General features: G+C 73.0%; 51 protein-coding genes and 1 pseudogene (2 of these 52 only partly in view). 23 read left to right on the forward strand and 29 right to left on the reverse strand.

Translation table 11 applies throughout. The annotated features are described in order from the left end of the window. Positions 1 to 335, forward strand: the 3' portion of a protein-coding gene (gene pgm, locus BUS84_RS33730; RefSeq protein ID WP_074318399.1) for a phosphoglucomutase (alpha-D-glucose-1,6-bisphosphate-dependent). 1,309 nt of this gene lie to the left of the window's left edge; the window shows 335 of its 1,644 coding nt (coding positions 1,310–1,644); the start codon falls outside the window, past its left edge; it ends in the stop codon at positions 333 to 335. A 137-nt stretch (positions 336 to 472) separates the two neighbouring features. Here pgm and BUS84_RS33735 read toward each other — a convergent pair whose 3' ends face one another. Beyond that, the gene (locus BUS84_RS33735; RefSeq protein WP_425293513.1) at positions 473 to 1,381 is read right to left on the reverse strand and encodes an NAD(+)/NADH kinase; all 909 of its coding nucleotides are present in this window, start codon (positions 1,379 to 1,381) and stop codon (positions 473 to 475) included. A gap of 345 nt (positions 1,382 to 1,726) precedes the next feature. Between BUS84_RS33735 and BUS84_RS33740 the strand changes: the two genes are divergently transcribed. After that, entirely contained in the window at positions 1,727 to 2,674 is a 948-nt protein-coding gene (locus BUS84_RS33740; RefSeq protein WP_074318401.1) for a DUF389 domain-containing protein, read from the forward strand. Here the strand turns inward: BUS84_RS33740 and BUS84_RS33745 are convergent. The 3 genes from BUS84_RS33745 to BUS84_RS33755 form a co-directional block, all read right to left on the reverse strand. Then, complete coding sequence (locus tag BUS84_RS33745; RefSeq protein ID WP_074318402.1) at positions 2,604 to 3,071, reverse strand: hypothetical protein; 468 nt, start codon at positions 3,069 to 3,071, stop codon at positions 2,604 to 2,606. The genes BUS84_RS33740 and BUS84_RS33745 overlap by 71 nt on opposite strands. A 34-nt stretch (positions 3,072 to 3,105) precedes the next feature. Next, positions 3,106 to 3,741 (reverse strand): aminoglycoside phosphotransferase family protein, encoded by a 636-nt coding sequence (locus BUS84_RS33750; RefSeq protein ID WP_208869794.1) that lies wholly within the window; start codon positions 3,739 to 3,741, stop codon positions 3,106 to 3,108. Between the two features lie 1,158 nt (positions 3,742 to 4,899). Next, positions 4,900 to 7,356 carry a Tex family protein gene (locus BUS84_RS33755; RefSeq protein WP_244298811.1) on the reverse strand — a complete coding sequence of 819 codons (2,457 nt, stop codon included), beginning with the start codon at positions 7,354 to 7,356 and terminating at the stop codon, positions 4,900 to 4,902. 125 nt (positions 7,357 to 7,481) lie between these two features. On the opposite strand from BUS84_RS33755, the gene BUS84_RS33760 reads away from it, so the two are divergent. Further along, positions 7,482 to 8,993 carry a deoxyguanosinetriphosphate triphosphohydrolase family protein gene (locus BUS84_RS33760; RefSeq protein ID WP_074319313.1) on the forward strand — a complete coding sequence of 504 codons (1,512 nt, stop codon included), beginning with the start codon at positions 7,482 to 7,484 and terminating at the stop codon, positions 8,991 to 8,993. Here the strand turns inward: BUS84_RS33760 and BUS84_RS33765 are convergent. From BUS84_RS33765 to BUS84_RS33795, 7 genes are all read right to left on the reverse strand, one after another. After that, positions 8,990 to 10,135 carry an MBL fold metallo-hydrolase gene (locus BUS84_RS33765; RefSeq protein ID WP_074318404.1) on the reverse strand — a complete coding sequence of 382 codons (1,146 nt, stop codon included), beginning with the start codon at positions 10,133 to 10,135 and terminating at the stop codon, positions 8,990 to 8,992. The genes BUS84_RS33760 and BUS84_RS33765 overlap by 4 nt on opposite strands. 113 nt (positions 10,136 to 10,248) lie before the next feature. After that, the gene (locus BUS84_RS33770; protein ID WP_143728601.1) at positions 10,249 to 11,259 is read right to left on the reverse strand and encodes a serine hydrolase; all 1,011 of its coding nucleotides are present in this window, start codon (positions 11,257 to 11,259) and stop codon (positions 10,249 to 10,251) included. A gap of 85 nt (positions 11,260 to 11,344) precedes the next feature. Next, on the reverse strand, positions 11,345 to 12,274 hold the full coding sequence (locus tag BUS84_RS33775) for an SDR family NAD(P)-dependent oxidoreductase (RefSeq protein WP_074318405.1): 930 nt from the start codon (positions 12,272 to 12,274) through the stop codon (positions 11,345 to 11,347). After that, positions 12,271 to 13,455, reverse strand: coding sequence for a zinc-dependent alcohol dehydrogenase (locus BUS84_RS33780; RefSeq protein ID WP_074318406.1), 1,185 nt, complete (start codon positions 13,453 to 13,455; stop codon positions 12,271 to 12,273). The genes BUS84_RS33775 and BUS84_RS33780 overlap by 4 nt, the downstream gene beginning before the upstream one ends. A 738-nt stretch (positions 13,456 to 14,193) precedes the next feature. Then, on the reverse strand, positions 14,194 to 14,958 hold the full coding sequence (locus BUS84_RS33785; RefSeq protein WP_074318407.1) for a succinate dehydrogenase/fumarate reductase iron-sulfur subunit: 765 nt from the start codon (positions 14,956 to 14,958) through the stop codon (positions 14,194 to 14,196). Continuing rightward, positions 14,955 to 16,892 carry a fumarate reductase/succinate dehydrogenase flavoprotein subunit gene (locus tag BUS84_RS33790; protein ID WP_074318408.1) on the reverse strand — a complete coding sequence of 646 codons (1,938 nt, stop codon included), beginning with the start codon at positions 16,890 to 16,892 and terminating at the stop codon, positions 14,955 to 14,957. Before BUS84_RS33790 ends, BUS84_RS33785 begins: the two co-directional genes overlap by 4 nt. A gap of 1 nt (position 16,893) precedes the next feature. After that, on the reverse strand, positions 16,894 to 17,577 hold the full coding sequence (locus BUS84_RS33795) for a succinate dehydrogenase cytochrome b subunit (RefSeq protein ID WP_074318409.1): 684 nt from the start codon (positions 17,575 to 17,577) through the stop codon (positions 16,894 to 16,896). Positions 17,578 to 17,660: 83 nt separating this feature from the next. Between BUS84_RS33795 and BUS84_RS33800 the strand changes: the two genes are divergently transcribed. Beyond that, entirely contained in the window at positions 17,661 to 18,590 is a 930-nt protein-coding gene (locus BUS84_RS33800) for a LysR family transcriptional regulator (protein WP_074318410.1), read from the forward strand. 6 nt (positions 18,591 to 18,596) lie between these two features. Here the strand turns inward: BUS84_RS33800 and hrpA are convergent, their stop codons facing one another. Beyond that, the gene (gene hrpA / locus BUS84_RS33805; RefSeq protein ID WP_074318411.1) at positions 18,597 to 22,664 is read right to left on the reverse strand and encodes an ATP-dependent RNA helicase HrpA; all 4,068 of its coding nucleotides are present in this window, start codon (positions 22,662 to 22,664) and stop codon (positions 18,597 to 18,599) included. Between the two features lie 120 nt (positions 22,665 to 22,784). On the opposite strand from hrpA, the gene BUS84_RS33810 reads away from it, so the two are divergent. Beyond that, positions 22,785 to 23,240, forward strand: coding sequence for a cytidine/deoxycytidylate deaminase family protein (locus tag BUS84_RS33810; RefSeq protein WP_074318412.1), 456 nt, complete (start codon positions 22,785 to 22,787; stop codon positions 23,238 to 23,240). Between the two features lie 21 nt (positions 23,241 to 23,261). Here the strand turns inward: BUS84_RS33810 and BUS84_RS33815 are convergent, their stop codons facing one another. Further along, positions 23,262 to 23,621, reverse strand: a complete 360-nt coding sequence (locus tag BUS84_RS33815; protein WP_074318413.1) for a YciI family protein — start codon at positions 23,619 to 23,621, stop codon at positions 23,262 to 23,264. A 137-nt stretch (positions 23,622 to 23,758) separates the two neighbouring features. Between BUS84_RS33815 and BUS84_RS33820 the strand changes: the two genes are divergently transcribed. Genes BUS84_RS33820 through BUS84_RS33835 form a run of 4 tightly spaced genes read left to right on the forward strand, consistent with a single transcriptional unit; the run spans position 23,759 to position 27,742 of the window. Next, entirely contained in the window at positions 23,759 to 24,805 is a 1,047-nt protein-coding gene (locus tag BUS84_RS33820) for a FecCD family ABC transporter permease (RefSeq protein WP_074318414.1), read from the forward strand. Then, positions 24,802 to 25,908, forward strand: coding sequence for a FecCD family ABC transporter permease (locus tag BUS84_RS33825; protein WP_244298812.1), 1,107 nt, complete (start codon positions 24,802 to 24,804; stop codon positions 25,906 to 25,908). Before BUS84_RS33820 ends, BUS84_RS33825 begins: the two co-directional genes overlap by 4 nt. A gap of 20 nt (positions 25,909 to 25,928) precedes the next feature. Continuing rightward, positions 25,929 to 26,795 (forward strand): ABC transporter ATP-binding protein, encoded by an 867-nt coding sequence (locus BUS84_RS33830; protein ID WP_074318415.1) that lies wholly within the window; start codon positions 25,929 to 25,931, stop codon positions 26,793 to 26,795. Further along, a complete protein-coding gene (locus BUS84_RS33835; RefSeq protein ID WP_074318416.1) occupies positions 26,795 to 27,742 on the forward strand; it encodes an ABC transporter substrate-binding protein in 948 nt (315 codons plus the stop codon). The genes BUS84_RS33830 and BUS84_RS33835 overlap by 1 nt, the downstream gene beginning before the upstream one ends. 116 nt (positions 27,743 to 27,858) lie before the next feature. Here BUS84_RS33835 and BUS84_RS36875 read toward each other — a convergent pair whose 3' ends face one another. The 4 genes from BUS84_RS36875 to BUS84_RS33850 form a co-directional block, all read right to left on the reverse strand. Continuing rightward, positions 27,859 to 28,389: a hypothetical protein gene (locus BUS84_RS36875; protein WP_084757721.1), complete on the reverse strand. Its 531-nt coding sequence runs from the start codon at positions 28,387 to 28,389 to the stop codon at positions 27,859 to 27,861. After that, positions 28,368 to 28,751, reverse strand: a complete 384-nt coding sequence (locus BUS84_RS36880) for a hypothetical protein (protein ID WP_143728602.1) — start codon at positions 28,749 to 28,751, stop codon at positions 28,368 to 28,370. Before BUS84_RS36880 ends, BUS84_RS36875 begins: the two co-directional genes overlap by 22 nt. A gap of 171 nt (positions 28,752 to 28,922) precedes the next feature. Further along, on the reverse strand, positions 28,923 to 29,567 hold the full coding sequence (locus BUS84_RS33845; RefSeq protein ID WP_074318417.1) for a hypothetical protein: 645 nt from the start codon (positions 29,565 to 29,567) through the stop codon (positions 28,923 to 28,925). Positions 29,568 to 29,718: 151 nt separating this feature from the next. Continuing rightward, a complete protein-coding gene (locus BUS84_RS33850) occupies positions 29,719 to 30,297 on the reverse strand; it encodes a TetR/AcrR family transcriptional regulator (RefSeq protein WP_074318418.1) in 579 nt (192 codons plus the stop codon). Between the two features lie 114 nt (positions 30,298 to 30,411). On the opposite strand from BUS84_RS33850, the gene BUS84_RS33855 reads away from it, so the two are divergent. After that, complete coding sequence (locus BUS84_RS33855) at positions 30,412 to 31,131, forward strand: MBL fold metallo-hydrolase (RefSeq protein WP_074318419.1); 720 nt, start codon at positions 30,412 to 30,414, stop codon at positions 31,129 to 31,131. A 51-nt stretch (positions 31,132 to 31,182) separates the two neighbouring features. On the opposite strand, the gene BUS84_RS33860 is transcribed toward BUS84_RS33855, so the two are convergent. Both BUS84_RS33860 and trmB read right to left on the reverse strand, forming a co-directional pair. Then, the gene (locus BUS84_RS33860) at positions 31,183 to 33,696 is read right to left on the reverse strand and encodes a DEAD/DEAH box helicase (protein ID WP_074318420.1); all 2,514 of its coding nucleotides are present in this window, start codon (positions 33,694 to 33,696) and stop codon (positions 31,183 to 31,185) included. An 85-nt stretch (positions 33,697 to 33,781) separates the two neighbouring features. Continuing rightward, positions 33,782 to 34,489 carry a tRNA (guanosine(46)-N7)-methyltransferase TrmB gene (trmB, locus tag BUS84_RS33865; protein WP_074318421.1) on the reverse strand — a complete coding sequence of 236 codons (708 nt, stop codon included), beginning with the start codon at positions 34,487 to 34,489 and terminating at the stop codon, positions 33,782 to 33,784. A gap of 130 nt (positions 34,490 to 34,619) precedes the next feature. Here trmB and BUS84_RS33870 point away from each other — a divergent pair, with 130 nt between their 5' ends. Continuing rightward, on the forward strand, positions 34,620 to 35,237 hold the full coding sequence (locus tag BUS84_RS33870) for a hypothetical protein (RefSeq protein WP_074318422.1): 618 nt from the start codon (positions 34,620 to 34,622) through the stop codon (positions 35,235 to 35,237). Between the two features lie 7 nt (positions 35,238 to 35,244). Next, complete coding sequence (locus BUS84_RS33875; protein WP_084757905.1) at positions 35,245 to 35,955, forward strand: class F sortase; 711 nt, start codon at positions 35,245 to 35,247, stop codon at positions 35,953 to 35,955. Between the two features lie 240 nt (positions 35,956 to 36,195). Here the strand turns inward: BUS84_RS33875 and BUS84_RS33880 are convergent, their stop codons facing one another. Genes BUS84_RS33880 through BUS84_RS33890 form a run of 3 tightly spaced genes read right to left on the reverse strand, consistent with a single transcriptional unit; the run spans position 36,196 to position 38,296 of the window. Continuing rightward, entirely contained in the window at positions 36,196 to 36,513 is a 318-nt protein-coding gene (locus BUS84_RS33880) for an antibiotic biosynthesis monooxygenase family protein (protein ID WP_074318423.1), read from the reverse strand. A 27-nt stretch (positions 36,514 to 36,540) separates the two neighbouring features. Further along, positions 36,541 to 37,338, reverse strand: coding sequence for an exodeoxyribonuclease III (locus BUS84_RS33885; protein ID WP_074319317.1), 798 nt, complete (start codon positions 37,336 to 37,338; stop codon positions 36,541 to 36,543). Positions 37,339 to 37,375: 37 nt separating this feature from the next. Further along, a complete protein-coding gene (locus BUS84_RS33890) occupies positions 37,376 to 38,296 on the reverse strand; it encodes a proteasome assembly chaperone family protein (RefSeq protein WP_074318424.1) in 921 nt (306 codons plus the stop codon). A gap of 419 nt (positions 38,297 to 38,715) precedes the next feature. On the opposite strand from BUS84_RS33890, the gene BUS84_RS33895 reads away from it, so the two are divergent. The 3 genes from BUS84_RS33895 (at position 38,716) to BUS84_RS33900 (ending at position 40,634) form a co-directional block, all read left to right on the forward strand. Then, on the forward strand, positions 38,716 to 39,576 hold the full coding sequence (locus BUS84_RS33895) for a peptidase M23 (protein ID WP_074318425.1): 861 nt from the start codon (positions 38,716 to 38,718) through the stop codon (positions 39,574 to 39,576). 106 nt (positions 39,577 to 39,682) lie between these two features. Continuing rightward, a complete protein-coding gene (locus BUS84_RS38785) occupies positions 39,683 to 39,829 on the forward strand; it encodes a hypothetical protein (RefSeq protein ID WP_167627088.1) in 147 nt (48 codons plus the stop codon). 49 nt (positions 39,830 to 39,878) lie between these two features. Next, positions 39,879 to 40,634, forward strand: coding sequence for an EcsC family protein (locus tag BUS84_RS33900; RefSeq protein WP_074318426.1), 756 nt, complete (start codon positions 39,879 to 39,881; stop codon positions 40,632 to 40,634). A 31-nt stretch (positions 40,635 to 40,665) separates the two neighbouring features. Here BUS84_RS33900 and BUS84_RS33905 read toward each other — a convergent pair whose 3' ends face one another. Beyond that, a complete protein-coding gene (locus BUS84_RS33905) occupies positions 40,666 to 41,517 on the reverse strand; it encodes a GDSL-type esterase/lipase family protein (protein ID WP_074318427.1) in 852 nt (283 codons plus the stop codon). A gap of 119 nt (positions 41,518 to 41,636) precedes the next feature. Then, positions 41,637 to 42,236: an antibiotic biosynthesis monooxygenase gene (locus BUS84_RS33910; protein WP_074318428.1), complete on the reverse strand. Its 600-nt coding sequence runs from the start codon at positions 42,234 to 42,236 to the stop codon at positions 41,637 to 41,639. 258 nt (positions 42,237 to 42,494) lie between these two features. Here BUS84_RS33910 and BUS84_RS33915 point away from each other — a divergent pair, with 258 nt between their 5' ends. From BUS84_RS33915 to BUS84_RS33935, 5 genes are all read left to right on the forward strand, one after another. Next, complete coding sequence (locus tag BUS84_RS33915; RefSeq protein ID WP_074318429.1) at positions 42,495 to 42,758, forward strand: DUF6343 family protein; 264 nt, start codon at positions 42,495 to 42,497, stop codon at positions 42,756 to 42,758. Positions 42,759 to 42,770: 12 nt separating this feature from the next. Beyond that, complete coding sequence (locus BUS84_RS33920; protein WP_074318430.1) at positions 42,771 to 44,183, forward strand: NADP-dependent succinic semialdehyde dehydrogenase; 1,413 nt, start codon at positions 42,771 to 42,773, stop codon at positions 44,181 to 44,183. A 107-nt stretch (positions 44,184 to 44,290) separates the two neighbouring features. After that, positions 44,291 to 45,256, forward strand: a complete 966-nt coding sequence (locus BUS84_RS33925; RefSeq protein WP_074318431.1) for a TIGR03885 family FMN-dependent LLM class oxidoreductase — start codon at positions 44,291 to 44,293, stop codon at positions 45,254 to 45,256. A gap of 38 nt (positions 45,257 to 45,294) precedes the next feature. Then, entirely contained in the window at positions 45,295 to 46,869 is a 1,575-nt protein-coding gene (locus BUS84_RS33930) for a Na+/H+ antiporter (protein WP_074318432.1), read from the forward strand. Beyond that, positions 46,866 to 47,123, forward strand: a complete 258-nt coding sequence (locus BUS84_RS33935; protein ID WP_074318433.1) for a UBP-type zinc finger domain-containing protein — start codon at positions 46,866 to 46,868, stop codon at positions 47,121 to 47,123. The genes BUS84_RS33930 and BUS84_RS33935 overlap by 4 nt, the downstream gene beginning before the upstream one ends. On the opposite strand, the gene BUS84_RS33940 is transcribed toward BUS84_RS33935, so the two are convergent. Together BUS84_RS33940 and BUS84_RS41000 are read right to left on the reverse strand one after the other, a co-directional pair. Next, positions 47,099 to 48,379 (reverse strand): MFS transporter, encoded by a 1,281-nt coding sequence (locus BUS84_RS33940; protein WP_244298813.1) that lies wholly within the window; start codon positions 48,377 to 48,379, stop codon positions 47,099 to 47,101. The two genes, BUS84_RS33935 and BUS84_RS33940, sit on opposite strands and share 25 nt — an antisense overlap. Before the next feature lie 151 nt (positions 48,380 to 48,530). Beyond that, positions 48,531 to 50,392 (reverse strand): annotated as a pseudogene (locus BUS84_RS41000) (glycoside hydrolase family 9 protein). 270 nt (positions 50,393 to 50,662) lie between these two features. On the opposite strand from BUS84_RS41000, the gene BUS84_RS33950 reads away from it, so the two are divergent. Next, a complete protein-coding gene (locus BUS84_RS33950; protein WP_074318434.1) occupies positions 50,663 to 51,388 on the forward strand; it encodes a PP2C family protein-serine/threonine phosphatase in 726 nt (241 codons plus the stop codon). A gap of 6 nt (positions 51,389 to 51,394) precedes the next feature. On the opposite strand, the gene hrpB is transcribed toward BUS84_RS33950, so the two are convergent. Genes hrpB through BUS84_RS33965 form a run of 3 tightly spaced genes read right to left on the reverse strand, consistent with a single transcriptional unit; the run spans position 51,395 to position 55,063 of the window. After that, the gene (gene hrpB / locus BUS84_RS33955; protein ID WP_074319319.1) at positions 51,395 to 53,968 is read right to left on the reverse strand and encodes an ATP-dependent helicase HrpB; all 2,574 of its coding nucleotides are present in this window, start codon (positions 53,966 to 53,968) and stop codon (positions 51,395 to 51,397) included. Between the two features lie 28 nt (positions 53,969 to 53,996). Further along, positions 53,997 to 54,197 carry a DUF397 domain-containing protein gene (locus tag BUS84_RS33960; RefSeq protein WP_074318435.1) on the reverse strand — a complete coding sequence of 67 codons (201 nt, stop codon included), beginning with the start codon at positions 54,195 to 54,197 and terminating at the stop codon, positions 53,997 to 53,999. A gap of 41 nt (positions 54,198 to 54,238) precedes the next feature. Then, on the reverse strand, positions 54,239 to 55,063 hold the full coding sequence (locus tag BUS84_RS33965; protein WP_280175169.1) for a helix-turn-helix domain-containing protein: 825 nt from the start codon (positions 55,061 to 55,063) through the stop codon (positions 54,239 to 54,241). A gap of 182 nt (positions 55,064 to 55,245) precedes the next feature. Here BUS84_RS33965 and BUS84_RS33970 point away from each other — a divergent pair, with 182 nt between their 5' ends. Beyond that, positions 55,246 to 55,872, forward strand: a complete 627-nt coding sequence (locus BUS84_RS33970; protein WP_074318436.1) for a GOLPH3/VPS74 family protein — start codon at positions 55,246 to 55,248, stop codon at positions 55,870 to 55,872. A gap of 46 nt (positions 55,873 to 55,918) precedes the next feature. Further along, a protein-coding gene (locus BUS84_RS33975; protein ID WP_074318437.1) for an APC family permease crosses the window boundary here: on the forward strand, positions 55,919 to 56,390 show its start. It continues 1,052 nt past the right edge of the window; 472 of the gene's 1,524 nt are visible here — the first part of the coding sequence; its start codon is at positions 55,919 to 55,921; its stop codon lies beyond the right edge, outside the window.

Consider the following 56,390-nt stretch of genomic DNA (forward strand, 5'->3'; position numbering starts at 1 on the left):
TGGCGGAGCGGTTCGGCGCGCCCGCGTACGCCCGGATCGACGCCCCCGCCACCCGGGAACAGAAGGCCGTGCTCGGCAAGCTCTCCCCGGAGCAGGTCACCGCCACCGAACTGGCCGGCGAGCCGATCACCGCGACGCTGACCACCGCGCCCGGCAACGGTGCGGCGATCGGCGGCCTCAAGGTCAGCACGAAGTCCGGCTGGTTCGCCGCCCGGCCCTCCGGCACCGAGGACGTCTACAAGGTCTACGCCGAGTCGTTCCAGGGCCCGGACCACCTGGCGCGCATCCAGCAGGAGGCCAAGGCCTTGGTCGACGGGGTGCTCGGGCAGGCCTGAGCGCGCCCCGCAGCCCCCGGCCCCACCCCTCCGCAGTTGATCATGAAGTTGTTGCCGCGACACGCCGCGCCGGGCGGCAATAACTTCATGGTCAATTGCGGGCGGGCGACGGGGGAGCGGGCTGTGCCCGGGCCCGGTCAGCAGGGCGGCGGCAGCTCCCGCTGGCGCCGCCGCAACTCATCGGGGAGCAGCTCGCTGAGCTGCTCCGGCAGGAACGGCAGGTCGAGCAGGGTCATCTTCAACTGGTTGCGTTCCTGGTAGCGCAACGGGTCGAAGCGGACCACCAGGCCGGCGTCGCGGCGGTAGCTGATGTCCACGGTGCCCTCGGTCGCCGCGTCCCGGAACACCAACCCGTCCATCTCCACCACGACCGCAGACGAGTTGGGCTCCAGCTCCAGCCGGATCTTCTCGTCCGGTGAAAGCACCACCGACCGGGAGATGCCGGCCATCGGCGCCGACGGCGTCACCACCACCGCGTCCGCCGCCGGGGAGATCAGCGGGCCGCCCGCGGCGTAGCTGTACGCCGTGGAGCCGGTCGGCGTGCTGACCACCAGGGCGTCGCAGCGGTAGTAGCCGTACTGCTGGCCGTCCACCGCGAGAGTGGCGGTGACGAAGCCGGAGCCCGGCTGGCGGACCAGCGCGATGTCGTTGAACGCCACCACGTCGTCGCCGCACACGTCGCAGGCCAGGCAGGCGTGCGACTCGATGGTGAAGTCCTTCGACAGCAGTCGGCTCAACGCCTCCGGCAGCTCCGGCGGCTCGATCTCGACCAGGAAGCCGAGACGGCCCAGGTGCACGCCGAGCACCGGCTTCGGGTCGAGGACGGCGGAGCGCAGCGCGCCCAGCATTGTGCCGTCACCGCCGATGCTGATTAACGCGTCGGCGCGGACGGCCACCTCGTCCTCCGGGACGGGCTCGACGCTGGCCGGCACGCGGTGCTTGTCCTCCGCGCGCACCATCAGCGACTTGTGGTGGCGCGTCGCCCACCGTTCGATGATCCCGACCACCTCGGTGACATCCCGGGTGGGGTGCAGTACCAGACCCAGCCCCGACACCCGTACAGCTCACCACATCGGTGGCAACCGCGCCCGGCGTACACAGAAGGTGCTGCGGTCAGCGGTGGGGCCGGCCGGGGAGGCGGGTCAGCGAGCCGACCGTTCGGGGTAGCTCGTCTTCGGACAGCGCCTCGACGCCGGCACCCGGTGCCGGTCCTCCGTGTGCACGGCGATCCGACTGCGGTGCGGGCGGCACAGTCGGCGATGATCCCGACGGTTTGGGTGACGTCCGCGTGGGGTGCAGCACCAACCCGGTCCGTGTCATCACAGGTCGAGCGGTAGAGTCGCGACCGCCCGGTGGGGCGAAAATTCAACCCGGTCGGGTGAGGGAGGGCCGTGCTGCACCTGAGGGTGATCGCTCCGCCGGACCGGTCGCCGCAGGTCGTCGACCTGCTGTCGGCTGAGGCGGGGGTGACCCACCTGGCCGTGCTGCCCGGCGCGGCCCGGCAGCCGCAGGGCGATCTCATCCTCTGCGACGTGGTGCGGGAGAGCGCCGACCGGGTGCTCCAGGGGCTGCGGCGGATCGGCGTGGACACGAGCGGCGGCATCGCCGCTGACGACGTGGAGCTGACCATCTCGACCGCGGCCGACCGGGCCGCCCGCCGGGCGCCCGGCAGCGGCGCCGACGCGGTGGTCTGGGACGAGATCGCGGCGAAGACCGGCGAGCAGACCGAACTGTCCGGCACCTACCTCGCGCTGATCACCATCGCCACCATGATCGCCGGTATCGGTGTGCTGCTGGACCAGCCGATCCTCATCGTCGGGGCGATGGTGGTCGGTCCGGAGTTCGGTCCCCTCGCCGCACTCTGCGTCGCGCTGCTGCGCCGCCGGCTCCGAGTGATCGTCCGGTCGGTGCAGGCCCTCACAGTCGGCTTCCTGGCGGCCATGGTCGCGACCGCGCTGAGCACCTGGGCATTGAACGCCGCCGGTCTGGTCAGTCGGGAGATGCTGCTCGCGGACCGCCCGCTCACCGACTTCATCTGGCGGCCGGACGCGCTGTCCTGGGTGGTCGGCCTGCTCGCCGGTGTGGCCGGCATGCTCTCGCTGACGTCGAAGAAGTCGGGCAGCCTGGTCGGGGTGCTGATCTCGGTGACCACGGTGCCGGCCGCTGCGAACGTGGCGGTCGCCAGCGCCTACGGGGTGTGGGACGAGGCGGCCGGGTCGGCACTCCAGCTGGTGATCAACCTGTGCGCGATCGTCCTGGCCGGGCTGCTCACCCTCGTGGTGCAGCAGCTGTGGTGGTGGGGCCTGGCCCGTCGGTCCCGTCGTTCAGCAGCCGGCTGAGGAGGGTTCGCAACGGGATCGACTCGCCGTCGCGACCACCAGCCCCGACGATCAGCGGTGCCGGGCTGGGCTCCGGGTTGACGCCGAACAGCCGGGCCCGCAGGCCGCCCGGCACGGTCAGCAGGTGGAACCGGCCGGCCACGTCCACCGCCCGGGTCCCGGCCCGGTCGACGTACCAGCCGGTCAGCCGGGTCCGGTACCGCCCGCGCCCGTCGTAGCCCCGGGCGACCAGCCGGGTGGTGGGCAGCCCTCGCCGCGTCGCCTCGGCCACGAACCAGGCCACCAGCTCCGCCGCCTCGGCCTGCTCGGCGGCCCGCCGCCGCGCGTCCGCGTCGGCGTGCGCCCGCACCGCCTGCCGCTGGCGCTCGCGCCACTCCCGGCCGTCCCGCTCACTCACGACGCCGACGGTACGCCCGCGAGTGCGGCACGGCTCAGTCGAGTACGGCCCGCAGCGTGTGCCTCGCGATGTCGGCCATCACCGGGTTGGTCTCGACGTAGTACGGCAGCGCGTTGATCGCCTGCTCCAGGGCCCAGCCGCGCCCACGATCCCAGGTGGCGTCGTCCACGCCGAGCGCCCGCCGGTACGTCTCCCGCGATCCGGCGTCGAGCAGGTTCCACGCCGGCATCAGGTCCACCGCCGGATCACCCACGCCGACCGTGCCGAGGTCGATGACCGCGGCCAGCCGGCCGTCGCGGACCAGCAGGTTGCCGGGCATCAGGTCGGCGTGGATCCACATGTCACCGTCGTCGTGCCGGGGAGCCTCCCGGCACCGGTCCCACACGCCGGCGAGCCGGGCGGTGTCGGTGAGCTGACCGCTGTCGGCGAGGGCCGACCGCACGCCGGCGTCCTCGGCGGCCAGCGGCCCGCCCCGGCCGAACCCGGGCCACGCCCGACCGCCGGTGTCGATGCCGCGCAGAGCGGCGACGACGCCAGCCAGGTCGCGGGCGAAGACGTCCGGATCGTCAATCCGGTCGGGCCGGGCCGGCTCGCCGGGAATCCAGCGGTACGCCGTCCACGGCCCGGGATATCCCGCGCCCGCCTCGCCGAGGCCGAGCGGTTCGGGCACCGCGATCGGCAGGTGCGCGGCGAGCAGCCGGGTGCTCCTGCTCCCGCCGCAGCTCGGTGCGCGGCTCTGGGTCGGCGGTGGGTCGCAGCGGGAACCGTAGGACGATCTCCGGGCCGAGTCGGAAGAGGGCGTTCACCGTGCCGGACGACGGAAGCGGGCGGACCGGGAGGGCCCGCCACTCGGGAAACTGTTCGGCCACCAGCGCGGCGACCACATCCGCGGTGACGTCAACCTGGTCGGTGTGCATCCTCACTGCGAGATCATCACCCCGGACCCCACCGCCACGCGATCCGATTTCCCGCGCTCCCGCCCGGCGCCCCGACGCTCCCGCCCCAAACGCTCGCGCCCCCGCGCCTCCGCCCCCGGGGCTGGCCTCTTCCAGGCGATCGCGCTTGTGGCGGCCCTACCCTCAGCCGCCTGACCCCAGACGGCGGCCTAACCCCTCAAGTCCATGCGGCCTCATCTCCATGCGGCCTCTCCTCCATGTGGCCCCTCCACGCGGGCTCCTCTACGCGGGGCTCCTCTACGCGGGCTCCTCTACGCGGGCTCCTCCATGAGTGCTCACCCTCGGCCAGCCTCACCTCCACGCGGCCCACCCCCCACGTGACCTCGTCTCCGCGGCCGCCCACGCCCCGAAGTCCCTGTCAACCCGCCCCAGATCTGGAGCGCGCTGCAAGGGACCGCAGATCTTGGACAGTTTCCGTTCCCACCTGACGGAAACTGTCCAAGATCTGCACGGGGAAGGCCGTCGGCAGGGGTTGGTGATCTGGGCAAGGGTTGCTCCGACGGCGTGGGGATTGCTCCGGTGACCCCGCGGAAGCCTCGCCGACCGTTGCTCAGCCCCGGCTGGGGGCGAGCCGATGACCTACGGGTGCGTCGCCGGCGGCTGCTAGATCGGGTGGGGTCTGTGCCGATGACCCTGCGAGTGCGTTGCCGGCTGTTACTCAGTCCTGGTGGGGTCCGCTCCGACGACCTGCTAGTGCGTCGCCGGCCGTTGCTCCCCGGTGGGCATGCCCCAGAAGTGGGGCAGCTCGACAGCGTCCGGGTTAGGGAATGGATGGGTCGGTCACTGAGGCGGGCAGGGCGCCGGCCGCCCGGGATGGCCGCCGATCTGGCGGGCATCCCGGACGGTGTGGGCGCGTCGCGGCGCGCGGTCGGTCAGGCCAGGCCGGCGCGGCGCAGGGCCTCCGCCATCGCGTCGTTGGCCGGTGCCGCCGCGCCGTTACCCCGGCCCTGTCGCTGCTGCCCGCCGCGTTCGCTCTGCCCGCCACCCGCACCCTGACCGCCGCGTCCGCCCTGACCGCCGCGCTGGTCGGGGCCGCCGCGTCCGCTCTGTGAACCGCGCTGAGCCGGCCCGCCGCGTCCGTCCTGGCTGGCCCGGCCGCTGCGGGCACCCTGCTTGTCGCGGGTGCCGTCGGGTGCCGCGCCCGGCTCGTCCTCCAGGCGCAGGGTGAGCGAGATCCGCTTGCGGGGTACGTCCACGTCGAGCACCCGGACCTTGACCACGTCGCCGGACTTGACCACCTCGCGGGGGTCCTTCACGAAGGTTCGGGACATCGCCGAGACGTGCACCAGACCGTCCTGGTGCACCCCGACGTCCACGAACGCGCCGAACGCGGCCACGTTGGTGACCACGCCCTCCAGCACCATGCCCGGCGTAAGGTCACCGATCTTCTCCACACCCTCGACGAAGGTGGCGGTGCGGAACTCCGGCCGAGGGTCGCGGCCCGGCTTCTCCAGCTCGGCGAGGATGTCGGTGACGGTGGGCAGGCCGAACCGGTCGTCGACGAAGTCCGTCGCGCGCAGCCCGCGCAGGATCCCGCTCTTACCGATCACCGAGCGCAGGTCCTGGCCGGTTCTGGAGAGGATCCTCCGCACCACCGGGTACGCCTCGGGGTGCACGCTGGACGAGTCCAGCGGATCGTCACCGTCGGGGATGCGCAGGAAGCCGGCGCACTGCTCGAACGCCTTGGGCCCGAGCCGGGCCACCTTCTTCAGCTCGGTACGCGACCGGAACGGCCCGTTGGCGTCGCGGTGCAGCACGATGTTCTCGGCCAGCCCGGCGCCGATCCCGGAGACCCGGGTCAGCAGCGGCGCGGAGGCGGTGTTGACGTCCACCCCGACCGCGTTGACGCAGTCCTCCACCACCGCGTCCAGCGACCGGGACAGCTTCACCTCGGACAGGTCGTGCTGGTACTGCCCCACCCCGATCGACCGCGGATCGATCTTGACCAGCTCGGCGAGCGGGTCCTGGAGCCGGCGGGCGATGGACACCGCGCCGCGCAGCGAGACGTCCATCCCGGGCAGCTCCTGGGAGGCGTACGCGGAGGCCGAGTAGACCGACGCGCCGGCCTCGGAGACCACCACCTTCGTCAGGTTGAGCTGCGGGTGCCTCTTGATCAGGTCACCGGCCAGCTTGTCGGTCTCCCGGGAGGCGGTGCCGTTGCCGATCGCCACCAGCTCGACGCCGTGCGCGCCGGCCAGCCGGGCCAGCGTCTCGATCGACGCGTCCCACTGCCGGCGCGGCTCGTGCGGATAGATGGTGTCGGTGGCGACCACCTTGCCGGTGGCGTCCACCACGGCCACCTTGACCCCGGTACGCAGACCCGGGTCCAGCCCCATCGTGGGCCGGGTGCCGGCCGGCGCGGCGAGCAGCAGGTCCCGCAGGTTCATGGCGAAGACGCGTACCGCCTCCTCCTCGGCCGCCTGCCACAGCCGCATCCGCAGGTCCGCGCCGAGGTGAATGAGGATCCGGGTGCGCCATGCCCAGCGAACCGTGTCGGCCAGCCAACGGTCGGCCGGGCGGCCCACGTCGGACACGCCGAACCGGCCGGCGATCACCGCCTCGTACCGACTCGGGCCGGTCGGCGCGGCGTCCGCCGCGCCGGCCTCCTCCGGCTCCATGGTCAGGTCGAGCACGCCCTCCTTCTCGCCCCGGAACATGGCCAGGATCCGGTGCGAGGGCAGCTTCGGGTACGGCTCGGAGAAGTCGAAGTAGTCGGCGAACTTGGAACCGGCCGCTTCCTGACCCTCGCGTACCCGGGACACCAGCCGGCCCCGCGACCACATCTGCTCGCGCAGCGTGCCGATCAGGTCCGCGTCCTCGGCGAAGGTCTCGATCAGGATCGCCCGGGCGCCCTCCAGCGCGGCGGCGGCGTCGGCGACGCCCTTCTCCGGGTCGACGAACCCGGCGGCGGTGGCCCGCGGGTCCTGGGCGGGGTCGGCCAGCAGCGTCTCGGCCAGCGGCGCCAGCCCGGCCTCGCGGGCGATCTGCGCCCGGGTCCGCCGCTTCGGCTTGTACGGCAGGTAGATGTCCTCCAGCCGGGACTTCGAGTCGGCGGCCATGATCTGTGCCTCCAGGGCCTCGTCCAGCTTGCCCTGGCCGCGGATCGACTCCAGGACGGCGGCCCGCCGCTCGTCCAGCTCGCGCAGGTAGCGCAGCCGCTCCTCCAGGGTGCGCAACTGGGTGTCGTCGAGCAGGCCGGTGGCCTCCTTGCGGTAGCGGGCGATGAACGGCACGGTGGCGCCGCCGTCGAGCAGCTCCACGGCCGCCCGCACCTGACGCTCGGCCACGCCGAGCTCGCCGGCGATCCGCTGATGAACAGACTGGGTCACGATCTCGATCCGCCTTCGGAAGTGGGTACCGCCTGCATTGTGCCGGGCGGTGCCGGGCGTTGTCGCCGCGCCCGGCCGGGGCGACCCGGCGGCGGCTACTCCGCGCCTGCGCTAGCGTGGCGATCATGGAAACAGCTGCGGAGCCGCGCGCCCGGCGGCTCTTCGGCGGCAGCGCCCGGGCCCTCGGCGACCTCACGGCCAACCCGTTCCGCGCCGACCGGGACCGGATCGTCGGCTCGCCGTTCTTCGCCCGCCTCGGAGGCGTCACCCAGGTGATCAGCCCGGTCGGCTCCGGCCTGCTGGTGCACAACCGGCTCACCCACAGCCTGAAGGTCGCCCAGGTGGCCCGGGCGATCGCCGAGCGGCTGACGGCCGATGATCGGTGGCGTGACCTGCTGGACAAGCTCGGCGGCTGCGATCCCGACGTGGTGGAGGCCGCGGCGCTGGCCCACGACCTGGGCCACCCGCCGTTCGGGCACCTGGGGGAGCGGGTGCTGGACCGGCTGGCCCGGCAGCGCCTCGGCCTCAGCGACGGCTTCGAGGGCAACGCCCAGTCGTACCGGATCGTCACCAGCACCGAGATCCGGGGCGCGGCTACCACCGGGCTGGACCTGACCGCCGCGGTCCGCGCGGCGATGCTGAAGTACCCCTGGACCCGGCTGGACCACCCCGACCCGCACCCCCGCCTGCTGGACCCGCGGCCGCGGGGGGCCACCCCGCCGCCGGACGACCCGGAGAGCGGTTCATCGAAGTTCGGCGCCTACCGGACCGAGCTCGACGACCTGCGCCAGGCCCGGGAGCCGTTCGCCGGCCGCATCCCGGACTGGCAGCAGACCGTGGAGGCGTCCGTGATGGACACCGCCGACGACATCGCGTACGCCATCCATGACGTCGAGGACTTCTACCGGGTCGGGGTGCTCCAGCAGGGCGCGGTCTCCGCTGAGCTGATGGCCTGGCAGCGGGAGAGCGGGCACTTCCGGGCGATCACCGACGCGGCGCTGACCACCGCGGCCCGGCGGCCCGGTGCGGCGATCGAGCGGCTGCGCCGGCAACTGCACCGCAAGGACGCCTGGATCGCCGACGACGACGCGTTTGCCGCCGCCGTCGAGCACGTCCGGGAGGAGTTGGTCGACGGGCTGCTGGCGATGCCGTTCGACGGCTCGATCGAGGCCGAGCAGTACGTGGCCCGGTTCTCCGCCCGCTGGTCCACCCGCTTCGTCGAGGCGATCACGGTGACCGACCAGCCGTCGGTGCGCTCCGGGTACGTGCTGCTCGGCTGCGCCCAGTGGCACGAGGTGCAGGTGCTCAAGTTCGTCCACCACCGGTTCGTGCTGGCCCGCCCCGACCTCGCGCTGCACCAGCGCGGCCAGGCCAGCCTGCTGGGCACCCTGGTCGAGGCGCTCTGGGAGTGGCTGCTCGACCCGGAGGAGGAGTCCCGGCTGCCCCGGCGGCTGCACGACCTGGTCGAGCTGGCCGAGGCGGAGCTGCACCCGCGCACTCTGGACCGGATCGGGCGTGCCCGGGGGCGGGCCATCGTGGACTTCGTCGCGCAGCTCACCGACGGCCAGGCGGTGGCCATGCTGGACGCGCTCTCCGGCCGCTCCGGCGCGCTCTGGACCGACGCCTTCGTGCTCTAGGCGACGGCCTGCCACCAGCCGTCGACGGCGGGTGGGTCGTCGACCACCACGCGCTCGCCGGGGCGGGGGACGGCCAGCCGGACGTCGCGGGCCTTCGCCTCGGCCCAGAGCCGGTTCACCGGCTCGGACCAGTCGTGCAGGGCCAGGTTGAACGTCGCCCAGTGCACCGGGATGAACAGCCCGCCGCGCAGGTCGAGGTGAGCGTCGACCGCCTCCTCCGGGAACATGTGGATGCTCGGCCAGGCCCGGTCGTACGCGCCAATCTGCATTAGCGTCACGTCGAACGGCCCGTGTTCCGCGCCGATCGCCGCGTACCCGTCGAAGTAGCCGGAGTCGCCGGTGTAGAAGACCTTGCGGGCCGTTCCCTCGATCACCCAGGAACTCCAGAGCGTGCCATCACGGCGCAGCCCCCGACCGGAGAAGTGCTGGGCCGGAGTGGCGATGACCGTCAGCCCGCCGATCTGGTGACTCTCCGACCAGTCCAGCTCGATGATCCGTTCCGCCGGTACGCCCCACCGGTCCAGGTGCGCCCCCACCCCGAGCGGCACCAGGAACGGCGCGGACTGCCGGGCGACCAACTCCTGGACGGTGGCCATGTCGAGGTGGTCGTAGTGGTCGTGGGAGATGAGGATCGCGTCGAGTCGGGGCAGCTCCTCGAGGCGTACCGGGGGTTCGTGCAACCGGCGGGGCCCGACCACGGCCGACGGTGAGCAGCGCTCGCTCCACACCGGGTCGATGAGCACCCGGTACCCCTCGATCTCCACCAGTGCGGAGGCGTGGCCGTACCAAATGATGCCAAGTTCCCGGTCGGTGTCGATGGTGGCCGGTTCCTTCGCCGGACGCAGCAGCGGCACGGCGGTGCTCGGGCGGCGCTTCTGCTTGCCGAAGATCAGCTCGCGGAGCAGGTTGCGGCCCGGGTCGGCGACCATCGTGCGGGTGCCGGCCTGGTTGTGGAACGTGCCGTCGCGAAACTGGGGCGAGCGGCCCGCTCGTTCGGCCCGGGCGCCGGCGAGCCGGCCGCCCAGTGCCGCCGGCACGTCCCGGGCCACCCAGGCCAGGCCGGCCAGCGCTGCCAGCCCTGCCGCGCCGCCCATCCGTCGCCCGAGCGACCGTTCGACGTCCGTGCGTTCCGCTGGTGCCATCGCCGTCCCTCCGCCGTGTCCCGTACTACACGGTAGTCACCCGGACCGGCTCGCGCCTCGGCGGTCGCCGCACCGGGCCGGCCGCCGCCACGGCGGCCGGCCCGGGCGCGTGCTCAGCCGCCGTTGCTGGGCCGCCGGGCCGTGGCCCGGTACGCCGTGCCGGCACCGGCGAGCCGGTCCACCGCGGCCAGGAACCGGGGGCCCATGGCGGCCCGGGCCTGGACGGCCGGGTGGGTGGCGCCGAAGTCGTCCGGGTCGGCCTGCCCGTCGGCGAAGAGCGCGTACGTGAGCACCGCGGCGCCGGACCGGTCGAAGATGATCCCGGCCTCGTGCCGCGCGTCGGCGAACCAGCCCGCCTTGGTGGCGATCCGGGCCCGCTCGTCGGAGGACATGGTGCGCCGGATCCCGTCGGTGAACGCCACCGGGGCGCGCAGCAGCCCGAGCAGGAACGCCGTCGAGGCGGGGGAGAGCAGGGTGCCGGCGACCAGGGCGCGCAGCAGGTCGTGCGTCTCGCGGGGGGTGCTGGTGCCGAGGAAGAACCGGTTCGGGTTGGCCACCGGCTCGACCTGCGTGTTCGGGAAGCCCTTGGCGACCAGGATGGCGTTCAGCTCGGCGGCCGGGCAGACCGACCCGCACAACCGCACCGCCGTGTCGTCGGACACGGTCAGCAGCGTGGCCAGCACGTGCCCGAGGGTCACGCTGCTCGGGTACGCGCCGTCCAGGCTGAAGATGCCGTCGCCGCCCGGTACGACGATTGCCGCGGTCACCTCGACCCGCTGGTCCAGGGTGAGCAGGCCCCGGTCGACCTTGTCCAGCACCGCCGTGGCGACCGCGATCTTGTTGACGCTGTACGCCTCGATCCGCCGGTCCGCCTCGGCCGCCACCGCGACCACGGGCGCGCCGGCCGGGTCGGCCACGCTGACGTACGCCTGCCAGTTGCCGCCGGCCTGGGTGCTGCTCCGGGCGTAGCTGGCGGCGACCCGGCGGGCGGCCTGGGCCGGCGTGGTCGGGCTCGGTTCGGTCGTCCCGGCGGCGCTCGCCGGGCCGGCGGCGGCGAGCACCGTACCGGCGGTGGCCACCGTGCCCAGCCCGAGCGCGGTCCTGCGGTTCAGTCGGATGGTCAATCGTCTCCCCCATCGTGGTGCGCCGGAGCGCGTGCCGGACCACCACCCTAGGGGAGTTGATCGATACAAGGTGCCCCCCGACCGCTCACCCGAGCCACCGGCGCAGCGCGGCGCCAGCCGGCCCGGGGACGCTGCGGGCGAGCTGCCGCAGGTCAGGCAGGTGACCGCCGCGCACCGCCTCGCCGGCCGGGTTCGGGGCGAAGACCGTGCCGTCGTGCGCGGCGACCGGCCGCCCGCTCAGGCCGGCCAACCGCATCAACGGTCCGACCAGGACGTCGTACACCCCCGGCAGCACGGTGAAGCCGGTTCGCAGCACCACGTTCAGCCGGCCCACGGACACCTCCCGGCGGGGCCGGTCCACGCAGTCCACGATGGCCCGCGCCACCCGTTGTGGGCTGGTGACCGGCGGCGGAGGTCGGCCGAACCGGCCCAGGTAGTTCGCCGCCTGCTGGTACACCGGCGTGTCCACGCTGCCCGGGTTGATCAGGCACAGCCGGATCTGCGGGCTGTCGCGCAGCTCCTGCTGCAGCGTCCGGACCAGCCCCTGCAACCCCCACTTGCTGGCCACGTACGCGCTCATGTACGGCGCGGTGATGTGCGCGAGCACCGAGCCGGTGAGGATCAGGGTGCCGGCTCCGGTGGCCCGGAAATGCCGCAAGGCCACCCGCGCCGAGCCGGCCGCGGCCAGCAGATCGGTTCGCACCACCTGGTCGAAGACCCGCTCCGGCAGCTCGTCGAAGCGCCCATAGGCCATGACGGCGGCCGTGTGCACCCAGACGGCGGTGCGGCCGAACCGGTCGATCGCGGCGCCCGCGAGCGCGTCCAACGCGCCCGGCTCGGTGACGTCGGTGGGCACGGTCAGCACCTCTACGTCGGCGCACTCCTCGCGTACCTCGGCGAGGGTCTGTGTGGCGCGGGCGGCGAGGACGAGGCGGTCTTCGCGCTCGGCGAACGCCCGGGCCGTCGCCCGGCCGATCCCGCTGGTCGCGCCGGCGATCACCACGACCCGGCTCACGGAGCGAGCACGACCTTGATGCAGCCGTCCTCCTTCTTCTGGAACATCTCGTACGCGTGCGGCGCCCTGGCCAGCGGCACCCGGTGGGTCCGCAGGTCCTCCACGTCCAGCGGATCGTCGTCACCGGCGAGCAGCGGCAGGATCTCGTCGGTCCACCGGCGCACGTGGCACTGCCCCATCCGCAGCTGGATGCCCCGGTCGAACATCTCCATCAGCGGCATCGGGTCCGCCTCGCCGCCGTAGACGCCGGAAAGCGAGACGGTGCCGCCGCGGCGGACCCCCTTGATCGCGGCGTGCAGGACCGAGAGTCGGTCCATGCCGACGCGGTCGGTCATCGTCTGGGCCACCTTGTCCGGCAGCAGTCCGACCGCGGCGTGGGCCAGCTTGCCGACCGGTGAGCCGTGCGCCTCCATGCCGACGGCGTCGATCACCGCGTCCGGGCCGCGTCCGTCGACCAGGTCGATCAGCGCACCCGGCACGTCGTCGAGTTCCCGGACGTCGAGCACCTCGATGCCGTGCCGGCGGGCCAGCTCCAGCCGCTCGGGCACCAGGTCCAGCCCGATCACCCGGCCGGCGCCGAGGTGGCGGTCGATCCGGGCGCAGAACTGGCCGACCGGGCCCAGCCCGAACACGGCCAGGGTGCCGCCGGGCGGGGTGTCCGCGTACTTCACCGCCTGCCAGGCGGTGGGCAGGATGTCGGAGAGGTAGAGGTAGCGCTCGTCGGCGCCGGTCTGCGGGACGGTGATCGGTCCGAAGTGAGCCTGCGGGACGCGCAGGTACTCGGCCTGCCCGCCGGGGACCGAGCCGTAGAGCGAGGTGTAGCCGAACAGCGCCGCGCCCTTGCCCTCGCTGCCGACCTGGGTGGTCTCGCACTGGGCGTACAGCTGGCGCTGGCACATCCAGCAACTGCCGCAGGAGATGTTGAACGGCACCACCACCCGGTCGCCGGGCTTGAGCCGGGTCACGTCCGGCCCGACCTCCTCGACGATGCCCATCGGCTCGTGGCCGAGGATGTCGCCGGGCTTCAGGTACGGCCCCAGTACCTCGTACAGGTGCAGGTCCGAGCCGCAGATCGCGGTCGAGGTGACCTTGATGATCGCGTCGGTCGGCTCCTCGATCCGGGGGTCCGGGACGTCCTCGACCCGTACGTCCCGCTTGCCGTGCCAGGTGAGTGCCTTCATGCCGCTGGTCCCCTCTCCGGTGCCGTCCCTCGGACTGCTACCCGCGCGCCGGCACTTGAACCGGTCCCGGGCGGCTACCTCGGGCGTGGCTGGGGGGATCGTCCGGTCCGGTCGGCTCGGTTCCGGTTCGGTCGGCTCGGTTCCGGTTCGTCGGTGGTTGCGGTGGGGCTGGGGGCGACCGTCCCCGGCTCCGGGCGGTCAGGCTTGATCCCTGCGCCGGGGACGCTCGCCCCCAGCCCCGAGCCGGTCCGGGTCCGTCCGGGTCTGCCGGACCGCCCGCCCGTGCGCCGGTCGCCCGCCTGCGGATTTTCGTGTGCCGTGGTCGCCTCTGGGTGGCCTTGTCGAGGCGTCTAGTGATCAACTCGGTTTGCGTGGTGTCGGGGTGTGCCGGGCGCGGGGATATGCCGAATTTCCAGGGACCGGAGCTGATCTCTGGCCCCGGAGGGCCGGCCTCAGCATCCGCGGTCTAAGTCGGCCGGGTTCCTCGTCGCCGGCGCTGGAACAACTGACCCATCTCAGCGCCAAGTGCAGTGGGAACGAGCCGCTGGCCGGCACCCGCGCGGGGTGCCGGCCAGCGGCTTATGTGCGTACTCGGGAAGAACCCGGACCGGGGCGCGGGACGGTGACCAGGTCAGGGCTGGGGGCGACCGTCCCCGGCGGAGGGATCAAGCCTGACCGCCCGGAGTCGGGGACGGTCGCCCCCAGCCCGAAGCTCGACCACGGAAAGCCCGACCAGGCTCAAGAGCCCGGGGTGTTGTCGCCCCGCTTCGAGGTGGCCATGAGGTAGTCGCGGTTGAGCCGGCCGATGGTGTTCAGCGGAATGCCCTTCGGGCAGGCCGGGGTGCACTCACCGGCGTTGGTGCAGCCGCCGAACCCGGCCTCGTCGTGCGCGTCGACCATGCCGATCACCCGGGTGTACCGCTCCGGCTGGCCCTGCGGCAGCAGCGAGAGCTGGGTGAGCTTGGCGGCGGTGAAGAGCATGCCGGAGCCGTTCGGGCAGGCGGCGACACACGCGCCGCAGCCGATGCAGGCCGCCGACTCGAAGGCGGCGTCCGCGTTGGCCTTGGCCACCGGGGTGGAGTGCGCCTCGGGCGCGCTGCCGGTCGGCGCGGTGATGTAGCCACCGGCGGCGATGATCTTGTCGAAGGCGCCCCGGTTGACCACCAGGTCCTTGATCACCGGGAAGGCACTGGCCCGCCACGGCTCGATGTCGATCGTCTCGCCATCGGTGAACTGCCGCATGTGCAGCTGGCACGCGGTGGTGCCGCGCTGCGGCCCGTGCGCGTCACCGTTGATCATCAGGCCGCACATGCCGCAGATGCCCTCGCGGCAGTCGTGGTCGAACGCCACCGGGTCCTCGCCGGCCAGGATCAGCCGCTCGTTGAGCACGTCGAGCATCTCGAGGAACGACATGTCCGGGGACACGTCGTCGACCTGGTAGGTCACCATCCGACCCTTGTCCTCAGGGCCCTTCTGGCGCCAGATGCGCAGGGTCAGGTTCACTTGTAGCTCCGCTGCGTTGGGTGGACGTATTCGAACTTCAGGTCTTCCTTGTGCAGCACCGACGGCTCACCGGTGGCGGTGAACTCCCAGGCCGCCACGTACGCGAACCGGTCGTCGTCGCGCTGCGCCTCGCCGTCCGGGGTCTGGTGCTCGGCCCGGAAGTGGCCGCCGCAGGACTCCTCGCGGTGCAGGGCGTCGATGCACATCAGCTCGGCCAGCTCGAAGAAGTCGGCCACCCGGCCGGCCTTCTCCAGCGACTGGTTGAGCTCCTCGCCGGTGCCGGACACCCGGACCCGCTGCCAGAACTGGTCGCGCAGGGCGCGGATCTCGCCGATCGCCTTGAGCAGCCCGGCCTCGCTGCGCTCCATGCCGCAGTGCTCCCACATGATCTGACCCAGCTCCCGGTGGAACGAGTCCACCGTCCGGTCGCCGTTGACCGCCAGCAGCCGCTGGATCCGGTCCTCGACGTCGGCGCGCGCCTCGACCGCCGCCGGGTGGCTGGCGTCGACCTTCTCCAGCGGACCCGAGGCCAGGTAGTTGGCGATCGTGGTCGGCAGCACGAAGTAGCCGTCGGCCAGGCCCTGCATCAGCGCCGAGGCGCCGAGCCGGTTCGCGCCATGGTCGGAGAAGTTCGCCTCGCCGATCACGAACAGGCCGGGGATGCTCGACTGGAGGTCGTAGTCGACCCAGAGACCACCCATCGTGTAGTGCACGGCGGGGTAGATCCGCATCGGCACCTCGTACGGGTCCTCGCCGGTGATCCGCTCGTACATCTCGAAGAGGTTGCCGTACTTGGCCTCGATGGCCTTGCGGCCCAGCCGGCCGATCGCGTCGGCGAAGTCGAGGTAGACGCCGAGCTTGGTCGGCCCGACGCCCCGTCCCTCGTCGCAGACGTTCTTCGCGGCGCGGGAGGCGATGTCGCGGGGGACCAGGTTGCCGAACGAGGGGTAGATCCGCTCCAGGTAGTAGTCCCGCTCGTCCTCCGGGATGTCCCGGGGGTTGCGGTCGTCGCCCTTGGTCTTCGGCACCCAGACCCGGCCGTCGTTGCGCAGCGACTCGCTCATCAGGGTCAGCTTCGACTGGTGGTCGCCGGAGACGGGGATGCAGGTCGGGTGGATCTGCGTGTAGCAGGGGTTCGCGAAGTAGGCGCCCTTGCGGTGTGCCCGCCAGGTGGCGGTGACGTTGCAGCCCTTGGCGTTGGTGGAGAGGTAGAAGACGTTGCCGTAGCCACCCGAGGCGAGCACGACGGCGTCGGCCATCTCGGTGCTGATCTCGCCGGTGACTAGGTCCCGGACCACGATGCCCCGGGCCTTGCCGTCCACGATGACCAGCTCCAGCATCTCGTGCCGGGCGTTCATCTCCACGTTGCCGAGGCCGATCTGCCGCTCCAGCGCCTGGTACGCGCCGAGCAGCAGCTGCTGGCCCGTCTGCCCCCGGGCGTAGAAGGTGCGCTGTACCTGGGCGCCGCCGAAGGAGCGGGTGTCCAGCAGGCCGCCGTACTCGCGGGCGAACGGCACGCCCTGGGCGACGCACTGGTCGATGATGTTGACCGAGACCTCGGCCAGCCGGTGCACGTTCGACTCCCGGGAGCGGAAGTCGCCGCCCTTGACGGTGTCGTAGAACAGCCGGTGCACCGAGTCGCCGTCGTTGCGGTAGTTCTTCGCGGCGTTGATGCCGCCCTGCGCCGCGATCGAGTGCGCCCGGCGCGGGCTGTCCTGGTAGCAGTAGGACTTGACGTGGTAGCCCTGCTCGGCGAGGGTCGCCGCGGCCGAGCCCCCGGCCAGGCCGGTGCCGACCACGATCACCGTCATCTTGCGGCGGTTGGCGGGGTTGACCAGCTTGGCCTCGAAGCGCCGGGTGTCCCAGCGCTTCTCGATCGGGCCGGTGGGAGCCTTGGTGTCGGCGATCGGGTCGCCCTCGGTGAAGAGTTCCATGTCAGGACACCAATCCGGTGAGAACGGCGAACGGGACCACCAGGTATCCGGCGCACAGCAGCACGGCGAAGACCAGCGCGGCGTTGCGCGCCCGGCGCTCGCCCCGCGGCGTCTGCTGGCCGAGGCTGCGGAACGCGCTGAAGGCGCCGTGCCGCAGGTGGAAGCCCACCGCGACGATGGCGAGGGTGTAGAAGAGCGTGACGTACCAGCGCTCCGGCGCGAAGTCGGCGACGACGTTGCCGTACGGCTTGCTGGCGTCACCGACCGGGTTCAGCGTGCCGGTGGTCAGGTCCAGGAGGTGGTAGATGACGAAGAGCAGGATGATCACCCCGCCCCAGCGCATGGTGCGGGCGGCGTAGCTGCCGTTGACCTTCTTGCGGTGGGCGTACTTCACCGGGCGGGCCGCGCGGGCTCGCCGGGCCAGCACGGTCGCGGCCACGATGTGGGCGACGACCGCCACCACCAGCCCGGTGCGCAGGATCCACAGGAACCACACGCCGGGCAGCAGCGGCTTGCCGATGTCGCGCAGCCAGTGCGCGTAGTGGTCGAACGAGGTCTCCCCCGTGAACACCTTCAGGTTCCCGAGCATGTGCGCGATCAGGAACAGCGCCAGCAGGATGCCCGTCACCGCCATGACGGCCTTGAGGCCGACGTTGGAGCGGATGGGCGACCGAGTTTTCGTCATTACCACGCAACCGACGCTAGGAGCACTTCGATCAGTCGTCCAATGCATCAAACTCGTAGTGTCGATAGCCATAAGCTATGTAGATGCAACTCCATCAGCTCCGCTACTTCGTCGCGGTGGCCGAAGTACGACATTTCACCCAAGCCGCCGACCTCGTAGGCATCACTCAGCCTTCTCTCAGTAAGCAAATTCACGCTCTGGAGACCGACCTCGGGGCGCCCCTGTTCGAACGGGTACGGGGCAACATCGCCCTCACCGCGGCGGGCGAGGTGCTGCTGCCGTTGGCCACCCGGATCCTCGCCGACGTGGAGACCGCGACCCGGGAGGTCCAGGAACTGGTCGGGCTGCGCCGGGGCCGGGTCCGGCTCGGCGCCACCCCCAGCCTCGCCACGTCGCTCGCACCGCCGGTGCTGCGCCGGTTCCGCGACGCGCACCCCACCGTCGACCTCAAGGTCCAGGAGGGTGGGTCCCAGGACCTCGTGCGCGACCTGCTCCGCGGCGACCTCGACCTGGCGCTGATCATCATGCCGGCCCAGGGCGCGGACCCGGGGCTGCGCGTCGACCCGATCCTGCAGGAGAGCCTGGTGGTGGCCTCGGTGGGGGAGGTGCCGACCGCCTCGGCGAACGGGGAACTGCGCATCACCGACCTGCGCGACCAGCCGATGGTGATGTTCCGGGAGGGCTACGACCTGCGCGACGCCACCATTGAGGCATGCCGCGCGGCGGGCTTCGAGCCGACCTTCGCGGTGGACGGCGGTGAGATGGACGCGGTCCTCAGCTTCGTCGAGGCAGGGCTTGGCATCGCGCTGGTGCCCGGCATCGTGCTGGCTCGCCGGCCGGGAGTGCGGATCACCCCCCTGGCGCCGCCCGGGGTCCGGCGGACCATCGCGGTGGCCCGCCGGCGGGACGTCGTGCCGACCCACGCCGGTCGGGAGCTCCGGCGGATCCTGCTCGACTACGTACAGACCGCGATCGACCGCGACGACCTCCCGCCGGGCGTGGACCCCCGCTGATCGTCGTCAGCGGCCTTCGGCCTCGTCCATCGCCCGGTAGATCCGCTGCTCCGAGACGGGGTACGGAGTGCCCAGCGCCTGGGCGAAGACGTTCACCCGCAACTCCTCGATCATCCAGCGGATCTGCCGGACGGCGGTCTCCTGCCGGCGCGCCGGCGGCAGCGCGGCGAGCAGGTCGGCGTACTCCTTCTGCACCGCCGCGACCCGGTCCTGCTGCTGACGGTCCCGCTGCGGGTTGCTCGCCAGCCGGTCCAGCCGGCGCTCGATGGCGGTGAGGTAGCGCAGCAGGTCGGGCAGGCGCGCGTACCCCGTCTCGGTGATGAAACCGGCGTGCACCAGCCCGGCGAGCTGGTTGCGGATGTCGGCCAGCGCGGCCACCACGGCGAGGTTCCGGGTGGCGCCGAGCCGCTGCTCGACGGCGTACGCCGCGGCGAGCACCTTGCGGACCCGGTCCATCACCTCGACCACGGTGTCGACCAGGTCGGCGCGGACCTTCTCGCGGAGCGCCGCGAACCCCTCGGCGTCCCAGGCCGGCCCGCCGGCGGCACCGATCAGCCGGTCGATGGCCGCGCCCGCCGCGTCCTCGATCAGCTCCTGCACGCCGCCGTGCGGGTTGCGGCTCAGCGCCAGCTTCGCCTCGTTGCTCAGCCGGCCCTGCAGGAACCGCGCCGGGGACGGCACGGTGAGCCGCAGCAGCCGGCGGGTGCCGGCCCAGTGCGCCGCCTCCGCTTCGGCGGGGGAGTCGAAGACCTTCACCCCGACCGTGGCGCCCTCGTCGACCAGCGCCGGGTACGCGGTCACCGCGTAGCCGGCGCGGACCTGCTCGATGGTGCGCGGCAGCGTGCCGATGCTCCACTCGCGCAGCCCGGTACGGGCCACCTCCGGCGCGGCGGCCGCCACCACCTGGCGTACCTCCTGGCGGAGCTGGCGTTGCAGGGCCGGTAGGTCCTTGCCCTCGGCGACCGGCTTGTCGTCGTCGCCCAGCACCCGGAAGGTGACCCGCAGGTGGGCCGGGAGCTTGCCCGGTTCCCAGGCGTCGCGGGGCACGGTGACACCGGTCATCCGGCGCAGCTGCCGGGTGAGCGCGTCCAGCAGCGGCTCCTCGCCAGGAGTGATCGACGCCAGGGCGGCCCGCGCGAAGTCCGGCACCGGGACGAAGTTGCGGCGCAACGCCTTGGGCAGCGAGCGGATCAGCGCGATCACCAGCTCCTCGCGCAGCCCGGGCACCTGCCAGTCGAAGCTCTCCGCCGGCACCTGGTTGAGCAGCGGCAGCGGGATGTCCACGGTGACGCCGTCGGTCGGCGTGCCCGGCTCGAACCGGTACGTCAGCGGCAGGGTCACCCCGTCGGCCCGCCACTCGTCCGGGTAGTCGCCCTCGTCCACCCCGGGCCGGCCGTCGTTGACCAGCAGGTCGCGGGTGAAGGTGAGCAGGTCGGGCTGCTCCCGGCGGGTCTTCTTCCACCAAGCGTCGAAGTGCCGGCCGGAGACCACGTCGGCCGGGATCCGCTGGTCGTAGAAGCTGAAGATCGTCTCGTCGTCGACCAGGATGTCCCGCCGTCGGGCCCGGCTCTCCAGCTCCTCGATCTCACCCAGCAGCCGCTGGTTGTCGCCCCAGAACTGGTGGTGGGTCTGCCAGTCGCCCTCGACGAGGGCGTGCCGGATGAACAGCTCACGGCTCAGCGCCGGGTCGATCCGGCCGAAATTCACCTTGCGCGAGGTCACCAGCGGGACGCCGTACAGGGTGACCTTCTCGAAGGCCATGACCGCGGCCTGCTTCTTCTCCCAGTGCGGCTCGCTGTAGCTGCGCTTGACCAGGTGCTGCGCGAGCGGTTCGACCCACTCCGGCTCGACCCGGCCGGCGATCCGGCCCCACAGCCGGGACGTCTCCACCAGCTCGGCGGCCATCACCCAGCGCGGCGGCTTCTTGAACAGCGCCGAGCCGGGGAAGAGCGCGAACTTCGCCCCCCGGGCGCCCAGGTACTCATGCTTCTGGGCGTCCTTCAGGCCGATGTGCGACAGCAGGCCGGGCAGCAGCGACTGGTGCACCTTCGGGGTGTCGATCTCCTCCGGCAGGTCGGCGCCGCGACGGCTCTCACCCCGGCCGGCGTCCGCGCCGTTCGCCGTGTCGCGCGCCGGTCGCTTCCCGCGCCGGTCGCCGTCCTCCGGGGTACGCAGCACCTGGCGCAGTTGGCCGACGATGTCCTGCCACTCGCGGACCCGCAGGTAGTTCAGGTACTCCGCCTTGCACATCCGGCGGAACGCGCTGGACGACAGCGCCCGCTGCTGCTCCCGCAGGTAGCGCCAGAGGTTGAGGAAGGCGACGAAGTCCGACTCCTTGTCGGCGAACCGGGCGTGTGCCTGGTCGGCCTGGGCCTGCTTCTCCGCCGGCCGCTCCCGCGGGTCCTGAATGGAGAGCGCGGCGGCGATCACCAGCACCTCGGTGGCGCAACCGTTGCGCTCGCCCTCGACGACCATGCGGGCCAGTCGCGGGTCGACCGGCAGTTGGGCCAGCCGCCGGCCCAGCGCGGTGAGCCGCTTCGCCGGGTCGGCCTCGGCCGGGTCGAGCGCGCCCAGCTCGTGCAGCAGGTTGATCCCGTCGGTGATGTTGCGCCGGTCCGGCGGGTCGATGAACGGGAACGCGGCGAGGTCGCCGAGCCCGATCGCGGTCATCTGGAGGATGACCGACGCCAGGTTGGTGCGCAGGATCTCCGGGTCGGTGAACTCCGGCCGGGAGAGGAAGTCCTGCTCGTCGTAGAGGCGGATGCAGATGCCGTCCGAGGTCCGGCCGCAGCGCCCCTTGCGCTGGTTGGCCGACGCCTGGGAGATCGGCTCGATTGGCAGCCGCTGCACCTTGAGGCGGCTGGAGTAGCGGGAGATCCGGGCGGTGCCCGGGTCCACGACGTACTTGATGCCGGGCACGGTCAACGAGGTCTCCGCGACGTTGGTGGCAAGCACCACCCGACGTGCGGTGTGCGCGGCGAAGACCCGGTGCTGTTCGGCGGAGGAGAGCCGGGCGTACAGCGGCAGGATCTCGGTGCCGAGCAGCGAGCGCTTCTTCTGCACCAGCTTGCTCAGCGCGTCGGCGGTGTCCCGGATCTCCCGTTCCCCGCTGAGGAAGACCAGGATGTCACCGGGGCCCTCGGCGGCCAGCTCCTCGACGGCGTCGCCGATCGCCTGGATCTGGTCGCGGACGGTCTCCTCGTCGCCGTCGCCGTCCTCCTCACCCTCGGCGACCTCGACCAGCGGCCGGTAGCGCACCTCCACCGGATAGGTCCGCCCCGAGACCTCCACCACCGGCGCCGGTACGCCCTGCGGCTCGTCGGCGGTGGGTCGTCCGGCGAAGTGCCGGGCGAAGCGGTCAGTCTCGATGGTCGCCGAGGTGATGATCACCTTGAGGTCCGGTCGCCGGGGCAGCAGCTCCCGCAGGTACCCGAGGATGAAGTCGATGTTGAGGCTGCGCTCGTGCGCCTCGTCGATGATCAACGTGTCGTACTGGCGCAGCATCCGGTCGGTCTGCAACTCGGCCAGCAGGATGCCGTCGGTCATCAGCTTGACCAGGCTGCGCTCGCTGACCTGGTCGGTGAAGCGCACCTTGTAGCCGACCACGTCACCCAGTTCGGTGCCCAGCTCGTCGGCGATCCGGTCGGCGACCGTCCGGGCGGCCAGCCGCCGGGGCTGGGTGTGCCCGATCAGCCCGTGCACTCCGCGCCCCAGCTCCAGGCAGATCTTGGGTATCTGGGTGGTCTTGCCGGAGCCGGTCTCGCCAGCCACGATCACCACTTGGTGGTCGCGGATGGCGGCGGCGATGTCGTCCTTGCGCTCGCTGACTGGTAACCCCGCGGGGTACGTGATCACGGGTACGGCGGCCCGCCGGGCGGCGATCCGCTGCTCGGCGCGGGCCAGGTCGGTGGTGATCTCGGCCAGCGCCGCCTCCCGGCGCTGCGGGTCACGCAGCTTGCGGGCGCCGTCCAGCCGTCGCTGGAGCCGGCGTTGGTCGCGGAACATCAGGGGGGTGAGGCGGCGGTGCAGCTCGCGGACGGGATCGGTCGCGGCGGAGGCGGCTGGATTCTGCATGTCGTGCCCAAGGATAGGCAGCCCGGCCGCGTACCGCCCCCGGGTTACCGCGCCACCGCCGGTTGGACGCTCGCGCGGCGGTCTACAGTTGGCGGCCGACGTCGAGCGCGAGGGGCCGGAATGGAGCTGCGGGACACCGACCGGGCGCTGGTGCAGGCCGCCACGGCGGTCGCCAAGCTGCGCTGCCGCAGCCAGAACCACACCGTCGCGGCCGCCGCCCGGACCGCCGACGGGCGGGTCTTCACCGGGGTGAACGTCCACCACGTCACCGGCGGAACGTGCGCCGAGCTGATCGTCGTCGGCACCGCCGCGACGCAGGGCGTGACCGGGCTGGAGACGATCGTGACGGTGGCCGACCGGGGACGCGAGATCGTCGCGCCGTGCGACCGGTGCCGCCAGGTGCTGCGGGACCACTTCCCGGCGCTGCGAGTGATCATCGGCTCGGTGGAGGCCCTGCGGTTGCTCCCGATCGGTGAGCTGCCACCGGAGCACCACGTCGAGGATGGGCAGCAGAACACGACTTCGCCGGCCAGCGCGCCGGCTCCTCCGGCGGCCCGCAGCGCCGCAGCCGGCTGACCGGACCGGCCCCTGGCGCGTTCAGTCGCCGGCCGCCGCCTCCAGCATCGACCGGGGCACCGGCACGCTCTCGAACCGCACGTTGCCCTCCGGCACCAGCCAGCTCATGACCTGCACGGCCAGCCGCCCGGCCCGCACCGCCGGATCGTTGTGATACAGCTCGCGGGCGGTGTCCGGGTCCACCGAGAGCACGACGAAGCCGCGCAGCCGCTCGTCGTCGCCGGCCAGGAACGGACCGGCCGCGAGCACGAGGCCCTGCTCCACCAGACCCGCCTGATGGGCCAGGTGGGCGTTCTGCAACCGGTCGACCGCGTCCAGCGGCAGCTCCGGGGCGTCCGCCGGCCGGACCAGAAGCACGACCGTGTGCTGGTCGAATCGCATGCTCCCACCCTAGGCGCGCCGCCCCCTCGGCGCGGGCGTCCGTCCTGGTCCGCCCGGGATCGACGGGCGCCAGTTAGGCCACCCTCAGCACGTCGGCTAAGGTAAGGCGAACCTAAGCGCGAACGTGCAGGAGACCCGTGACCACCCTCGCGACCCGCCCGGCCCCGGCCCGCAGCCGGTCCGGCACCCGCACCGGCCGCCGGGTGGCCGTCACCGTCGCCGCCGCGCTGGTGCTGCTGCTCACCGTGCTGGCCAGCTTCGCGCTCGGCAGCCGGCAACTCGGCGTCGACCAGGTCTGGCACGCACTCGTCGCGCCGGACGGCGGCGACGCCAGCACCATCGTCCGCGAGCTGCGGGTGCCGCGCACCGCGCTCGGCCTCGCCGTCGGGCTCGCGCTCGCCGTGGCCGGCGTGCTGTTCCAGGCGCTCACCCGCAACCCACTCGCCGAGCCGCGCATCCTCGGCATCAGCGCCGGCGCGTCGTTCGGCGTGGTGCTGGCCATCTCCGTCTTCGGTATCGGCACGCTCGCCGGGTACGTCTGGTTCGGCATCGCCGGTGCGCTGCTCGCCGGGCTGCTGGTCTTCGCCATCGCCACCCGGGCCCGCGAGGGCGCCAGCCCGGTCACCCTCGCGCTGGTCGGCGCGGCGCTCGACGCCAGCCTCGCCTCTGGGGTGTACGCGCTGCTCAGCATCGACGCCCGCACCTTCGAGGAGTACCGGTTCTGGGTGGTCGGCGGGCTGGCCGGGCGGGACCTGTCGGTCACCGCTCAGGTGCTGCCCTTCGTCCTCGCCGGGCTGGTGCTGGCCGCCCTGGTGGCCCGGGGTCTGGACGCGTTGGCCCTCGGCGACGACGTGGCCCGCGGCCTCGGCAACCGGGTCGGCCTGGTCCGCCTCGGCGGTGGCCTCGCCGCGGTGCTGCTGACCGGGGCCGCGGTGGCGGCGGCCGGCCCGGTCGCCTTCGTCGGGTTGGCCGTGCCGCACCTGGCGCGCGCCCTGGTCGGCGCGGACCACCGCTGGACCCTCGCCGTCTCCGCCCTGCTCGGGCCGGCGCTGCTGCTCGGCGCCGACGTCGTCGGCCGGCTCGTCGCCCCGCCCGGCGAGATACCGGCCGGGATCGTCACCGCCCTGATCGGCGCGCCGCTGCTGGCCGTGCTGGTCCGCCGTGCCCGGGTGGTGACCGCGTGACCACCGTCGACCGCCGCCCCGACTCCACGACCCCGGCGTCTGACGCCGACGCGTCGCCCGGTACCGCCGGCGCACGGCTGCCCGGGCGGTCGCTGCTGCGGATCGGCCCGGTCAGCCTGCAGGTCCGCCGCCGCGCGGTGCTGGTGGCCGCCGCGCTGACCGTGCTGCTCCTGCTGGCCGTGGTGCTCAGCCTCTCCCTGGGCACCCCGTACGTCGCCCCGGCCGACGTGCTGCGCGCGCTCTCCGGGGCGGGCACCCCGTACGACCTGGTCGTCTTTGATCTTCGGCTGCCGCGGATCGTGCTGGCCGCGGTGGCCGGCGCGGCCTTCGGCGTGGCCGGGACATTGATCCAGAGCGTGGCCCGCAATCCGCTGGCGAGCCCGGACGTCATCGGCATCACCCAGGGCGCCGGGCTCGCCGCGACCGTCGCACTGACCAGCGGGGCCGCCGCGGTGCTGGTGGCCCCCACCGCGCTGGTGGGCGGGCTGCTCGCCGCGGTGCTGCTGTTCGCCCTCGGTGCTCGGCACGGGCTGGCCGCGCAGCGGTTCGTGCTCGCCGGGGTGGCGGTCGCCTTCGCCTTCCGGGCGCTGACCGAGGTGGTCATGCTCACCGCCGACCCGATCGACGGGCTGCGCGCGCAGATCTGGCTGATCGGCACCCTGGCCGGCAAGGGCTGGACCGAGGCCGCCTGGATCGCCGGCACGCTGCTGGTGCTGCTGCCGGTGCTGGCCTGGGCCGGTTGGGCGTTGAACAGCACCGCGCTGGACGACGACACCGCGCGTGGGGTCGGGCTGCGCCCGGTTGCCCGCCGCATCGGGCTCGCCGGCACCGGCGTACTCGTCGCCGCGATGGTCACCGCCCAGGTCGGCGCCGTCGACTTCGTGGCCCTGGTCGCGCCCCAGGTGGCCCGGCGGCTGGTGCGGGCCGAACGGCCGCCGCTGGTCTGCGCGGCACTGCTCGGCGCGCTGCTGCTGGTGCTGGCCGATCTGGCCGGGCGACGGCTGTTCGCACCCACCCAACTGCCGGCCGGCGTGCTGACCGCGGCGATCGGCGGGCCGTACCTGATCTTCCTGCTGCTGCGCGGACGGCGGCGGTCCTCGTGACGCCTCTAAGGAGTGGTGCGATGCTCTCCACCCGCGACCTGGTCGCTGGCTACGACGAGCGGACCGTGCTCGACGGGCTCGACCTGGACCTGCCGACCGACGCGTTCACCGTGATCGTCGGGCCGAACGCGTGCGGCAAGTCCACCCTGCTGCGGACCATGGCCCGGCTGCTCACCCCCCGCCGTGGCACGGTGCTGCTGGACGGCAGCGCCATCCGCGACCTGCCGACCCGGGAGGTGGCCCGCCGGCTCGGCGTGCTGCCGCAGAGCCCGCTGGTGCCCGAGGGCGTCACCGTGGCCGACCTGGTGGGGCGCGGCCGGCAGCCGTACCAGCGGTGGTGGCGGCAGTGGTCGCCGGAGGACGGCGCGGCGGTGGACCGGGCGATGGCCCTGGCCGACGTGGCCGGCCTGGCCGACCGGCCGGTCGACAGCCTCTCCGGCGGCCAGCGGCAACGGGTGTGGATCGCCATGACCCTCGCGCAGGACACCGACGCCCTGCTGCTGGACGAGCCGACCACCTTCCTCGACCTGGCCCATCAGGTGGAGGTGCTGGACCTGCTGCACCGGCTGCGCGTCGAGCGGGGCCGCACCGTGGTCGCCGTGCTGCACGACCTGAACCAGGCCGCCCGCTACGCCGACCACCTGGTCGCGATGCGCGCCGGCACGGTGGTGGCCGCGGGGCCGCCCCGGGAGATCCTCACCGCAGACCTGGTCCGTGACGTCTTCGGGCTGGCCTGCGTGGTCGTGCCCTGCCCGGTGACCGGTGCGCCCCTGGTGGTGCCCGCGCACACCGGCGGCACCACCGCCCGCCCGGTCACCCCCTCCGCCCAACCCGCCGACGACGGGAGCAACCCGCTCGCCGGCTCGTACCCTTCGAAAGGACTCTGATGCGTCGTCTCGTCGCCGCCCTCGCCGCGGCCGTCGCCCTCGGCGTCGGACTCACCGCCTGCGGTGAGAGCGACCCGGTCGCCGGCTCCACCACCGGGGAGACCCGGGAGATCACCCACGCCATGGGCACAACCAAGGTCCCGGCGGAGCCCAAGCGCGTCGTCGTGCTCGACACCGACAAGATCGACACGGCGCTCTCGCTGGGCGTCACGCCGGTCGGCGCCGCCACCGCCGGTGAGGCCAAGAGCTGGCCGACCTACTTCGGCGCGGACAAGCTCGCCAGCATCAAGGAGGTCGGGGTGCTCACCGAGCCCGACCTGGAGGCGATCAACGCGCTGAAGCCGGACCTCATCCTGGGCAGCAAGTTCCGCCAGGAGAAGTTCTACGACGAGCTGGCCGCCATCGCGCCGACGGTGTTCACCGACAAGGTCGGCATCACCTGGAAGGAGAACTTCCTCCTCGACGGCAAGGCGCTCGGCCACGAGCAGCAGGCCAAGGATCTGCTCGCCGCGTACGAGAAGCGCGCCAAGGACTTCGGAACCACGCTCGGCGACGCCGCCGCCCGCAAGGTGTCGATCGTGCGGTTCCTCCCCGGCAACATCCGGGTTTACGGCCCGGACTCGTTCTCCGGCATCGTCATCGGCGACACCGGCCTGGGCCGCCCCGAGCGGCAGCAGCTCGCCAACAAGGAGGACAAGCGTTTCGACCTGGTCAGCCCCGAGCGGATCAACGAGGTCGATGGTGACGTCATCTTCGTGACCGCGTACGGCGACAAGGCCGCCGCCGAGCAGGCCAAGATGACCGCCGGCACCCTCTGGAAGGGCCTCGGCGCGGTCAAGGCCGGCAAGGCGTACCCGGTCGCCGACGAGGTGTGGATGACCGGCATCGGCGTCGGCGCCGCCAACAAGATCCTCGACGACCTGGCGAAGTACCTCCCCGCCGCCTAACCCCCGCGCGCCGCGCGCCACGCCCCAAGATCCGCGCAACTTCAGGGATCCTGCTGCCTCACGAGCTGATGAGACGGCAGGATCCCTGAAGTTGCGCGGATCTTGCATTGTCTGCGTTAGCGGGAGCGGGTGTGGAGGGCTTGGCGGAGTTCGCCCAGGAAGGCGTCGAAGTCCTCGCGGAGTCGTTTCGCCGTGACATGCAGGACGATCCAGTCCTCGCCGAGCAGGCGGTTGAGTCGGCGCCGGTCCCGGTGGAACTGCTCCGGATCGTGATGCCACAGACCGTCGTACTCGACGGTGACCTTGAGGTGCGGCCAGGCCAGGTCGAGGCGTGCGACGAACCTGCCGTCGCGCTCGACCACGAACTGGGTCACGCGCGTTGGCAGCCCTGCGAGCACGATCCGTACCCTGAGCCGGGACTCCGGTGCCGACTCCGCCCCCGCGTCGGCCAGCTCGGCTACCCGCGCCATTCGCTTCCAGCCTCGGCTGCCGACCCGTGCCCGGGCCTCGGTGCGTAGCTGAGGGAGCGCCACCAGCCGTTGGCCGGCCAGTCGGTCCACGATGGCGACAGCCTCCTCAGTCGCGAGCCACTGGGCCAAATCCCCGCAGGTGCGGACCGGCGTGGTCAGCGGAATGCCGGCGCGCACCGCAACATCGGTCTGGGTGACTGCACCGTGTGCACGACGAGCCCTGTGACCGGCCCGAACCGCTGCCCGGCGGGCACGAGCACGTCGATGGGTTCATCGTCGGCGACCGACGCCGCGCCGTAGAGAGCCGCGGCGCTGCGCCCCGCGATCACCACCCCCGGCGGCAGCACCCACCGCGCCGCGGCCGCACAGCGAGTGCGGTGGGTGACCACCAGCTGCGCGTCCGCGTAGACATCCCGGAACAGAGGGCGCCAAGCGGCGCTGCGCAGCTCCGTCCTGGTCAGCAGGACGTGGGCGACAGCGTGGGAGCCGCGGAAGACGCGTCGCTGCAACCGCGCTGGTCGACGTGGGGGAACAGGCATGACGACACCCTGACTGGCACACCTGCCTGCCGGCAGCTCCTGTGGATAACTCTCAGCGCGGCCCGCCAACGCCAAGATCCGCACAACGTCGCGGCAGCTGCTGCCTCCCGCCGTCGGGAGGAAGCGAGAACAGCGGAGCTGTGCGGATCTTGTGAGGAGGCGGGTGGGTTGTCAGGCGGCGGTGGACCAGATGGCGCGGAAGGCGGCGGCCTCGCCGGCCAGCCAGCGTTCGATCTGGTCGGGCTTGGCGTCGGTGGGCATGTGGTGGGCCTGGCCGCGCCGGACGTCGACCAGGACCGGCTCGGCGTGCGGGAGCACCGCGTCCATGTGCCGGGCCATCAGGTGCAGGGTGGCGAGCACCGCCTCCTCGCTCGGCGGGGTCTCGTCGAAGTGCAGCCGGATCGCCTCGGCCCGGCCGTCGGCGTGGCGTACCCCGAAGTGGGGGTTGATCTTGACTGGTAGATCACCCAGCATGGCCAGGGCGTCGCGGGTCTGGGCCAGGTCGACGGCGGACGGCTCGCCCAGGGAGTGCAGCCAGGCCGTGGCGCCGGGCACCAGCGCCTGGTAGAGCGGGCGCCAGCGCGGCTTGACCACGTCGACCACGCCGGTGAGGTGTGTGCCGCCGGTGTGGAAGGCGATGTCGGCCTTGAGTGCCTTGACGAACTGGCCGTGCGGGTTGAAGCCGGAGCGGCTGGCCCGCTGCTTGCGCAGGCCGCCCACGAAGGTCGCCTTGGTGGGGCCGTTGCGGTCGACGTAGCGGGTGAAGCCGAGCAGGGTGGCGTAGGGGGTGAGGGGCGTGGAGGCGGGCGCGGTCACGGGCGTCCTCCCAGGTCAGGATCTCGATTAGTACATACATTCTAATCGACGGGTCTGACATTGCCCAGCGAAGCCAGGGGTGGGATGGAGGCACCCCGCACCGGGCCGCGCACCGCGGCGCATCCGACGAACTGATCGCGGCCCGCGGTGGTCAGTCGGCCCGGGGCGGTTCCGGGGCCGTGAAGGCGGCGGTCAGGCGGATGATGCCGAACTCGAAGGCCTCGTCGAGGTCGCCGCCGAGGTTGAAGGCACCCGCCAACTCCATGCTGACGAAGCCGTTGGCCCAGGCGGTGAACATGCGGGCGGCCTCCAGGGCGTGCTCGGGCCCGGCGAGGTCGGCGGCGACGCGCAGGGCGGGGGCGCTGGCCTTGGTGAGGGCGTCGAGGCTGGGTCGGGTCTCCTCGCGGCCGTCGGCGAAGATCAGCTGATAGCCGGCCGGGTGTGCGTGGGCGAATGCGCGGAAGGCGCGGGCCAGCTCACCGAGGTCCCGGCCCGGGTCGCCGCTGCTGGCGACGGCGCTGAGCTGTTCGCCCAGGTCCTGGACGGTGGTCTCGGCGACGAGCCGGATCAGGGCGTCGCGGTTGCGGACCCGCTTGTAGAGCGACGGGGCGCGCACACCGACCCGCTCGGCGACCGCCTGCATCGTCAGGCGCGGGAGTCCATCCGACTCCAGGATGTCGCGGGCGGCCTCGACGATGTCGGCGAGCGACGTCCGATCGGGGGTCGGCATGCGGCTGCTCCTTCCGGGTGGGGCGACGGCCGTCACCATGATAGCTATAGCTTTTAGCCATGATAGCTATGTACCGTAGCCATCACGGACGTGACGGCACTTCGGGAGGCACTCATGAGGCTCGGCCCACACCTGCACCGCATCGGCAACGACATCGTCGCCGTCTACCTGATCGACACCGAGGAGGGCGTGACCGTCGTGGACGCCGGGCTCTCCGGCCACTGGTCGGAGCTGGTGGCGGAGCTGTCCGGCATGGGCCGTTCGCTCGCCGACGTCCGCGGCCTGATCCTCACCCACGGCGATACCGACCACATCGGGTTCGCCGAGCGGCTCCGGCGCGATCACGGCGTGCCGGTCCACGTGCACCGCGCGGACGCCGCCCGCGCCCGCGGCGAGGTCAAGCCCCAGGCGTCCTTCGGGAAGTTCAAGGTGGGTGCGACGGCGCGCTTCCTCTGGTACGCGAGCCGCAAGGGCGGGTTGCGCACCACCTACCTCACCGAGGTGACCGACGTCGAGGATGGTCAGGTGCTCGGCCTGCCCGGTGCCCCGCGCGTGATCGGGATGCCCGGCCACTCGCCGGGCAGCATCGCCGTGCACGTGCCGGTCGCCGACGCGGTGTTCGTCGGGGACGCGCTCACCACCCGGAACGTGCTGACCGGCCGGCAGGGTCCGCAGCCGGCGCCGTTCACCGACGACCCGGCGCTGGCGCTCGCCTCGCTCGCCCGCATCGAGGACCTGCAGGCGACGTGGATCCTGCCCGGCCACGGCGCCCCGTGGAACGGTGGCGTCCGCGAGGCGGTGCGGCAGATCAAGGCGGTGGCGGAGGCCCGGTGAGGGGAGCCGCGCATCGCCGGTGGTGTGCGGAGTCCCCGCTCGGGCAACGAGTCAGAGCTGGCCGACGTCGGTGATCCGGATGACGGCGGCGCCGATCTCGTCCGAGGCGGCCAGGTCGACTTCGGCGCTGATGCCCCAGTCGTGGTCGCCGTCGGGGTCGTCGAAGATCTGCCGGACGGTCCACCGCTCCCGGCCCTGCTCGATCATCAGCAGCGCCGGCCCGCGCGCGTCCGGCCCGACGCCGAGCGAGTCGTACGCCTCGAAGTACGGCCGCAGCGCGTCGGCCCACGCGTCGTAGTCCCAGCCGTCGGCGGCGTCCAGTTCGGCGAGCAGGTCCCAGCGGCGCAGCGCGGCCAGCTCGACGCGGCGGAACAGCGCGTTGCGCACCAGCACCCGGAACGCGCGCGTGTTGCGGGTCACCGCCGGTGGCCGGTCGGTCAGCGCGGCGTGCGCCTGGGCCACCTCCGCCACGTCGGACGGGTTGCGCAGCCGCTCCCACTCGTCGATCAGGCTGGAGTCGACCTGGCGGACCAGCTCGCCCAGCCACTCGATGAGGTCGATGAGCTCCTCGGTCTTGGCGTCCTCGGGCACCGTCTGGCGCAGCGTCTTGTACGCGTCGGCCAGGTAGCGCAGCACGAGGCCTTCCGAGCGGGTCAGCCCGTAGAACTGCACGTACTCGGTGAAGGTCATCGCCCGCTCGTACATGTCGCGGACCACGGCCTTGGGGGAGAGCTGGTGGTCGGCGACCCAAGGGTGCCCCTGCCGGTACATCTCGTACGCGGCCTCGAGCAGCTCCGCGAGGGGCTTCGGGTGGGTCACCTCGTCGAGCAGTTCGAGGCGGGCCTCGTACTCGATGCCCTCGGCCTTCATGGCGGCGACCGCCTCGCCGCGCGCCTTGAACTGCTGCGCGGAGAGGATCTGCCGGGGGTCGTCGAGGATCGACTCGATCACCGAGAGGACGTCCAGGGCGTACGACGGGGACTCGGCGTCGAGCAGTTCGATGGTGGCCAGGGCGAGGGGGGAGAGCGGCTGGTTGAGCGCGAAGTCGAGCTGGAGGTCGACGGTGAGCCGGATCCGCCGGCCGGTCTCGTCCGGCTCGGGCAGCTCCTCGACCACCCCGCCGGCCCGCAGCGCGCGGTAGATGGCGATCGCCCGGCGGATGTGACGGCGCCGCGCGGCGGCGTCCTCATGGTTGTCGGTGAGCAGGTGCCGCATCGCGGTGAACGCGTCGCCGGGCCGGCCGATGACGTTCAGCAGCATCGAGTGGCTGACCTGGAAGCTGGAGGTCAGCGGCTCCGGCTCGGCGTCGACCAGCCGGTCGAAGGTGGGCTGGCCCCAGCCGATCGAGCCCTCCGGTGGCTTCTTGCGGACCACCTTGCGGCGCTTCTTCGGGTCGTCGCCGGCCTTGGCGAGGGCCTTCTCGTTGTCGATCACGTGCTCGGGGGCCTGCACGACCACCCGGCCGATGGTGTCGAAGCCGGCGCGACCGGCCCGCCCGGCGATCTGGTGGAACTCGCGGTTCTTGAGCAGCCGGGTGCGGACCCCGTCGTACTTGGACAGGCCGGTGAACAGCACGGTGCGGATCGGCACGTTGATGCCGACGCCGAGGGTGTCGGTGCCGCAGATGACCTTGAGCAGGCCGGCCTGCGCGAGGGTCTCGACCAGCCGGCGGTACTTGGGCAGCATGCCGGCGTGGTGGACGCCGATCCCGTGTCGGACCAGCCGGGACAGCGTCTTGCCGAAGCCGGAGGTGAAGCGGAAGCCGCCGATCGCCTCGGCGATCATGTCCTTCTCGGCGCGGGTGCAGACGTTGACGCTCATCAGCGCCTGGGCGCGCTCCAGCGCGGCGGCCTGGGTGAAGTGCACCACGTACACCGGGGCCTGCTTGGTCTCCAGCAGCTCCTCGAGCGTCTCGTGCAGCGGCGTCATGGCGTACGAGAAGATCAGCGGGACGGGCCGCTCGGCCGAGCGGACGACGGCGGTCGGCCGCCCGGTGCGCCGGGTCAGGTCGTCGACGAACCGGGTGGTGTCCCCCAGGGTGGCGGACATCAGGATGAACTGGGCCTGCGGCAGCTCGATGATCGGCACCTGCCAGGCCCAGCCCCGGTCGGGCTCGGCGTAGAAGTGGAACTCATCCATGATCACCTGGCCGACGTCGGCCCGGTCGCCCTCGCGCAGCGCGAGATTGGCCAGGATCTCCGCGGTGCAGCAGATGATCGGGGCGTCGGCGTTGACGCTGGCGTCGCCGGTCAGCATGCCGACGTTCTCGGCGCCGAACACCTCGCAGAGGGCGAAGAACTTCTCCGACACCAGTGCCTTGATCGGCGCGGTGTAGAACGTGGTCCGGCTGTCCGCGAGCGCCGCGAAGTGCGCGGCGACCGCCACCAGGCTCTTGCCCGAGCCGGTGGGCGTGTTCATGATCAGGTTGGCGCCGGAGACGATCTCGATGACCGCCTCCTCCTGATGGGGGTAGAGGTCGAGGCCGCGCTCCTTCGCCCAGCCGGCGAACGCGTCGAAGAGGGTGTCGGGGTCGGCGCTAGTCGGCAGCGCGGCGGTGAGCGTCATATCCCATCCATGGTGCCTGGATCATGCCCCCGGGCGCCAACCCGCCGTCCGCCGGACCCCCGTCCGGGCGCCACGGACGCCCGGGTCACCGTCGGCGGTAGATCAGGTCGGCGACCGGCCGGCCGGCCGTGAGCGCCCGTCGCTCGAACTTCGTCACCGGGCGGTGCGCCGGACGCGGCGCGAACCCGCCGTACGCGTCCACCAGCCCCGGGTCCGCGTCCAGGGTCTGCCGCATCGCATCGGCGTACTCGGCCCAGTCGGTCGCGCAGTGCAGCGTGCCGCCCGGGGTCAGGCGGGAGCGCAGCAGCGCCACGTGCGCCGGCTGGATGATCCGCCGCTTGTAGTGGCGGGCCTTCGGCCACGGGTCCGGGAAGAAGACGTGCACGGCGTCCAGGACGCCCTCGGACAGGCCGCGGACCAGGTCCAACGCGTCGCCCTGGGCCACCCGCACGTTGCCCAGGCCGCCCTGGTCCACCAGGTCGAGCAGGTTCGCGATCCCCGGCGTGTGCACCTCCACCGCCAGATAATCTCGGTCCGGGTCAGCGGCGGCCATCGCGGCGGTGCTGTCGCCCATGCCGGAGCCGATCTCCAGCACCACCGGCGCCCGGCGCCCGAACAGGCCGGCGAGGTCGACCGGCCGGACGGACCCGTCCGGCACGTCCAGGCCGTACGCGGGCCAGAGCCGATCCAGCGCATCGGTCTGCCGGCCGCTCATCCGGCCCCTGCGAGGGTGGAAGGTGCGGATCGCCCGGCTCGTGGGCGCGGCGGCGGGGTCATGGTCAGTGGCGGTCACAGCGACCCGAGCGTACGCGACCCTGTCGGCGGATCGGATGTGATGTGCGCCCGGGAATGAGAGGATCCAACTGGTACGGCAGGCCGGGTGGTCCACTGCCCGGCACGGCCGCACGGCGTCGAGAGGGGGCATCGTGACAGTGACCCGCGGCGGCGTGACCCTGTCGGTGGTGACCATGCTCGCCGGCCCTCTGCTGGCCGCCGCCCCCGCACACGCCGCGCCCGCTGCGCCAGCCGCCGCCGTCCTCGCACCCGCCGCCCGTCCGCTCGCCGCGCCCGCGCCCGAGGCGCCGCAGCCCGGCCCACCCGGTGGCGCACCCCAGCCCAGCCCGGTGGTGGACGTCTTCGTCGAGGTGAGCCCGAGCACGGTGCAGCCCGGCTACCTGGTCGGCATCCGGGCCAGTTGCCGGGACAACTCGGTGGGCGCCACGGTGGTCTCGGACGCCTTCGGCGCGGTCGGCGTGCAGCCGCAGCGCGGGGTGCTCACGGCCGCGCCGATGGTGCGCGAGCGCACCCGCCCCGGCAACTACCGGGTCAAGCTGGAGTGCCGCGACGGCGAGACCGCCTCGACCATGCTTCAGGTGGTCAAGAAGATCCAGCCCAGTCGGGGCCCGGCCACCGGCTTCGGCGGCAGCGCCGGCGGCATGACCGACAACCTGCTGCTGCCCGGTGGCGCGGCGCTGACCATCACCGGGTTGATCGTCGCCGTGATGGCCCTGCGCCGGCCGCGTGGCGTCTCCCGCCGCTGAGGCCGCCATGGAGATCTTCCGCCCCTCGCAGCCGCCCGCCGACCGACCGTCGGTGGCCGCCCGCCCGCCGACCGCCGTCGCGCCCCGGCGCAGCCGTCCACCCGGCCGCAGCCCCTGGTCCCTGCCACTGGCCGTGGTGCTGGTGCTGGCCGGCGTGTTCGCCACCGGGGCGGGGCTCGGCCGCTCGGTCGGCCCGTTCGACTGGGCGCCGGCCGGCGGTGACCGGCCGGCCCGCAGCGAGACGGTCGGATTGTCGGCCAGCCGCCCGGTGCGCCTCTCGGTGCCGGCGATCAAGGTGGCCGCGCCGGTGGCGCCGGTCGGGCAGGCGCGGGACGGCTCGATCGCCGTACCCCCGTTGGAGCGGCACAACGAGACCGGCTGGTACGACCGCGGCCCCACGCCCGGGGAGGCCGGCCCGGCGGTGATCGTGGGGCACGTGGACACCAAGAGCGGGCCGTCGGTCTTCTACGACCTGGGCAAGCTGCATCCCGGTGACCTCATCGAGGTGGCTCGGGCGGACAGGTCGGTGGTGGTGTTCAAGGTCGACACGGTTGAGCACTTCCCGAAGGACCAGTTGCCCGCCGAGCGGATCTATGGCCACGACGGGCCCCCCGGGTTGCGCCTGATCACCTGCGGCGGCCAGTTCATCGGCGGCCGCACCGGCTACGCCGACAACGTCATCGCCTTCGCCACCCTCCACTCCTCCCGGAAGCCCTGAACCCACCCCGCCGGACCGCCGACCCGCGTGGTCGACACGGTGTCGGCGATGTCGGGGCATCCCACCAACCCGGATACCGCGATAACGCTGATCCGAAGTCGATCTTCCAAGCCCCGCCCAACCACGATCGAGGCGACTGGCGCTGCCAGGCCGCCGATCATGAGGTTGGCGGGTCAAACGGAGATCGACAGCCCCGCCAACCTCATGATCACCGCCGAAGGGTGGGAGGGAGGGGAGGGGTCAGGGCTGGGGGACGTGGAGGGCTACCTCGAACTCCAGCAGGTTGGCGCCGGTGGCTACCGGGGGGCGCTGCTGCTCGCCGGGGGCGGCGGCGTGTGCGGCGCGGGACGGGCCGGCGGCCCACGCCTGGTACGCCTCCTCGCTCTCCCAGCGGGTGTAGACGAAGTAGCGGGTCTCGCCGGCCACCGGCCGGAGCAGCTCGAAGCCGAGGAAGCCGGGGGACTTCTCCACGGCGCCGGCTCGGGCGGCGAACCGCTTCTCCAGCTCCGCGCCGGCGCCCGGGGGAACCTCGATTGCGTTGATCTTCACGACTGCCATCTGCCCACCCTAGCCACGCCGGTCGGCTCAGAACGCCTCGACCACGGGTACCAGGTCGGCGTCGACCACGATCGGGGCGTGATCGGAGGGGCCCTTGCCCTTGCGGGCCTCCCGGTCCACGTACGCCGAGCGGACCGCCCGGGTGAACGGCGCGGAGGCGTACACCAGGTCGATCCGCATGCCCTTGTTCTGGTGGAACATCCCGGCGCGGTAGTCCCAGTAGGTGAACGGGTGCGGCCCCTTCATGGGGGTCGGCACCACGTCGCTGAGCCCCAGGTCGCGCAGCGCCGCGAGAGCCGCCCGCTCGGCCGGCGTCACGTGCGTGGAGTGGGTGAAGACGGCCGGGTCCCAGACGTCGGCGTCGGTCGGGGCGACGTTGAAGTCGCCGCAGACGGCCAGCGGCAGCCCGCCGGCCAGCTCCGCGTCCAGCGCGTCGCGCAGCGCCGCGAACCAGGCCAGCTTGTACGCGTAGTGCGGGTCGTCCGGCGTCCGGCCGTTGGGCACGTACACCGACCAGACCCGCACCCCGTCGCAGGTGGCGGAGATGGTCCGGGCCTCCGGCTCGGGGAAGCCGGGCTCACCGGCGAACCCGACCCGGACGTCGGCCAGGCCGACCCGGGACAGGATGGCCACCCCGTTCCACCGGCCGTCGCTGTGGCTGGCCACGGTATAGCCCAGCTCGCCCACCTCCGCCACCGGGAAGGCGCCGTCCGGGCACTTGGTCTCCTGCAGGCAGACCACGTCCGGCCCGGTGCCGGCCAGCCACTCCAGCAGCCGGGGCAGCCGAGCCTTCACCGAATTCACGTTCCAGGTCGCCAGGCGCATGTCTCCAGCCTGCCGCATCCGCCCCCGCGATGCCCGGTCAGCTGCCCGGGGTGTCGCCGGGACGGGTCTGTTCGGCGAGGAACCGTTCCAGCTCCGCGCCGAGTTCGTCGGCGGTGGGCAGCGGGCCGGCCTCCGCGGCGAGCAGGCTCTTCTCGCCGCGGCCCCGGGCGAACGCGTCGTACTGCTCCTCCAGGGCCTGGACCAGGGCGGCGGCGTCCTCGGTCTGGGCGACCTGCCGGTCGATCTCCACGCGGACCACCTCGGCGGCCGAGCGCAGCCCGTCGCCGGGCAGCAGCAGCCCCGTGCTGCGGGACACCGAGGTGAGCAGCACCTCGGCGGCGGCCGGGTACTCGGTCTGCGCCACGTAGTGCGGCACGTGGGCGGCGAAGCCGAGCGCGTCACGGCCCTGCTCGCCGAGGCGGAACTCCAGCAGGTGCCCGACGCTGCCGGGCACCTGGACCCGTTGCAGCCAGGGCTCGTACCCGGCGATCAGCTCGGGCCGGGTGGCGTGCGCGGTCACTCCGGTCGGCCGGGTGTGCGGCACCGCCATCGGGATCGAGTTGAGCCCGACGGTGAGCCGGACGTCCAGGCGGGCGGCGAGCCCGGCGACCGCGGCCACGAACCGCTCCCACTGCAGGTCCGGCTCGGGGCCGGTGAGCAGCAGGAACGGGGTCTCGTCGTCGTCGTGCAGCAGGTGCAGCTCGAGCTCGGGCGCGTCGACGCTCTCCCAGTGGTCCTCGACGAAGGTCATCACGGGGCGCCGCGAGCGGTAGTCGAAGAGCTGGTCCACGTCGAAGGTGGCGATCGGCCGGCTCTCCAGCGAGGTGAGCAGCTGCTCGCGGGCCAGCCGGCTTGCGTTGCCGGCGTCCACGAACCCGGTGAGGGCCTGGATCATGACCGGTTGCCCGAGGTCGGGCAGATCGTCGGTGAGCTGGTAGAGCTCGTGTGGGTCGAGCACCGGTGCGGACCTCCCTGGAATGTGCCTACGGGATGCCGACGCGATGGACGGCACCCGGTTCGGGCAACGTACCCGCCATCCTGGTGCATTCCTGCGTCGGGCGATCCGTCGCCCGGTGGATGGGCGCGACCGGACGAATCGCCCGATTACCCCGCCAGGTTGGCCCGGTCGGCTGATCGGCCGAGGGCGGTTCGGCCCAAAGGCCGAGTTTGTCGATCATGTCGGTGCCCCGGGTGCAATGTCCATCCCTGTCGCGGGCGTTCCGGCCTGCGTGCCGCGCCGGCTTCATCCGGTACGTGAGGTCCATTCCCCGAGCGGGTCGACCCGCCCCGGTCGTCCACCAGGACGACCCCGATCTGTGGCGAGCGCCACGTGATCACCGTGCGTGATCGGCGTTTGCGCCTGCCTAGCCTCGGTTGATGCGTGACGACGGCACCCTCGACGACCCGTACGCCCCGAGCAGGCCCACTGCCGATATGGAGGATGGCACCTCAGCCGAACGGACAACCGCCGCGAGCCGGCTCCGGGCGTACGCCCGGGACCTGACGGGTCGACGCCGGGCGCAGGTGGCGCTCGCCACCGGCGTGATCTGCTGCCTCGGCCTGGCCGCTGTCGCGCAGGTCAGCGACGACAGCGCCGGCGCGGTGGCCCGCGATCAGCTCGCCGGGAGCTCGGAGCTGATGCAGCGCGCCGAGCAGCAGCGTGCCTCCCGTGGCCTCGACCGGGCCGCCGTCCCGGCCGCACCCGCCGCCACCCCGTCCGCCGTCGCGACCCCCGCCGACCCGGACACCACCCGGTCGGCGCGCAAGCCCGCCCCGGCGCGGCCGACGGACCCGGCCCCCGTCGCCGGGCTCGACGAGGTCCAGATGGAGAACGCCGAGGCGATCGTCCGGACCGGCCGCGAGATGGGGGTGCCCCGCCGCGGCCTGGTGATCGCGGTGGCCACCGCCATGCAGGAGAGCAACCTGTACAACGTGGCCAGCGGCGTGCTGCCCGAGTCGCAGGACTATCCGCACCAGGGCGTCGGGTGGGACCACGACTCCGTCGGGCTGTTCCAGCAGCGCTCCAGCAGCGGCTGGGGCCCGGTGGGACGGCTGATGGACCCCGAGTTCGCCACCCGGCAGTTCCTCAGCGCGCTCGAGCAGGTGCCCGGCTGGCAGCACATGCGGCTCACCGACGCCGCACAGGCGGTGCAGGTCTCCGCGTATCCCGAGCATTACCAGCAGCACGAATGGCGGGCCAACAGGGTCGTCGACGCCATCGTGCCGTCCGGGCGGTAACCTACCGGCCACTATGGACGGTTGGGGTTGAGCCTGTCGGGTCCCGGGTACATCCGTTGCGGGTACGGGGTACACATGACAGAGGGATCACCGACAGGAGGACGTTATGTCACTGATGCAGCGGATCAGCATGTTCCTGAGATCACCCAAGGGGCAGCAGTTGGTCGACCGGGGTCGGCGCGAGCTTGCCAAGCCCGGCAACCAGCAGAAGCTCAAGGGGTTGGCAGCCCGGCTGTCCAACCGCCGCCGCTGACCGTTCCACCGGCCGTCCCGCCCGCCGTACCGACCCCTGGGGAGACCCGGTGACCGACACCCCGCCCGTCGGCGGCCAGCCCGCTGCGCCCACCCCCCAACCGTCCGCCAACCTGCCGACCCCGCCGGTGGACGCCCCCGAGGGTCCACCGGCCCGGCTCTGGGATCGGATGCGCGCGGATCCGCAGTACGCACCGGAGCACCTCGCCCTGGAGGCGGTGCGCCGGCTCGGGCCGGAGGCCGCCCAGTGGGCCGCCCGGGCCCGGGCCGATCAGCCCGGCGTCTCAGCCGACATCCTGGCCGACCAGGCGACCCGCAAGTTCCTCAACCTGGCCCGCCTCTCCGGGGCCGTCTCCGGCGCGGCCGGGCTGCCTGGCGCTGTGCTCGACGTGGGTGTGCTGGCCTGGACCCAGGCGCGGATGGTGCTGCACATCGCCGCCGCGTACGACGTCAACCCGTTGCACACCGACCGGGCCACCGACCTGCTGGTGCTGCAGCGGGTGCACAAGGTCGCCGAGAGCGCCCGGCTGGCGCTCGGGGTGGCCGCCGGCCGGGAACGCGCCGACGCGCTCTTCGGCCTGGGCGGCCAGCGTCCACTCGGCCACGTCATGCTGCGGCTCGGCGTGCGGCTGGCCCAGATGGCCGGCGTCCGGGCGGCCAAGCGGATGGTGGCCAAGATCGTGCCCGGCGCGGCGATCGTGCTCGGCACCTGGGCCAACTCGTCGGCCACCAAGGATCTGGCGGAGCGCTCCCGCGCCCTCTATCGTCCGCGCGGCAGCACCGTGCCGGAGCCCCGCCACCCCTGACCCGTGGCCGCACGCGGGGGCGTGGGGCCGGTCAGTCGGCCAGGCCCGAGGCGCGCCAGGTCACCTCGGCAAGCCGGCCCTGCCCCTCGGCGTCGGGGTGGAACCAGTCGAGCGGGTTCAGCAGGTCCAGGGTGAACCGGACCTTGTGCACCGCGCCGCCGTCGTGCCGGCAACGCGAGCCGTAGGCCCGGCAGGCGGCCACCAACTGGGCGTTGTACGCGTCGATCCGCTCCCGGACGGCGGCCCGGCGGGCCCGGTCGGCGGGCGCCGTCGAGGTCGCCTCAGCCAGCAGGGCCGGGCAGACGCCCCGCCGCCAGGCGCGCACCGCCCGCGAGTCGCCGTGCCCGACCTCCCAGAGCCGGTACAGGTCGGGAATGCTCACCACCAGCACCCGGGCCTTCGGCCGGCCCGTCCGCACGACCCGCAGGCCCCGGTCGACGTCGGCCCGGAACTGCGCCACCGGCGTCATCGCGTCCACGCCGCCCCGGCAGACGTCGTTGGCACCGATCAGCACGGTGACGTAGTCGGCGCGGTCGCGTACCGCAGCCTTCGCCTGGCCCTCGAGGGCGTCGGCGCGGGCACCCGGCCGGGCGTGGTTGTACGCCCGGTCGCGGATCGCGGAGTCCTGGTCGAGCAGCCGCCGGTAGAGGCTGCGCACCCGCAGGCCGTCCCCTGTCGACCAGGAGTTGCGCTCGCAGGAGGTGAGCACCAGGCAGGAGGCGAAGCCGGTGCTGATCGAGTCGCCGAGCGCGGCGATGCTGCCCGGGCCGCCGGGCTGCGGAGTGCTCTTGGTGGGGCGGGGTGTCGCGGAGGTGCCGCCCTCGCAGGCCAGCGCGACCAGCGCCGCGAGACAGGCCAGCGCGGCGACCCAGCGCCGAGGCATGACACCCCCCGTCTCCGCAGCACAGAGCGACAGCGCGGTAACTCTATGCGTGGGGATCGGTCGGTCGCGAAGTTGCTGTCGGGTATGCGGCAGAGTGTCGGTGTGGCCGCCGTGACGTGCTATGAGCGCTGGCTACGCCAGGGGGCCGGGTGGCCGTGCAGCCACCAGTGCAACGCCCGGGTTATCCGGGGCAGCACCAAATAGGTCATCAGCGGGGTCAGGCAGAGCGTCATCAGCAGCACCCGGGCCGCCAGCGGCACGTGGGCGAGGAACCGGCTGGTCAGCAGAGTGGCGGTGAGACTCAGCGGGAAGAAAGCCAGCCAGATCGTCACCGCCTGCTTCCACCGCGCCGGTGACGCCGGCGGGATCGGCTCGACCGGGTCGACCCAGTGCTCCAGCGGCGGGTCGAACCAGCCCTCGATCCCGGTGCGCCTCTCGACCCGGGTGTGCTCGACGATGCCCTGTGCCGAGCTGAGCCACCAGTGCCGCTGCGGCGACTCCTCCCACCGGTGCAGCGTCTCCGCGTCCGCGAAGCGGTAGAGCATGTGCCACTCCGGCGAGCCCGGACCGCTCTGCACCCAGCCCGCACCGAGGAATCCGGGGAACGCCTCGGCCAGCGCCGTGCCGGCCCGCATCCAGGCCACCATCTCGCTGGCCCGGGCCGGGTCGGCGCGCCGGGCGATGGCGACGGTCACCGGCACGATCTGGGTCATGGACATCCGTCCATCCTGCGGTCGGCGGGCCTGTGGGGCGAACGGATGTAACCGAGCACACCGGCGCCCCGGTCCTGCCCGGTCGCCCTGGCGACCGACGGACGCTGTCGGGGCCGGTGGTCTGGTCGGGCCATGGACGACAGCGAGATCCTTGTGCTCGGGGCGACCGGCACGACAGGGCGGCGGGTCGCCGACGGCTCCGGGCCCACTGACCAGGATGCGCCGGGCCGGTTAACGCTGGCGATCTGGGGTAGGTCGGGAGGTATGACGAGATCGCAGCCCCGGCGTGCCCGTGGCACGGTCGGGCACGCGTACAGCGCGCTGAACCTCCGGCTCATCCTCGCCGGCTTCGGGCTGGTGATCATGGTGCTCTTCGCGGTCCTGGCGTTCTGGGCCGACCTCGCCTGGCTCGGCGTCCTCTGCGCGATCTTCGCCGTGGTCGCCGTGGTCGACCTGGTCGTGATCCAGCGCCGCCGCGCCGCCCGCCGCCGCGAGGAGCCGGGCGTCCGGCACTCACTGTTCGAGTGACAGGAGGACGAGATGTCCATCGCCACCACCAACCCCGCCACCGAACAGGTGCTCAAGACCTTCGAGGCGATGTCCACCGAGCAGATCGACGCCGCCATCGAACGCGCGGACCTCGCGTACCACCAGCTGCGCGAGACCACCGTCGACCAGCGCGCCCAGTGGATGAACACCGTGGCCGACCTGCTGGAGGAGGACCGGGACGAGATCGCCCGGATCATGACCCAGGAGATGGGCAAGACGTACGTCGCCGCGCAGGCCGAGGTGACCAAGTGCGCCTCGGCCTGCCGGTTCTACGCCGACCGGGCGCCGTCGTTCCTCGCCGACCAGCCGGCGGACGCGAGCGCGGTCAAGGCGACCCGGGCGTTCATCCGCTACCAGCCGATCGGCGTGGTGCTCGCGGTGATGCCGTGGAACTTTCCGCTGTGGCAGGTGCTGCGCTTCGCCGCACCGGCGCTGATGGCGGGCAACACCGGCCTGCTCAAGCATGCCTCGAACGTGCCGCAGACCGCGCTGCTGCTGGAGGACGTGTTCCGCCGGGCCGGCTTCCCGGAGGGGGCGTTCACCACCGTGCTGGTCGGCTCGGAGGCCGTCGACCGGATCCTCAGCGACCCCCGGGTGCGCGCCGCCACGCTCACCGGCAGCGAGCCCGCCGGCCGCTCCATCGCCCAGATCGCCGGCCGGGAGCTGAAGAAGACCGTGCTCGAGCTGGGCGGCAGTGACCCGTTCGTGGTGATGCCCTCGGCCGACGTGGACCGGGCCGCCGAGGTGGCCACCACCGCCCGCTGCCAGAACAACGGCCAGTCCTGCATCGCCGCCAAGCGGTTCATCGTGCACACCGACGTCTTCGACGCCTTCGCCGAGAAGTTCGCCGCGAACATGGCCGCGCTGCGGGTCGGCGACCCGATGGACCCGGGCACCGACGTGGGGCCGTTGGCCAGCCAGCGCGGTCGCGACGAGGTGCACGCCCAGGTACGCGACGCGGTGGACAACGGCGCGACCGTGCTCTGCGGCGGCGAGCTGCCAACCGGTGACGGCTGGTACTACCCGCCGACCGTGGTCACCGACCTCACCCCGGAGATGCGGATGTGGCGCGAGGAGGTCTTCGGCCCAGTCGCCGGGCTGTACCGGGTGTCGTCGTACGAGGAGGCGATCGAGGTGGCCAACGGGACCTCGTTCGGGCTCGGCTCGAACGCCTGGACCCGGGACGAGGCCGAGCAGGAGCGCTTCGCCGTCGACCTGGACGCCGGAAACGTCTTCATCAACGGCATGACCACCTCGTTCCCCGAGCTGCCGTTCGGTGGCGTGAAGAACTCCGGCTACGGCCGGGAGCTGTCCGAGCTGGGCATGCGGGAGTTCTGCAACACCAAAACGGTCTGGGTGGGGGAGGGCGTCGCCTCGGCTGGCGCCGGCGCGCACGCCGAGTAGCGGGCGCCGTGGTTGTCAATAAGGGCCCCCTGTACAACGCGAGGCGTTGACAGGGGCCCTTCCTTTGCACGCATCAGCGGGTGGTGTTGTGGGTAGGAAGTGCGCCCATGACGGTGTTCGGATTTCACGCGTCCCATGAGCAGATCCATCCTCGCGCCCTGCTGGAGGCGGTGCTGCACGCCGAGCGGGCCGGCTTCGACGCCGCCATGTGCTCCGACCACTTCTCCCCGTGGAGCGCCCGGCAGGGCGAATCCGGCTTCGCCTGGTCCTGGCTGGGGGCCGCGTTGCAGGCCACCGGCATGTCGTTCGGCGTGGTCAACGCCCCCGGCCAGCGCTACCACCCGGCGATCATCGCGCAGGCGATCGGCACCCTCGGCGCGATGTACCCGGCCCGGTTCTGGGCCGCGCTGGGCACCGGTGAGGCCAGCAACGAGCACATCACCGGCGACCCATGGCCGCGCAAGGACGTGCGCGCGGCCCGGCTGCGCGAGTGCGTGGACGTGATCCGGGCGCTGCTGGCCGGCGAGGAGGTCAGCCACGACGGCCTGGTCCGGGTGGACCGGGCCCGGCTATGGACCCGGCCCGAGCAGCCACCGGCGCTGGTGGGCGCGGCGGTCAGCGTGGCCACCGCTCGCTGGTGCGCCGAGTGGGCGGACGGGCTGATCACCGTGAACGCGCCGGCGGCGCACCTGCGCGAGATGATCGACGCGTACCGGGACGCCGGCGGGCGCGGGCCGCTGCACCTGCAGGTGCACGTCAGCTGGGCACCGGAGCAGGCGCAGGCCGAGGCGCTCGCGTACGACCAGTGGCGCAGCAACGTCTTCGCCCCGCCGGTCTGCTGGGACCTGGAGACCGTCGAGCACTTCGACGCGGTCTCGGCCGACGTGTCGCCGGAACGGGTCGCGCAGGTCGTGAACGTCTCGGCCGACCTGGGCCGGCACGTCGGCTGGCTGGAGGAGTACGTGGAGCTCGGGTTCGACCAGATCGCCCTGCACCACGTCGGGCAGGAGCAGCGCGGGTTCGTCGACGCGTTCGGCGCCGAGGTGCTGCCGAAGCTGCGCCCGGGCGGCTGAGCCAGGTCCACTACGCGGGACCCCTAGGCTCCTATCCCATGGAAAGCCTGTTTCCGGTCGTCGTCTTCCTGGCGATCGCCACCCTGGGCGCGGCGCTGGCCCGCCGGCTCGGCCTGCTGGCGCCGATCCTGCTGGTCGTACTCGGTCTGGCGCTCTCCTTCGTGCCGGGCTTCCCGCAGGTCCACCTCGACCCGGAGCTGGTGCTGGTCGGCATCCTCCCGCCGCTGCTCTACGTCGCCGCGCTGGAGACCTCGGTGCCGGCGTTCAAGAACAACATCCGGCCGATCCTGCTGCTCGCCGTCGGCCTGGTGCTGTTCACCGCGTTCGTGGTCGGCCTGGTGCTGCACCTGCTGCTGCCGCAGGTGCCGTTCGCGATCTGCCTGGCCCTCGGCGCGGTGGTCGCGCCGCCGGACGCGGTGGCCGCCACCGCGGTCGCCCGGCGGGTCGGGCTTCCCCGCCGGGTGGTCACGATCCTGGAGGGCGAGAGCCTGATCAACGACGCGACGGCGCTGGTGCTGCTGCGGGTCGCGACGCTGGCCGTCGCCGGCTCGGCGGTCGGCACCGCCGACGTCGCCATCGAGGTGCTGCGGTCCGCCGGCGGCGGAATCCTGATCGGTGCGCTCGGCGCGCTGGTCTTCGGCTTCCTGCACCGGCGGATCAACGATCCGCTGCTGGACAACGCGCTGTCGTTGATCATCCCGTTCGCGGTGGTGTTCGCCGCCGAGGAGGCGCACGCCTCCGGCGTCGTCGCGGTGGTGGTCACCGGGCTGGTGCTCGGTCACAAGCTGCCCCGGCTGCTCTCGGCCGCCTCCCGGTTGCAAGTCGGCGCGTTCTGGCGGCTGGCCCGCTTCCTGCTGGAAGGACTGGTCTTCCTGCTGGTCGGGCTCCAGCTGCCAGAGGTGCTGCGGGACCTCGACGAGCCGCTCGGCTCGCTCACCACCATCACGCTCGCCGTGCTCGCCACGGTCTTCCTCACCCGGTTCGTCTGGGTCTTCCCCGCCACCTACCTGGCCCGGCTGGTCCCCCGGATCCGCCGCCGGGACGCGGCCCCGTCGGCGAAGTTCCCCATCGTCATCGGCTGGGCCGGGATGCGTGGCGTGGTGACCCTGGCCGCCGCGCTGGCCCTGCCGCTAACCCTGGCCGACGACGCGCCGTACCCGAGGGCGCTGTTCATCTGGCTGGCCTTCGCGGTGATCGTGGTCACCCTGGTCGGCCAGGGGGCCACGCTGCCGATCGTCGCCCGCCGGCTGAAGCTGCCGCAGGACGACCCGGTGCAGGACGCGTTGTCGGCCGCCGGGGTGCAGCAGCAGGCCAGCCGGGCCGCCCGGGACCGCCTGGACGAGCTGGCCGAAGACGCCCCGGCGGCGGTGGTGGACCGGCTGCGCCGGCTGTTGGAGGACCGCACCAACCTGGCCTGGGAACGGCTCGGCGGCACCGAGCGGGAAACCCCGTCCCAGGCGTACGGTCGACTGCGACAAGAAATGATCGACGCCGAGCGGACCGTCTTCCGGGATGCCCGGGACGCCGGTCGGATCCCGGAGGAGGTGCTGGTGCGGGCCTATCGTGACCTGGACCTGGAGGAGTCGTTGCTGCGGCAGGAGGTTGAGAAGTGAGCTGTCAGCACCTGACCGAGGCCGGTGTCGTGGAGGTGGGCAGCACCGAGGAGTGCCCGGACTGCGTCGCCATCGGCGACGCCAACTGGGTGCACCTGCGGGTTTGTCTGACCTGCGGGCACGTCGGCTGCTGCGACTCGTCGCCGAACCAGCACGCGACGAAGCACTTCGAGTCCAGCGGCCACCCGGTGATCCGCTCGGCGCAGCCCGGCGAGGCGTGGCGCTGGTGCTACGTGGACGAGGAGATCGGCTGATCGCTGGCCGGGCGAAGGGGCGGGTCGGCGCGGTTCGCCAGGGCACGTCGGGTGAGCGGTGGCACGGCCAGGCCGGTGACGGCGAGCAGCCCGGCCAGGGCCAGCCAACCGAGCGGGCCGCCGTCGAGGATCAGCCAGGTCAGCAGCGCCGGCCCCGCCGCGCGGGCCAACCCGGCGAGCAGAGCGTCCACCCCCTGGTAGGCGCCGATGGCGTCCGGGGCGGCGAGGTCGTAGGCCAGCGCCGCGCCGGCGCCGGCGTGCCACAGGTCGCCGAGGGTGTAGACCACGGTCGCGACCAGCAGCAGGCCGACCGCCACCGTGGTGGGCACGGCGGCGGTCGCGGCCCAGAGCAGCATCCCGGCCGCGAGCACCAGCCCGGCCCGGCGCATCGTGGCCGCGCCCGGTAGCGCGTGCCGGGCACCCCGACTCAGCCGTACCGCGAGCAGCACGGTGAGCAGCGTGTTGACCAGCAGCACGGCGGACACCGTCACCGGCGGCGCGTCGGTGCGGGTCACCACCCACAGTGGCAGCACCAGCGTGAGCGCCACCCAGTGCAGGGAGAGCACCGCCGAGGCCCCGGCGACCGCGAGGAATGCCCCGTCGCGCAGCGCGCGACCAGGTCGCGGCCGGACCGGCCGCCGGGCGGGCGGATAGGACGGCAGTCGCATGATCAGCGCCGCCGAGACCAGGTAGGTCGCGACATTGCCGAGCACCAGCAGCCGGTACGCCCATGCGGTGTCCGCCACCAGCGCGAACCCGGCCAGCCCCGCGCCGAGCGCCACGCCCAGGTTGGCGACCGCGCGCAGGGTGGCGAAGGCGTGCACCCGGCCCTCGGGGCCGCCGACCGCGGCGATCAGCGCAGCGCGGACCGCCAGGTTGCCGGAGATCAGCAGCGCGTCCAGTGTGGCCACCAGCAGGAAGACCGGGAACGAGCCGACCAGCAGGTACGCCGCGGCGACGACGGCCTGGGCCACCTGGAGGACCGCCCGCAGGGTCCGTGGGTCGCGGCGGTCGGCCAGCCCGCCGAGCGGCACGCTGGCGGTGAGCCCGACCAGGCCGGCGACGGTGAGCCCCAGCCCGACCTCGGTCGGGCTCAGCCCGACGGCGCGGGTGAGGTAGAGCGCCGCACCGGCCACCCACAGCCCGGCGCCGACGGTGTTTGCGAGGGTGGCCAGCGACAGGGTGCGCAGCCGGCCGGGCGGCGGGAGCGGCGACAGCGCCCGCCAGTGGCCGCGAATCCTCGCCTTGGTGCGCACGCCTCGACCCTAGGGTCGAAGCGTGCGTACCGAAGCCGCGCGCTGTGCGGCGCCCATCACAGGCGCTGTCCCTCAATCACTCGATGCTCAGTGGTCGACATGCCGGTTTCTCTCGTCCCCTCATCATCAAGTGATCATGAGGGGAGTGGGATCAGGTCACCGAGCAGGCCGCGCCGTTCACGGTGACCAGGCCCGGGTCGGGGTTGGCCCCGCCCGCCGTGGTCGCGTTGAAGCCGAACGTCACCGTGCCGCCGGGCGCGATCCGGGCGTTGTGCGACTCGTTGCGCGCCGTCACCGTCGCGCCGGCCTGGGTGAGCTTCGCCAGCCACGCCTCGCGCACCCGCTGGTCACCGGTGAACGCGAACCGCACGGCCCAGCCGTTGACGGCCGTGGCGCCGGTATTGCGGACGGTCAGCTGGGCGGTGAACCCGGTGCCGCCGTGCCAGGCGCCGTAGTTGGTGTAGCGGACCGCGCAGGTGGTGGCCGGCACCGCGCCGGCGTCACGCTGGTCGGCCAGGAACGAGGCGATCCAGGCCAGCGCCGAGTTCCAGTTGATCGCCACCTCGTTGGTCGCGTACGAGTTGATGTCGTCGAAGTAGCAGAACATCGGCTTGCAACCGGCGAGCAGTTGCGCCGCGAACGGGTCCTGGAGGGCGGCGTTCGCACCACCGGCGAGGGAGCCGGCGGGCGGGCGGGGCAGGTTCGGGTCGAGCTGGTGGCCGAAGATGCGGCTGTGCTGGTTCTCCGCCGCGTGCTCGCCCCACCCGGTGACGTACGAGATGTTCAGCGCGTTGCGACCGAAGATGTAGTCCATCGCCTGCACGGCGCCGCCGGCACGCCGTTGTCGCGCTCGGGCACCCGCAGCGTGCCGTCGGCGAGACCGGCGCCGCCGCCCGCCGTGACCGCGGTCCTGGTCCGCTCGAAGGTGTTCAGCAGCTGGTAGGTCGCGATTCCGCCGTTGACCACGTACTTGCCGTGGTCGCCCGCGTCGTATCACCCGCCGCGCACGTCCAGGGAGTAGTCGCACACGCCCGGCTGGCAGGGCACGTTGGTGTCGCCCTGGTTGGGCGCCACCCCGAGGTGACCGGCGGGCCGGGCGTACTCGTCGCCGATCAGGTCCCCGTCGATGGCGATGCCGCTGCGCTGGGCGTAGAAGAACTGCAGCGAGTCGGCGCGCAGCCGGTCGTAGAGGGCGCCGGAGATGTCGAACGGGTGGCTGGTCTCACCGCCCACGGTGAGCGTAAGCCGGCTGCCGGGTGTGCGGTAGCTGGAGAAGTCGACGGTGTGCAAGTTCTGCCCGGAGGCGGCGTCCACGCCGCGCGCGGTGGTGGTGCCGCTGACCAGGACCGTGCCGCCGGCCGAGCGCAGCTGCCAGGGCAGCGGCTCGGTGGCCTCGGTGACCACGGTGGCGTTCTTCGGCCCGCCGGGTAGGTAGCCGACCTGGTTGACCCGCACCCGCGGCCCGGTGTCCGGCTCGTACGGCTCGGGTGGTTCGCCGCCGCGCCGCGAGACGTCGTCCAGGCAGACGGTCTGCGTCTCGGCGGCGCCGCCGACCTGGATGATCAGCTGGGCGCCGGGGTTGTCGTCCGGGACGGTGAAGGTCTGCTCGACCCGCTGGGCGGTGCCCGTGGCGGTGGCGTCCACGGCGGCGTACGTGGTGTACGGAGCGCTGCCGAGCTGGAGGACGGCCTTGATCGCGGCGCCGGGAGTGGCGGATACGGCGAAGCCGAGGGTGTACTGGGCGCCGGCGACCAGCGGCACGCCGTCCTGGCCGATGCCGGCGTCCCACGGGTTGGCCAGGCCGCCGGGGACGGTGGTGCAGAGCCGGCCGTCGGTCACCTCGAGCGCTCCGGTGCCGTAGGAGAACCAGGGGCTCACGCCGGCGCTGAAGTCGCCGTTGTCGATCTGCTCGGGGGCGTCCGGTGGTGGGTCGGCGTGGGCGGCGCCGGCGCCCGCGCCGGTGAGGGCCAGGGTGGTCGCCGCGGCCAGCGGGAGGCGGGGTCGGGATGGCATCACGGGGAGTCCTTCCGGGACGGATTAGGGGGCGGGTGGCGGAAGCTGGGAGCGCTCCCAGGTATCGGCTCGATGTTTCCAGCGGCGGTACGCCGTGTCAATCGATCCGACTGGATGGCTTTCGCCGTCCGACGAGGGCGGTAGGCTCAGCACCACGCCGGGCCGGGCGCCGCGACGCGCCGGTGCGGACACGTGAGATTGGCCGCGCCATGCGTCGTCGTCCTGATCTCCTAGAGACAACTGCGCCCTTCGCCTGGCAGGCTGCCTCCCATGACCCTGAAGCTGCGTTCCGTGGGAACGAGCGACCGTGGGCTGATCCGCAGCGGAAACCAGGACGCCCTGCACGCCGGGACCTGGCTCGTCGCCGTCGCCGACGGCATGGGCGGGATGGCGGCCGGTGACCTGGCCAGCGCGCTCACCATCGACGCGGTCGCTCCTCTGGACGTGGAGACCCCCGAGGACGCCCTGGTGGCCGCGCTCCAGGGCGGCATCGCGCTGGCCACCACCCGGATCCGGCAGGCGGTCGCCGAGGATCCGGAGCGCCAGGGCATGGGCACCACGCTGACCGCCCTGCTCTTCGCCCGTACCGGCAGCTGCCTCGCCCTCGCGCACGTCGGTGACTCGCGGGCCTACCTGTTCCGCGAGGGAGTGCTCAAACAGGTCACCCGGGACGACACCTTCGTCCAGATGCTGGTGGATCAGGGCGTGATCACCGCCGACCAGGCCAGTAGCCACCCGCGCCGGGCGGTGGTCACCCAGGCGTTGCAGGGCGACGACGTCTCCCCGTCGTACGCGACGATGGTGCCCCGGGCCGGCGACCGGTGGCTGTTGTGCAGCGACGGGCTCTCCAACGTGGTCCGCTCGGACACCCTCGCCGAGGTGCTCGCCGGCTACCCGGACCGGGCCGCCTGCTCCGGCAAGCTGATCGATCTGGCGCTGCACGCCGGCGGGCCGGACAACGTCACCGTCGTGGTGGCCGACGTCGTCAAGGAGTAACCGGCCTCAGCGCCGGCGCGGTGCGGCGCGCCGGGTGGGCGTCGCGGTCGTCGGGTCCTCCGGCCACGGGTGCCGGGGATAGCGACCGCGCAGCTCGCCGCGGACCTGCGGATAGCCGGTGCGCCAGAAGGACGCCAGGTCGGCGGTGACCGCCACCGGCCGGCCGGCGGGGGAGAGCAGGTGCAGCAGCACCGGCACCCGGCCGCCGCCGATGCGCGGGGCCGCCGGCCAGCCGAACGTCTCCTGGAGCTTCACCGCCAGCACCGGCGCCGCCGGGTCGCTGTAGTCGAGCCGGACCCGGGAACCACTCGGTACGGCGATCCGCTCCGGGGCCAGCTCGTCCAGCTGGGCGGCCTGCGCCCACGGCAGCAGCCGGCGCAGCGCCGCGGCCACGTCCACCCGGGCCAGGTCGGCGCGGCGCCGGGCGCCGGAGAGCTCCGGGCCCAGCCAGGTCGGCGCGGCGTCGAGCAACGCCTCGTCGCTGACCTCCGGCCACGGTGCGCCGAGGTGGTGCCGGGCGAACGCCAGCCGCTCGCGCAGCGCCCGGGCCGCCGGCGTCCAGGACAGCAGCCCCAGCCCTTCCTGGCGCAGGCCGGTCAGCAGCGCCGCCGCCACGTCCGCCCGGTCCGGACGATCCAGCCGGCGCTCCTGCAGCACGATCGCCCCCAGTCGAGTCACCTCCCGGGCCACCACGTCCCCGTCGGACCAGCCGACCTCCCGGCGTGTGGACAGCAGCGGACCGGCCGCCTCCCGGGCCGTCGCCTCGTCCAGCGGCGTGGCTCGGCGGATGCGCGCCGAGGGCGCGCCGGGGGTACGGTCCGCGACGGCCACCGCCAGCCAGTCCGACCCGGTCAGACCCGACCCCGCCGCCAGGTCCGCGGCGGTCCCGCCGGTCATCAGGTACGCCGAACCGCCCGGGCGCCGGACCCGGGCCAACCGCTCCGGGTACGCCAGCCCGACCAGCAGCCCGGCGGCCAGGTCGTCACTGAGTCCACCGGCGCCAGCGCGCCCGCTCGCTTCCGGACCGCCGGTCCGGCCGGTCGCATCGGCGGCGGCGCGGCCCCGCGGCGGGGAACCGGCGGGCAGGGCACCTCGCAGCCGGCGCACCTCGGCCCGCCAGCGGGCGGTCGCGCCCGCGTCCGCCCCGGCGCGCAGCCGACGCCAGCCGGCGACCAGGTCGTCGCCCGGGCCGGCCGCGCTCTCCTCGGCGAGCAGGGCCACCACCTCGGCCGCCCGCTCGGCGCCGACCAGACCGGCGCCGTCGAGCAGTGCCCGGGCCAGCCGTGGGTGCGCCCCGGCGGCGGCGATGGCCCGCCCCCGCCCGGTGATCCGGCCGTCCGCGTCGACCGCGCCGAGGGTGGCCAGCGTGTCCCGGGCCACCGCCATCGCCGCCGCCGGCGGCGGGTCGGGCAGCGCGAGCCCGACGCCGTCCGGCCGCCCCCAGGCGGCCAGCTCCAGCGCGAAGCCGGTCAGGTCGGCGGTGGCGATCTCCGGCTCCGGCCGGGCGGGCAGCCGCTCGTGCGTCGCCGCGGACCAGCAGCGGTAGACGGCCCCGGGGGCCTCCCGGCCGGCCCGGCCGGCCCGCTGCGTGGCGGCGGCCCGGGAGACCGGCACGGTGATCAACGCGCCGAGCCCACGGGCCAGGTCGGTGCGGGGCACCCGGGACAGCCCGGCGTCCACCACCACCCGCACACCCGGCACGGTCAGGCTCGTCTCGGCCAGCGCGGTGGCCAGCACCACCCGGCGTCGATCCGCTGGACGCAGGGCCGCGTCCTGCTCGCTGCCGCGCTGCCGGCCGTGCAGCGGCAGCAGCGCGACGGCGTCGCGCAGGTCGGCCAGCCGGCCGGTGACCGCCGCGATCTCACCGGCCCCGGGCAGAAAGACGAGCACGTCGCCGTCGCGCTCGCGCAGCGCCCGTCGGACGGTGGCCGCCACGTGGTCGAGCAGGGCCCGGTCCACCGGTCCGCCCCCGGGTGGGGCGATCGGCCGTGCCGGCGGCGCCCAGACCCGCTGCACCGGGTGCAGCGCCGACTCGGCGCGGACGACCGGGGCCGGGGTGGGCCCGCCGAGCAGGGCGGCGAACCGGTCCGTGTCCGGAGTGGCGGACATCGCCAGCAGCCACAGGTCCGGCCGGAGGGTGGCCCGTGCCTCCACCGCGAAGGCCAGCGCGAGGTCGGCGTCGAGTTGTCGCTCGTGGCACTCGTCGAGCAGTACCGCGCCGGTGCCGGGCAGCTCCGGGTCGTTGTGCAGCCGGCGAACCAGCAGGCCGGTGGTGACCACCTCCACCCGGGTGGCGCGGCTGACCTGGCGCTCGCCGCGTACCGCGTAGCCGACCCGGTCGCCCACCCGCTCGCCGAGCAGCTCGGCCATCCGCCGGGCGGCGGCGCGCGCGGCCACCCGGCGGGGTTGCGCGATCACCACCCGGCCGGTGACCCGGTCGGCCACGGCCAACGGCGCGAGGGTCGTCTTACCGGTGCCCGGCGGGGCCACCAGGACACCCGCGCCGGCCGCGTCGAGCGCCGCGACCAGCGCCGGCAGCACCGTGCGTACCGGCAGGTCCAGGGTTACGTCGGAGAGCACGGCCCAGTCTCGCACCGGCCCCGGGGGCTCAGCTGCGGCGGACCTCGCCGACGCCGTGCAGGAACGTGCGCCAGGCCGACGCGTCGAAGGCGAGCACCGGACCCGACCGGTCCTTGCTGTCCCGGACGGCGACCTGACCGTCGGCTGTCGCGACCTCCACGCAGTTGCCGTTGCCGCTGCTGCGCGTGCTGGTCCGCCAGTCCGCCCGGGTCAGGTCGTGCGCCGTCATCCGCGGTACCTCTCGTCTGCGTCGGCGTGCCGCAGACGCGGTCACGCAAAGTTACGAGAAGCCTGCTCAAGGCGGGTCAACGACGCCGCCGGATCGAGCGCCATCCGGCACAGCTCCTCGTGCAGAAGGCTATACCCGAGCACCTGATCGGCATCCTCCAGCGCCAGGCCCATCGTGAGGTTATCCAGGTAAACAACGGACGCGTCGGCGGCGTCGGCGAAGTTGAGGATCACGTACGGGGTGCTCATCGCGGGATGTCCACCGGCCGCGAATGGAAGTACCTGGATTGTCACGTTCGGTAGTTGCGCGATTCGACTCATGTGGATCAGCTGTTCGGCCATCACGGCGTTGCCGCCGACCGGGCGCAGGAGCACCGCCTCGTTGAGCACCACCGACAACTGGACCGGGTCGTCGCGGCGCAGCACCTCCTGCCGGTGCAGCCGGGCCGCCACCTTGCGCTCCACGCCGTCCTCGCCCGCGGTGCGCCGGTAGATCTCCCGGGCGTACGCCTCGGTCTGCAACAGCCCCGGCACGGACTCGGCCTCGTACGTGCGCAGCGCCACCGCCTCGGCCTCCAGCCCGACGTAGAACTCGAACCACTCGGGCAGCACGTCGCTGTAGTTCTGCCACCAGCCCCGCTGCTGTGCGCTCCGGGCGATCTCGATCAGCGCCTCGGCGTCCGCCCCGGTCACCTGGTAGAGGGCCAGCGCGGCCCGGACGTCGCGCGGCTTGATGCCGATCTGCGCGGTCTCGATCCGGGAGAGGTTGCTCTTGGACATGTCGAGCTGACGGGCCGCCACATCGAGGGTCATGCCCGCGCGTTCCCGGAGCTGGCGCAGCTCCCGGGCGATGCGTCGACGGCGCACGGTCGGGCTGGCGGCGGGTGGGATGGCGGGAGTGGCGGTCACCGTCCGAGTCTGTCACGACAAGATCCGCAGGTCGGGCCTGCACGGAGTGCAACTTTCAAATCTGGGAGTTGCATTGCGGTAGCTGTCGGTGCATCCTTTGCCGGTCGCGATCACAGTGGACACACCGTGCGGGAGGACCGTTGCTCATCGCCGACGAGTTCTTCCTCATCGCTCACAACGACAGCCGCGGCAAGGCCAAACTCCATCCGGCCGCGACCGGGCTCGGCCTGGCCGGCGGGCTGCTCGGCGAGCTGATCCTGTATGGACACATCACCGTCTCCAACGGGCACGTCACCGTCATCGACCGGCGCCCGCCGGGTGACGCGCTGGCGCACACCGTGCTCGACCAGTTGATCGGCGAGTCCCAGCACCAGGCGGTCCGCACCTGGCTCAGCTTCCTGGCGCAGAGCGCGACGACGTCGGTGGGGGAGCGGCTGGCCCGGGCCGGCATGCTGCGCCGCCAGGAGAGCCGCCGGCTGCTGCGCACCTCGGTCAGCTACCTGCCGATCGATCTCAACGCGGTGGCCTGGCCGGCCACCCGGCTGCGGGCCCTGCTGGACCGGCCGGACCCGCCGAGCGTGCCGGACGCCCTGCTGCTCGGTCTGGTGGTGGCCGCCGGGCTGACCCGCGAGGTGCTGTGGAGCGCCGGCCCGCGTGCCCACCACCGGCTGAACGTCCTCATCCCCGCGCTGCCGGCGCCCCTGAAGGAACTCGTCGGGCACACCGAGGCCGCCGTCGGCGCCGCCGTGCTCCGTGGCGTCCCATGATCCCCCGGTAACCCCCCACCCTCCCCTCGACAACCGGAGTAGTCGTATGCCCCCGACATCGACAGTCGACCGACCCAGCAACGTCTCCGAAGCCCTTGCCCGAGGCCGCCTCGGCGTCCCCTCGGTGATCTTCTTCGTGCTCTCCGCCGCCGCGCCACTGACCGTGGTGGCCGGTGTCGTCACCACTGGCTACGGCGTCATCGGGGTGACCGGCATCCCGCTGGCCTTCCTGGTGGTCGCCGCGGTGCTCGCCCTGTTCTCGGTGGGCTACGTGGCGATGTCCCGCCGGGTGGAGAACGCCGGCGCCTTCTACGCCTACATCTCCCGTGGCCTGGGCCGGCCGGCCGGCGTGGGCGCCGCCTGGGTGGCGCTGATCGCGTACAACGCGCTCCAGGTCGGGCTCTACGGCACCATCGGCGTCGCCGCCGAGCCGGTGCTCGACCGGATCTTCGGTGGGCACCCGCACTGGTCCATCGTCGCCCTGGTGGCGTGGGCGCTGGTCGGCCTGCTCGGCCTGC

The organism is Micromonospora cremea (assembly GCF_900143515.1).
GTDB lineage: Bacteria > Actinomycetota > Actinomycetes > Mycobacteriales > Micromonosporaceae > Micromonospora > Micromonospora cremea.

What these genes read in the sequence shown, in the direction of transcription:
- BUS84_RS33760 (WP_074319313.1), top strand. Translation starts at nt 7,482, where the DNA reads ATGGAAACAGCTGCGGAGCCGCGCGCCCGGCGGCTCTTCGGCGGCAGC.
- BUS84_RS33765 (WP_074318404.1), bottom strand. Translation starts at nt 10,135, where the DNA reads ATGGCACCAGCGGAACGCACGGACGTCGAACGGTCGCTCGGGCGACGG.
- BUS84_RS33780 (WP_074318406.1), bottom strand. Translation starts at nt 13,455, where the DNA reads ATGAAGGCACTCACCTGGCACGGCAAGCGGGACGTACGGGTCGAGGAC.
- BUS84_RS33790 (WP_074318408.1), bottom strand. Translation starts at nt 16,892, where the DNA reads ATGGAACTCTTCACCGAGGGCGACCCGATCGCCGACACCAAGGCTCCC.
- BUS84_RS33795 (WP_074318409.1), bottom strand. Translation starts at nt 17,577, where the DNA reads ATGACGAAAACTCGGTCGCCCATCCGCTCCAACGTCGGCCTCAAGGCC.
- BUS84_RS33800 (WP_074318410.1), top strand. Translation starts at nt 17,661, where the DNA reads ATGCAACTCCATCAGCTCCGCTACTTCGTCGCGGTGGCCGAAGTACGA.
- hrpA (WP_074318411.1), bottom strand. Translation starts at nt 22,664, where the DNA reads ATGCAGAATCCAGCCGCCTCCGCCGCGACCGATCCCGTCCGCGAGCTG.
- BUS84_RS33810 (WP_074318412.1), top strand. Translation starts at nt 22,785, where the DNA reads ATGGAGCTGCGGGACACCGACCGGGCGCTGGTGCAGGCCGCCACGGCG.
- BUS84_RS33815 (WP_074318413.1), bottom strand. Translation starts at nt 23,621, where the DNA reads ATGCGATTCGACCAGCACACGGTCGTGCTTCTGGTCCGGCCGGCGGAC.
- BUS84_RS33830 (WP_074318415.1), top strand. Translation starts at nt 25,929, where the DNA reads ATGCTCTCCACCCGCGACCTGGTCGCTGGCTACGACGAGCGGACCGTG.
- BUS84_RS33835 (WP_074318416.1), top strand. Translation starts at nt 26,795, where the DNA reads ATGCGTCGTCTCGTCGCCGCCCTCGCCGCGGCCGTCGCCCTCGGCGTC.
- BUS84_RS36880 (WP_143728602.1), bottom strand. Translation starts at nt 28,751, where the DNA reads ATGCCTGTTCCCCCACGTCGACCAGCGCGGTTGCAGCGACGCGTCTTC.
- BUS84_RS33850 (WP_074318418.1), bottom strand. Translation starts at nt 30,297, where the DNA reads ATGCCGACCCCCGATCGGACGTCGCTCGCCGACATCGTCGAGGCCGCC.
- BUS84_RS33855 (WP_074318419.1), top strand. Translation starts at nt 30,412, where the DNA reads ATGAGGCTCGGCCCACACCTGCACCGCATCGGCAACGACATCGTCGCC.
- BUS84_RS33860 (WP_074318420.1), bottom strand. Translation starts at nt 33,696, where the DNA reads ATGACGCTCACCGCCGCGCTGCCGACTAGCGCCGACCCCGACACCCTC.
- BUS84_RS33875 (WP_084757905.1), top strand. Translation starts at nt 35,245, where the DNA reads ATGGAGATCTTCCGCCCCTCGCAGCCGCCCGCCGACCGACCGTCGGTG.
- BUS84_RS33880 (WP_074318423.1), bottom strand. Translation starts at nt 36,513, where the DNA reads ATGGCAGTCGTGAAGATCAACGCAATCGAGGTTCCCCCGGGCGCCGGC.
- BUS84_RS33885 (WP_074319317.1), bottom strand. Translation starts at nt 37,338, where the DNA reads ATGCGCCTGGCGACCTGGAACGTGAATTCGGTGAAGGCTCGGCTGCCC.
- BUS84_RS33895 (WP_074318425.1), top strand. Translation starts at nt 38,716, where the DNA reads ATGCGTGACGACGGCACCCTCGACGACCCGTACGCCCCGAGCAGGCCC.
- BUS84_RS38785 (WP_167627088.1), top strand. Translation starts at nt 39,683, where the DNA reads ATGTCACTGATGCAGCGGATCAGCATGTTCCTGAGATCACCCAAGGGG.
- BUS84_RS33905 (WP_074318427.1), bottom strand. Translation starts at nt 41,517, where the DNA reads ATGCCTCGGCGCTGGGTCGCCGCGCTGGCCTGTCTCGCGGCGCTGGTC.
- BUS84_RS33910 (WP_074318428.1), bottom strand. Translation starts at nt 42,236, where the DNA reads ATGTCCATGACCCAGATCGTGCCGGTGACCGTCGCCATCGCCCGGCGC.
- BUS84_RS33915 (WP_074318429.1), top strand. Translation starts at nt 42,495, where the DNA reads ATGACGAGATCGCAGCCCCGGCGTGCCCGTGGCACGGTCGGGCACGCG.
- BUS84_RS33920 (WP_074318430.1), top strand. Translation starts at nt 42,771, where the DNA reads ATGTCCATCGCCACCACCAACCCCGCCACCGAACAGGTGCTCAAGACC.
- BUS84_RS33925 (WP_074318431.1), top strand. Translation starts at nt 44,291, where the DNA reads ATGACGGTGTTCGGATTTCACGCGTCCCATGAGCAGATCCATCCTCGC.
- BUS84_RS33930 (WP_074318432.1), top strand. Translation starts at nt 45,295, where the DNA reads ATGGAAAGCCTGTTTCCGGTCGTCGTCTTCCTGGCGATCGCCACCCTG.
- BUS84_RS33950 (WP_074318434.1), top strand. Translation starts at nt 50,663, where the DNA reads ATGACCCTGAAGCTGCGTTCCGTGGGAACGAGCGACCGTGGGCTGATC.
- BUS84_RS33960 (WP_074318435.1), bottom strand. Translation starts at nt 54,197, where the DNA reads ATGACGGCGCACGACCTGACCCGGGCGGACTGGCGGACCAGCACGCGC.